The 57671-nt window shown below is 51.3% G+C and carries 54 protein-coding genes (2 of these 54 cut by a window edge); 29 read left to right on the plus strand and 25 right to left on the minus strand.

Annotation, left to right across the window (positions count from 1 at the left end):
* The 10 genes from L2712_RS13585 to gmk all read right to left on the minus strand — a co-directional run.
* A protein-coding gene (locus tag L2712_RS13585) for a beta-ketoacyl synthase chain length factor (RefSeq protein WP_248978088.1) crosses the window boundary here: on the minus strand, positions 1–63 show its 5' portion. The gene continues 672 nt to the left of window position 1, outside the view; the window shows 63 of its 735 coding nt (coding positions 1–63); the start codon lies at positions 61–63; its stop codon lies beyond the left edge, outside the window.
* A 196-nt stretch (positions 64–259) separates the two neighbouring features.
* Positions 260–1132, minus strand: a complete 873-nt coding sequence (locus L2712_RS13590) for a DUF3014 domain-containing protein (RefSeq protein WP_248978089.1) — start codon at positions 1130–1132, stop codon at positions 260–262.
* A gap of 130 nt (positions 1133–1262) precedes the next feature.
* Positions 1263–3338 (minus strand): ATP-dependent DNA helicase RecG, encoded by a 2076-nt coding sequence (gene recG / locus L2712_RS13595; RefSeq protein ID WP_248978090.1) that lies wholly within the window; start codon positions 3336–3338, stop codon positions 1263–1265.
* Positions 3339–3572: 234 nt separating this feature from the next.
* Positions 3573–4505, minus strand: coding sequence for a calcium/sodium antiporter (locus L2712_RS13600; protein WP_248978091.1), 933 nt, complete (start codon positions 4503–4505; stop codon positions 3573–3575).
* Between the two features lie 165 nt (positions 4506–4670).
* Positions 4671–6326: an AMP-binding protein gene (locus L2712_RS13605; protein WP_248978092.1), complete on the minus strand. Its 1656-nt coding sequence runs from the start codon at positions 6324–6326 to the stop codon at positions 4671–4673.
* Between the two features lie 246 nt (positions 6327–6572).
* A complete protein-coding gene (gene trmH, locus L2712_RS13610; RefSeq protein WP_033539402.1) occupies positions 6573–7277 on the minus strand; it encodes a tRNA (guanosine(18)-2'-O)-methyltransferase TrmH in 705 nt (234 codons plus the stop codon).
* A 68-nt stretch (positions 7278–7345) separates the two neighbouring features.
* Entirely contained in the window at positions 7346–7729 is a 384-nt protein-coding gene (locus tag L2712_RS13615; RefSeq protein ID WP_033539332.1) for a RidA family protein, read from the minus strand.
* Between the two features lie 34 nt (positions 7730–7763).
* Entirely contained in the window at positions 7764–9869 is a 2106-nt protein-coding gene (gene spoT / locus L2712_RS13620; RefSeq protein ID WP_033539333.1) for a bifunctional GTP diphosphokinase/guanosine-3',5'-bis pyrophosphate 3'-pyrophosphohydrolase, read from the minus strand.
* Between the two features lie 13 nt (positions 9870–9882).
* Entirely contained in the window at positions 9883–10164 is a 282-nt protein-coding gene (rpoZ, locus tag L2712_RS13625; RefSeq protein WP_012275521.1) for a DNA-directed RNA polymerase subunit omega, read from the minus strand.
* Between the two features lie 59 nt (positions 10165–10223).
* Complete coding sequence (gene gmk / locus L2712_RS13630; protein ID WP_088905591.1) at positions 10224–10847, minus strand: guanylate kinase; 624 nt, start codon at positions 10845–10847, stop codon at positions 10224–10226.
* Positions 10848–11086: 239 nt separating this feature from the next.
* Here gmk and L2712_RS13635 point away from each other — a divergent pair, with 239 nt between their 5' ends.
* The 4 genes from L2712_RS13635 (at position 11087) to L2712_RS13650 (ending at position 15649) form a co-directional block, all read left to right on the plus strand.
* Positions 11087–12157, plus strand: a complete 1071-nt coding sequence (locus tag L2712_RS13635; protein WP_248978093.1) for a hypothetical protein — start codon at positions 11087–11089, stop codon at positions 12155–12157.
* A 79-nt stretch (positions 12158–12236) separates the two neighbouring features.
* The gene (locus L2712_RS13640; RefSeq protein ID WP_248978094.1) at positions 12237–13163 is read left to right on the plus strand and encodes an NTP transferase domain-containing protein; all 927 of its coding nucleotides are present in this window, start codon (positions 12237–12239) and stop codon (positions 13161–13163) included.
* On the plus strand, positions 13156–14220 hold the full coding sequence (locus tag L2712_RS13645) for a phosphotransferase enzyme family protein (protein ID WP_248978095.1): 1065 nt from the start codon (positions 13156–13158) through the stop codon (positions 14218–14220). Before L2712_RS13640 ends, L2712_RS13645 begins: the two co-directional genes overlap by 8 nt.
* A 142-nt stretch (positions 14221–14362) precedes the next feature.
* Positions 14363–15649: an acetyl-CoA hydrolase/transferase family protein gene (locus tag L2712_RS13650; protein ID WP_088905587.1), complete on the plus strand. Its 1287-nt coding sequence runs from the start codon at positions 14363–14365 to the stop codon at positions 15647–15649.
* An 83-nt stretch (positions 15650–15732) separates the two neighbouring features.
* Here the strand turns inward: L2712_RS13650 and L2712_RS13655 are convergent, their stop codons facing one another.
* The 4 genes from L2712_RS13655 to L2712_RS13670 all read right to left on the minus strand — a co-directional run bounded on the left by L2712_RS13655 (position 15733) and on the right by L2712_RS13670 (position 19709).
* Positions 15733–16344, minus strand: coding sequence for a paraquat-inducible protein A (locus tag L2712_RS13655; RefSeq protein WP_248978096.1), 612 nt, complete (start codon positions 16342–16344; stop codon positions 15733–15735).
* A gap of 145 nt (positions 16345–16489) precedes the next feature.
* The gene (locus L2712_RS13660; RefSeq protein WP_248978097.1) at positions 16490–18445 is read right to left on the minus strand and encodes a DUF2075 domain-containing protein; all 1956 of its coding nucleotides are present in this window, start codon (positions 18443–18445) and stop codon (positions 16490–16492) included.
* On the minus strand, positions 18438–18668 hold the full coding sequence (locus L2712_RS13665; RefSeq protein WP_011867285.1) for a helix-turn-helix domain-containing protein: 231 nt from the start codon (positions 18666–18668) through the stop codon (positions 18438–18440). The genes L2712_RS13660 and L2712_RS13665 overlap by 8 nt, the downstream gene beginning before the upstream one ends.
* Positions 18669–18845: 177 nt before the next feature.
* The gene (locus L2712_RS13670) at positions 18846–19709 is read right to left on the minus strand and encodes a YicC/YloC family endoribonuclease (protein ID WP_088905585.1); all 864 of its coding nucleotides are present in this window, start codon (positions 19707–19709) and stop codon (positions 18846–18848) included.
* A 180-nt stretch (positions 19710–19889) separates the two neighbouring features.
* On the opposite strand from L2712_RS13670, the gene rph reads away from it, so the two are divergent.
* Positions 19890–20603 carry a ribonuclease PH gene (rph, locus tag L2712_RS13675; RefSeq protein WP_033539356.1) on the plus strand — a complete coding sequence of 238 codons (714 nt, stop codon included), beginning with the start codon at positions 19890–19892 and terminating at the stop codon, positions 20601–20603.
* Between the two features lie 84 nt (positions 20604–20687).
* Positions 20688–21329 (plus strand): orotate phosphoribosyltransferase, encoded by a 642-nt coding sequence (gene pyrE / locus L2712_RS13680; RefSeq protein WP_033539357.1) that lies wholly within the window; start codon positions 20688–20690, stop codon positions 21327–21329.
* Between the two features lie 83 nt (positions 21330–21412).
* On the opposite strand, the gene folE is transcribed toward pyrE, so the two are convergent.
* From folE to coaBC, 5 genes are all read right to left on the minus strand, one after another.
* On the minus strand, positions 21413–22057 hold the full coding sequence (gene folE, locus L2712_RS13685; RefSeq protein ID WP_033539358.1) for a GTP cyclohydrolase I FolE: 645 nt from the start codon (positions 22055–22057) through the stop codon (positions 21413–21415).
* A 222-nt stretch (positions 22058–22279) separates the two neighbouring features.
* Positions 22280–24244 carry an alpha/beta hydrolase family protein gene (locus L2712_RS13690; RefSeq protein ID WP_248978098.1) on the minus strand — a complete coding sequence of 655 codons (1965 nt, stop codon included), beginning with the start codon at positions 24242–24244 and terminating at the stop codon, positions 22280–22282.
* 137 nt (positions 24245–24381) lie between these two features.
* Positions 24382–24975, minus strand: coding sequence for a nucleoid occlusion factor SlmA (gene slmA, locus L2712_RS13695; RefSeq protein WP_011867279.1), 594 nt, complete (start codon positions 24973–24975; stop codon positions 24382–24384).
* A gap of 139 nt (positions 24976–25114) precedes the next feature.
* Positions 25115–25573 carry a dUTP diphosphatase gene (gene dut / locus L2712_RS13700; RefSeq protein WP_033539360.1) on the minus strand — a complete coding sequence of 153 codons (459 nt, stop codon included), beginning with the start codon at positions 25571–25573 and terminating at the stop codon, positions 25115–25117.
* Entirely contained in the window at positions 25570–26766 is a 1197-nt protein-coding gene (gene coaBC, locus L2712_RS13705) for a bifunctional phosphopantothenoylcysteine decarboxylase/phosphopantothenate--cysteine ligase CoaBC (protein WP_248978099.1), read from the minus strand. Before coaBC ends, dut begins: the two co-directional genes overlap by 4 nt.
* A 135-nt stretch (positions 26767–26901) precedes the next feature.
* Here coaBC and radC point away from each other — a divergent pair, with 135 nt between their 5' ends.
* From radC to L2712_RS13730, 5 genes are all read left to right on the plus strand, one after another.
* Complete coding sequence (gene radC / locus L2712_RS13710) at positions 26902–27579, plus strand: RadC family protein (protein ID WP_248978100.1); 678 nt, start codon at positions 26902–26904, stop codon at positions 27577–27579.
* A 123-nt stretch (positions 27580–27702) separates the two neighbouring features.
* Complete coding sequence (gene rpmB, locus L2712_RS13715; RefSeq protein WP_011867275.1) at positions 27703–27939, plus strand: 50S ribosomal protein L28; 237 nt, start codon at positions 27703–27705, stop codon at positions 27937–27939.
* 6 nt (positions 27940–27945) lie between these two features.
* The gene (rpmG, locus tag L2712_RS13720; protein ID WP_028773492.1) at positions 27946–28119 is read left to right on the plus strand and encodes a 50S ribosomal protein L33; all 174 of its coding nucleotides are present in this window, start codon (positions 27946–27948) and stop codon (positions 28117–28119) included.
* Between the two features lie 335 nt (positions 28120–28454).
* On the plus strand, positions 28455–29774 hold the full coding sequence (gene argA / locus L2712_RS13725) for an amino-acid N-acetyltransferase (RefSeq protein WP_088905581.1): 1320 nt from the start codon (positions 28455–28457) through the stop codon (positions 29772–29774).
* A gap of 200 nt (positions 29775–29974) precedes the next feature.
* Positions 29975–30514 (plus strand): hypothetical protein, encoded by a 540-nt coding sequence (locus L2712_RS13730; RefSeq protein WP_248978101.1) that lies wholly within the window; start codon positions 29975–29977, stop codon positions 30512–30514.
* On the opposite strand, the gene rarD is transcribed toward L2712_RS13730, so the two are convergent.
* Together rarD and L2712_RS13740 are read right to left on the minus strand one after the other, a co-directional pair.
* A complete protein-coding gene (gene rarD / locus L2712_RS13735; protein WP_248978102.1) occupies positions 30485–31372 on the minus strand; it encodes an EamA family transporter RarD in 888 nt (295 codons plus the stop codon). The two genes, L2712_RS13730 and rarD, sit on opposite strands and share 30 nt — an antisense overlap.
* Positions 31373–31527: 155 nt before the next feature.
* Positions 31528–31992, minus strand: coding sequence for a thioesterase family protein (locus L2712_RS13740; RefSeq protein ID WP_033539366.1), 465 nt, complete (start codon positions 31990–31992; stop codon positions 31528–31530).
* Positions 31993–32179: 187 nt separating this feature from the next.
* Here L2712_RS13740 and recQ point away from each other — a divergent pair, with 187 nt between their 5' ends.
* Positions 32180–34012 carry a DNA helicase RecQ gene (gene recQ / locus L2712_RS13745; protein WP_033539367.1) on the plus strand — a complete coding sequence of 611 codons (1833 nt, stop codon included), beginning with the start codon at positions 32180–32182 and terminating at the stop codon, positions 34010–34012.
* Positions 34013–34036: 24 nt separating this feature from the next.
* Here recQ and L2712_RS13750 read toward each other — a convergent pair whose 3' ends face one another.
* Positions 34037–35785 carry a tetratricopeptide repeat protein gene (locus tag L2712_RS13750; protein WP_248978103.1) on the minus strand — a complete coding sequence of 583 codons (1749 nt, stop codon included), beginning with the start codon at positions 35783–35785 and terminating at the stop codon, positions 34037–34039.
* A gap of 512 nt (positions 35786–36297) precedes the next feature.
* On the opposite strand from L2712_RS13750, the gene leuA reads away from it, so the two are divergent.
* The 7 genes from leuA (at position 36298) to glpK (ending at position 45101) form a co-directional block, all read left to right on the plus strand.
* Positions 36298–37869 (plus strand): 2-isopropylmalate synthase, encoded by a 1572-nt coding sequence (leuA, locus tag L2712_RS13755; protein WP_033539368.1) that lies wholly within the window; start codon positions 36298–36300, stop codon positions 37867–37869.
* Between the two features lie 56 nt (positions 37870–37925).
* On the plus strand, positions 37926–39020 hold the full coding sequence (leuB, locus tag L2712_RS13760) for a 3-isopropylmalate dehydrogenase (protein ID WP_033539369.1): 1095 nt from the start codon (positions 37926–37928) through the stop codon (positions 39018–39020).
* Positions 39020–40420 carry a 3-isopropylmalate dehydratase large subunit gene (leuC, locus tag L2712_RS13765; RefSeq protein ID WP_248978104.1) on the plus strand — a complete coding sequence of 467 codons (1401 nt, stop codon included), beginning with the start codon at positions 39020–39022 and terminating at the stop codon, positions 40418–40420. Before leuB ends, leuC begins: the two co-directional genes overlap by 1 nt.
* 8 nt (positions 40421–40428) lie before the next feature.
* Positions 40429–41034, plus strand: a complete 606-nt coding sequence (leuD, locus tag L2712_RS13770; RefSeq protein ID WP_033539371.1) for a 3-isopropylmalate dehydratase small subunit — start codon at positions 40429–40431, stop codon at positions 41032–41034.
* 506 nt (positions 41035–41540) lie between these two features.
* The gene (locus tag L2712_RS13775; protein WP_248978105.1) at positions 41541–42893 is read left to right on the plus strand and encodes an outer membrane protein transport protein; all 1353 of its coding nucleotides are present in this window, start codon (positions 41541–41543) and stop codon (positions 42891–42893) included.
* A gap of 208 nt (positions 42894–43101) precedes the next feature.
* Entirely contained in the window at positions 43102–43593 is a 492-nt protein-coding gene (locus L2712_RS13780; protein ID WP_248978106.1) for a nuclear transport factor 2 family protein, read from the plus strand.
* Between the two features lie 11 nt (positions 43594–43604).
* Complete coding sequence (gene glpK, locus L2712_RS13785) at positions 43605–45101, plus strand: glycerol kinase GlpK (RefSeq protein ID WP_248978107.1); 1497 nt, start codon at positions 43605–43607, stop codon at positions 45099–45101.
* 3 nt (positions 45102–45104) lie between these two features.
* Here glpK and L2712_RS13790 read toward each other — a convergent pair whose 3' ends face one another.
* From L2712_RS13790 to L2712_RS13800, 3 genes are all read right to left on the minus strand, one after another.
* Positions 45105–45401, minus strand: coding sequence for a hypothetical protein (locus L2712_RS13790; RefSeq protein WP_088905572.1), 297 nt, complete (start codon positions 45399–45401; stop codon positions 45105–45107).
* A gap of 86 nt (positions 45402–45487) precedes the next feature.
* Positions 45488–46558: a PepSY domain-containing protein gene (locus L2712_RS13795; protein WP_248978108.1), complete on the minus strand. Its 1071-nt coding sequence runs from the start codon at positions 46556–46558 to the stop codon at positions 45488–45490.
* Complete coding sequence (locus L2712_RS13800; protein ID WP_248978109.1) at positions 46555–47265, minus strand: peptidase; 711 nt, start codon at positions 47263–47265, stop codon at positions 46555–46557. The genes L2712_RS13795 and L2712_RS13800 overlap by 4 nt, the downstream gene beginning before the upstream one ends.
* A 409-nt stretch (positions 47266–47674) precedes the next feature.
* On the opposite strand from L2712_RS13800, the gene mraZ reads away from it, so the two are divergent.
* The 10 genes in view from mraZ to murG are tightly spaced (at most 37 nt apart) and all read left to right on the plus strand, a layout consistent with a single transcriptional unit that may run on beyond the window.
* Complete coding sequence (mraZ, locus tag L2712_RS13805) at positions 47675–48133, plus strand: division/cell wall cluster transcriptional repressor MraZ (RefSeq protein ID WP_033539377.1); 459 nt, start codon at positions 47675–47677, stop codon at positions 48131–48133.
* Positions 48134–48166: 33 nt separating this feature from the next.
* The gene (gene rsmH, locus L2712_RS13810) at positions 48167–49108 is read left to right on the plus strand and encodes a 16S rRNA (cytosine(1402)-N(4))-methyltransferase RsmH (RefSeq protein WP_033539378.1); all 942 of its coding nucleotides are present in this window, start codon (positions 48167–48169) and stop codon (positions 49106–49108) included.
* A 37-nt stretch (positions 49109–49145) separates the two neighbouring features.
* Positions 49146–49460, plus strand: coding sequence for a cell division protein FtsL (gene ftsL / locus L2712_RS13815; RefSeq protein ID WP_033539379.1), 315 nt, complete (start codon positions 49146–49148; stop codon positions 49458–49460).
* Positions 49457–51193: a peptidoglycan D,D-transpeptidase FtsI family protein gene (locus L2712_RS13820; RefSeq protein WP_033539380.1), complete on the plus strand. Its 1737-nt coding sequence runs from the start codon at positions 49457–49459 to the stop codon at positions 51191–51193. The genes ftsL and L2712_RS13820 overlap by 4 nt, the downstream gene beginning before the upstream one ends.
* Positions 51190–52659: a UDP-N-acetylmuramoyl-L-alanyl-D-glutamate--2,6-diaminopimelate ligase gene (gene murE, locus L2712_RS13825; protein WP_248978117.1), complete on the plus strand. Its 1470-nt coding sequence runs from the start codon at positions 51190–51192 to the stop codon at positions 52657–52659. The genes L2712_RS13820 and murE overlap by 4 nt, the downstream gene beginning before the upstream one ends.
* Positions 52656–54026, plus strand: coding sequence for a UDP-N-acetylmuramoyl-tripeptide--D-alanyl-D-alanine ligase (locus L2712_RS13830; protein ID WP_248978110.1), 1371 nt, complete (start codon positions 52656–52658; stop codon positions 54024–54026). The genes murE and L2712_RS13830 overlap by 4 nt, the downstream gene beginning before the upstream one ends.
* Positions 54026–55108: a phospho-N-acetylmuramoyl-pentapeptide-transferase gene (gene mraY / locus L2712_RS13835; protein ID WP_088905567.1), complete on the plus strand. Its 1083-nt coding sequence runs from the start codon at positions 54026–54028 to the stop codon at positions 55106–55108. Before L2712_RS13830 ends, mraY begins: the two co-directional genes overlap by 1 nt.
* A 6-nt stretch (positions 55109–55114) precedes the next feature.
* Positions 55115–56446: a UDP-N-acetylmuramoyl-L-alanine--D-glutamate ligase gene (gene murD, locus L2712_RS13840; RefSeq protein WP_248978111.1), complete on the plus strand. Its 1332-nt coding sequence runs from the start codon at positions 55115–55117 to the stop codon at positions 56444–56446.
* Positions 56439–57653 (plus strand): cell division protein FtsW, encoded by a 1215-nt coding sequence (gene ftsW / locus L2712_RS13845; RefSeq protein ID WP_033539385.1) that lies wholly within the window; start codon positions 56439–56441, stop codon positions 57651–57653. Before murD ends, ftsW begins: the two co-directional genes overlap by 8 nt.
* A protein-coding gene (gene murG, locus L2712_RS13850) for an undecaprenyldiphospho-muramoylpentapeptide beta-N-acetylglucosaminyltransferase (RefSeq protein WP_033539386.1) crosses the window boundary here: on the plus strand, positions 57654–57671 show its start. The gene runs 1077 nt beyond the window's last position; only the first 18 of its 1095 coding nucleotides appear in the window; it begins with the start codon at positions 57654–57656; the stop codon falls past the right edge of the window.

Raw genomic sequence — 57671 nt, forward strand, 5'->3', positions numbered from 1 at the left:
GTCCAGTTGCTGGTAATGGGGAGACCAGGCACCCGCTGAGTGTATATGAAAGTGTAACCGCACTACTTTGCCTCTAAATACAGCATCTTGCTGATGTTTTCCATAACCAGAAACTAAGCCACAAGGTAAATTTGTGAGGCGGCTATTGTACACCTATTCACGGTTTACATAAATATGTGATTGTTGAGAGATAATGGCGTGGGATCGCGGCGTGGTTGCCGGGAAAATGTCGCCCGTTCAGGATCGGGCGACAAGTCTGTTATGACTGTTTTAACTGCTTCTTGAGCTTACGCAGGGCGGCTTTGACCTTCTTGCTGTTCTCTGGGCCCATGCGAATCATCAACTTCTGTGCATTAGGCAGGCCTTCAAGCGCAGGGTCGACAAACTTGTAGTTAACGCTGACGCTGTCTAGCTCTATGGGCGCCTCGATAACGGGGGCTGAGAGCATGACATCGATCGCCTCTATCATGCGGTCATCGAAATTCATGTCTGGATAACCTAACTCTTCAAATGCCTCGCCCAGTAGCGGTTTTACCTTGTTGTAGGTGGCGAAGAGCTGCTGTTCATCCAGGTTGTCCACGAAGTTCGCGTAGAGATCGTATCTATGATAGCTATCAGGATTGAGATAGGTCTTATTGGTGACCTCGGAGACGGTAAACTTGCTGTTGGGCGCCTTGAGCGGGCTGACCTTACGCGCCAATTCGCCTTGGGCCAGATTATCAACAAACACCACGAAGTGTCTGACGATATCTTTTTCAACCAAGATGGGCTCAATCTTCATGCCATTGGCGACTTCGACCGTCTTATCAACAATATACTCATCGCTCTGTGCCAATGTTGGCAACGGATCTTCTGTGTCGCTTGGAGACTCAGGGATGGGGTCTTCCACCTCAGGTTCGATAATGTCAGGCTCAGGCAAGGCGGCGTCTGTCACTAGGGGCTGCTCCGGTTCTGGCTCGGGCAGGGTTACGGGCGCCGGTATCTCTGGCTCAGGCTGAGGTTCGTCACTGCCGAGGAAGTAATAGGCGCCGCCGGCGAGCATGAGCACAATGATCACCACTGCAATACTGAGCGCATTAATTCCATTGCGCGATGTCTGTGGGGCAATTCTATCTTCTTGACTGACTTGCATGAGATTTCCTTGAATTGTGGCTGGATTGCCCCTGTGACCACAGAGGCCTTACTCCATTCTGCAAAATTCACCGGGCTTGTCTAGGGGTGGCCAGTGAAATAAAAAATATTTAATTGCTGGCAGGCCCTAGTCAAGCCTGCACGTATTGCTGGCGCTCCCCTAACCAGCGCAGCACTATGGCGTCAACATTTTCCGGTACCTGCTGCATAACATGTTGGGCTAATTTCTGAATGTGGGGAATGAGGGCCTGATCCCTGACCAGATCGGCGATCTTCATTTCGGCAATTCCCGTCTGCTTGGTGCCCAGAACTTCACCCGGACCACGAATTTCCAGATCTTTCTGGGCGATCACAAAGCCATCGTTGCTGTCTCTGAGTACGCCGAGGCGTTGGGTGGCAGTATGCGATAAGGGCGCCTTATAGAGCAACACGCAGTGGCTGGCCACGGCGCCACGTCCGACACGTCCTCGCAGCTGATGCAGCTGCGCCAGTCCCAGACGTTCAGGATTTTCGATGATCATCAGGCTTGCATTGGGCACATCGACCCCAACTTCAATCACAGTTGTGGCGACCAGCAGCTGAATGGTGCCCGTCTTAAAGGCGTCCATGACAGCCTGTTTCTCAGCGGGTTTCATGCGGCCATGCACTAGACCAATGGCTAGTTCCGGCAATATTTGCTTTAGTTCTTCGGCGGTATCTTCTGCCGCCTGACATTCGAGTACCTCGGATTCTTCGATCAGGGTGCAGACCCAATAGGCCTGACGCCCGCCCTCTAGTGCGGCCTGGCGCACGCGATCGATCACCTCACTGCGGCGGTTGTCTGAGATGGCGACCGTGGTGACTGGTGTCCGCCCAGGTGGTAGCTCGTCGATGATAGAGGTGTCCAGATCCGCATAGGCCGTCATCGCCAGAGTGCGCGGTATAGGGGTGGCGGTCATGATCAGCTGATGGGGATGAAAGCCCTGGCTAATTCCTTTCTCTCTCAGCCCTAGACGTTGATGTACCCCGAATCTGTGCTGTTCGTCGATGATGATCAGTGCCAGGCGGTTGAACTCGACCTGTTGCTGAAAGATGGCATGGGTACCGATGACGATATGGGCCTCGCCGCTCTTGATCTGTTCCAGCGATTGAGTGCGCGCCTTGCCCTTGAGTTTGCCGGCCAGCCAACCAACCGTTAACCCTAGAGGCTCAAACCAGGCAGCAAAGTTATTGGCATGCTGCTCGGCGAGCAGTTCGGTTGGTGCCATCATGGCCACCTGATAGCCACTCTCAATGGCTTGCAGAGCTGCAAGAGCCGCCACCAGTGTCTTGCCGGAGCCCACATCGCCTTGCACTAAGCGCATCATGGGATGGTGCTGGGCGAGATCGGCTGTGATCTCTGTGACGACTCGCTGCTGAGCACCCGTGGGTTTGAAGGGCAGCGAGGCCAAAAAAGGATTGAGCAGTTGCCCGGTAGGATGCATCGCCTGGGCCGAATCTTGATTGCTACGCTGCCTGAGCTGCAACATGCTGAGGTTGTGGGCCAGCAGCTCCTCTTGAATAAGGCGCTGCTGCGCCGGATGGGTACCTTGCTCTAACGCAAAGGGACTGACATCGCTCGGGGGTCTGTGCAGCAGCTGCAGCGCGTCGACTAACGAAAGCTGATTGGGTTGTAACTGGGGTGGCAGCAACTCCTTGAGCGCGCCATGGGCCAACAGGGCAAGCGCCTGGTCGGTTAATTTGATCCAGCTGGCTTGTTTAAGTCCTTCGGTGGTCGGATAGATAGGGGTTAAGGTTTCACTCAGACTCGGTTCGCTGCCGTCATGGAGTAGCTTGTATTCCGGATGGATGATCTCTCGATGAAGTTTGCCTCGGCGCACTTCACCATAGGCGCGAATGCGCGCACCCTCTTCGAGGCCGTTGCGCATGGCGGCCGAAAAATTGAAGAAGCGTAGCGTAAGGGTACCCGAGTTATCCCGCACCGTGCAGGTGAGCATACGTTTGCGTCCTTGGACTATCTGGGTCGATTGGATCACGGCTTCTATGGTGCCGTAGCTACCGGGATAGAGGGCGGCGATAGGATAGATCTGGGTACGGTCTTCATAACGTAGCGGTAGGTGAAACAGCAGATCCTGAACCGTTTTGATGCCGAGCTTCTCCAGCCGCTGCGCCATCTTAGCAGCAACGCCTGTTAACTCTGTCACCGCCATGAGATCGAGTCTATCCACGCTTTATACCCATTTGATTTAACGTTCTATTTAAACAGTATCTGAGTCGATCACTGTAAATATATACATATACTATCAGAGATCTGTATGAACGCAATCTTGCGCCAAGCTTGCGGGGGGAAAAGCATGCTGGCCTAAATGCAAGTGGCCTTACAGCCAGTCTTTTTGCAGGCACAGATGTCACCGATAAGGGGTGACAAATGTCATCTCTTATCGGTGAGTCGCAATGCTGTCTTATACGGATTGAGCGGAGAGGATCAGGTAGCTCAAGTAGATAAGATAGCAGAGCAGCAGCAATGCCCCTTCGCGCCGGCCGATGCGCAGGCCGCTCCAGGCCAGGGGCAGAAGCAGCAGTGCCAGTGTTACCATCACCAGCAGATCCATCGCAGGTACGCTAGCGTTTATGGGCTGGATGAGCGCAGTGATGCCTAAGATGCCAAGCAGGTTAAACAGATTTGAGCCGACCAGGTTGCCGATGGCGATATCACTCTCACCACGTCTGGCTGCCACAACAGAGGTGATAAGTTCTGGCATGCTGGTGCCTATGGCCACTATGGTGAGACCGATAAGCAGTTCACTCATTCCCAGCTGTGTAGCCAGCGCAACGGCGCCGTCGACAAATAGGGCGCCGCCACCGACCAGCATGCCGATCCCCAGGGCGACTAAGAGCATTGACAGTAAGGGAGGAAGGGGACGGTTTGTTTCTTCGACCTTGGTTGCCTGCTGTCTATCAAACAGATAACTCATGGCCAGAAAGGCGACAAGCATAGAAGCCAGGAGGGCACCATCGAGACGACTCAGTCCACCATCGCTTAGCAGTCCACAAAATAGCAGAGTCGAAAACAGCATCAGGGGAATATCTCGTTTCACCATCTGCGACTGTACCCCTACCGGACGCACCAATGCCGTGAGCCCGAGGATGAGACCGATATTGGCGATATTCGATCCCACCACATTGCCCAGGGCGATATCTGCATTGCCAGCGATGGCCGATTTAAGGCTGACGGCCAATTCTGGGGTACTGGTACCAAAGGCGACTATGGTCAGGCCTATGACTAGCGGTGTGACACCGAGTCTGAGGGCGAGGGCACTGGCACCACGAACTAAAGATTCGGCGCCGAGAATGAGGATGAGCAGACCAGCAATAAGGGCTAGCGGGGTAAACATGATTAACTCTCAAATATAGGGGGAGGCAAGCATAGTGATTGTTGAAATTTAGGCAACAAGAATTTAGGGGGACGTTATTAAATTTTGTTTATCTCACCTTAAACAGGGTAATAAAAAACACGCCTGATGGCGTGTTTTTTATGTCAGACGAGTGTTGGTTTGCGATTACAGCTCATCTTCCCACCGCACAATAGCGCCGCGCTGTCCATCGACCTTGGCGCTGTATCTCTGCTCCAGCACATGGCGTTTGATCTTCAAGGTAGGTGTTAGCACGTCGTTGTCTACATCCCAAGCCTCGGTGACCACTATGATAGCATCGACGGTTTCGTGGGACTCCAGATGAGGGTTAACACTATCTAAGGTCGCCTTGAGTGAGGCTCGCACCTCCTCTTTCGGCTGCAGTGAGGCCCCTTCGGAGAGCTGAACCAGCGCCACCGGATGAGGCAGGCCAGAGCCTATGATGCAGATCAGCTCCACATGGGGGTCTTGCGCCAGCTTACGCTCGATAGGCACAGGCGCAACATACTTGCCTTTGGCTGTCTTGAAGTTGTCTTTGACGCGGCCCGTGATAGTGACACAGCCGTCGGCGTCGATTGAGCACAGATCGCCAGTATGGAAATAGCCCTCTTGGTCGAAGCTGGCCTGAGTGACCTCCGGCTGCTTGTAGTAGCCAGTCATCAAGCCTGGACTCTTAACCAGTAACTCTCCACTTTCGCTTTGCTTGACGCTACAACCCTCGACCGCACGTCCGACTGTGCCAATCTTGCTGGCGTCGAAGGGGTGGTTGATGATGGAGTAGGCGCTGTTTTCTGTCATGCCCCAGGCTTCACAGATATTTAGGCCAATCTTGTGGTACCAGGTGATCAGCGAAGGAGGGATTGGTGCCGAACCTGAGCCTAACAGGTGGCAATGTTCCAGCCCTAGCCCTTGATGGATCTTCTTTTTCACCAGCGAGCTGATAAAGGGGATCTTGAGTAGTAGATTGAGTTTGGTGTAGCCAATCTTGTCGATAATATTTTTCTGGAACAGGCTCCACAGACGCGGCACAGAGAAGAAGACGGTTGGCTTGGCTCGTTGCACGTCAGCGACAAAGCTGTCGAGACTCTCGACAAAAGCAACGCTGCTGCCTGAATAGAAGGAAGAGCCTTCGATGGCAACGCGTTCGGTAATGTGGGCCAGCGGCAGATAGGAGAGCAGTCTATCGTTGCCATCAGTTTTGAGGTCACGCACCACGGCGCGGCAGGTCCAATCATAACTGGCGAAGGTCTGAATCGCCCCTTTAGGTTTACCGGTCGAGCCCGAGGTGTAGATGATGGTCATGATCTGCTCGGGTGTTGGTGCCTCGACATCAGTCAAGGGCTGACCCATCTTCAGCAGAGTGTCCCATTGGTATTGAGCTGGCATAGTATCGTATGGCATGGCGAGACGCAGTATGTCGCCGCCGACACCGGCTTCCTGATCGGCCCAGTAATCCAGCTTACCGATAAAGATCGCCTTAGATTCGCTGTGCTCCAGCACGTAACGTATGGTATCGGCATTGGCGGTGGGATAGATGGGCACGCTGATGTAGCCACCAAGCATTAAGGCGAGATCGGTAATAAACCATTCGGCGCAGTTTTTCGATAAAACCGCGACCTTGTCGCCCGGCTCTAAGCCGAGGTGACGCAGTGCGCCGGCGATCTGCTGCATCTTCTGCTGTACTTCACGCCAGCTGAAATTGACATATTGGCCGTTTATGGGTTGTTTCAGGTAGGTGTTATCGCCATATTGCTCAACCCAGTGGTGCAACATGTCGACCGGTGATTTGAATAGTGAGTCCATCTTGCCATTCCATATTTATTCTTAGTGTTAAAGGAGACGCAACTTGGTTCGCTTGGCTTTTGCCACTGCGATACTCAACAACCCCCATTATTGAGCGGGCACTGATGTCTGCAATGAGAGCGCCTGGCCACTTTTTATGCGCGTCTTTGAGTATGGCGAAGAATGTGATCTATGACAATTGTTTTGCCGGAATAAAAGGCCAATTGTCATAGTCTTAGAGAGTATGGGGTGATAGGCGTGCTGGTGTTAGCCTTCTAGCTCGGCCTCGGGATCCGGTGCGCGCATTCGCTGCCACCAGGTTTCGTCGGCGACGATCTGCCCCTTTTCGTCGATGGCGGGATAGGGGATCTTCTTGCGTCGACAAGCCTTGGCGTAGATGGGATGTCCCTGTTCGAACAGCATGGTCTGGCAGTAGGCGTCGTCTAAGGTGCGCTTGCCATACATGCCTGCCTGGGCGCGCTGGCGCTGGGCTTCATACATGATCAAAGCAGAGGCCACCGACACATTGAGCGATTGCACCATGCCGATCATCGGGATGATGATCTGTTGGTCGGCAATGGCCAAGCCTTCGTCGCTGACGCCGTCACGCTCATTGCCCATGATCACTACAGTCGGCTTGGTATAGTCTATTTCGCGAAAATCCACAGCGGTTTCTGAGAAGTTGGTGGCCAGGATCTGCATGCCTGCCGCCTTGAACTGTGCCGCAGCCTCATCCATATGATAATGCTTGATGGTCTTGACCCACTGCTGGCTGCCCGAGGCGGTGTTGCCTGAAACGCGCATCTCGATATCGGGCCAAACGGCGTGAATTTGATGTATGCCCACGGCGTCGGCGGTGCGGATCACCGCGGCGATATTGTTAGTCTTGTGTACCTTGTCCAAACACAGGGTGAGGTCGGTCTGGCGGTTGTCTAGCATCTGGTTGATGCGGGCGAAGCGTTCTGGACTCATGATGTTTCGTTTGTAATGTTTATCAAGAACAAAGGGCGCCGCAGCGCCCTCTGGTGTCAACTTAGAGCTTACAGCTCCATCACGCCATCCATCTCAACCAGCGAGTCTTTTGGCAGCTGCTTGACGCCAATGGCGGCGCGGGCAGGATAAGGCTGCTCGAAGTAGCGACCCATGATCTCGTTCACTGTGGCGAAGTTAGCCAAGTCTGTCATGAAGATGTTCAGCTTAACGATATCTTTCAGGCTACCACCGGCGGCTTCACACACGGCAGTCAGGTTGTCGAATACCTGTACGACCTGGGCTTCAAACTCATCGCTGACCATCTGCATGGTTTCAGGATTTAGCGGGATCTGGCCAGACAGATAGACTGTGTTGCCAACCTTAACAGCTTGAGAATAGGTGCCGATCGCCTGTGGGGCCTTGTCGGTTGCAATGATGATCTTCTCTGCCATAACGCTCTCTCTACTTAGGTTAATAATGGTGGAACTAACGATTACGTGATGTGCGCAGTACTTCCGGTAGTACCCTGATACGGCGCATCACGTTGGCTAAGTGGACCCGGTCGGTGACCGAGATCCGTAAGTTAATCAAGAATACCCGGCCGTCGCGCTCTTCGGTGCTCAGGTTGTGGATATTTGAACCTTCGGCGGCCACGATAGAGGTGATCTTCGCCAGTGCGCCCTGGTGGTTGACGATCTCGATCCGCAGGTTGGCCTGGAACTCAACGCCCTCGGCGTTATCCCAGTGTACCGGAATATACTTGTCCGGCTCGCCCTGATAACCGCGGATGTTGGCGCAGCTCTCCATATGCACTACCAGCCCTTTACCTGGGCTTACGTGGGCAATTACCGCATCGCCGGGAATAGGACGACAACAGTTGGCGAAGGAGACTAGCATGCCTTCGGCGCCACGGATCGGCATCATGTTGGATTCTTTATGCTCGTGTTGCTCAACGCGATCGCCTTTAAGACGTTGGGCTATCACTATGCTCATGGCGTTACCCAGACCGATATCGGCCAGCAGGGCATCGAGGGTGGCGTGCTTGGTTTCGCTGACCACCTTATCGATCTGCTCCTGGGGAATATCCTTGAGCTTGATGTCGCCTAGGGCATGGTTGAGTAGACGCTTGCCGAGCAGTACGGCATCATCTTCTTTGAGGCTCTTAAGCAGCTGTCTGATTTTCGAACGTGCCTTACCCGTCACCACAAAGTTAAGCCAGGCGGCATTAGGTCGTGCGCCCTTGGCGGTGATGATCTCTATGGTCTGGCCGGAAATAAGTGGCTGACTTAGAGGGTAGGCCTGGCGGTTAACCCGCGCGCCGACACAGGTGTTACCCACATCGGTATGGACTTCATAGGCAAAATCCACCGCGGTGGCGCCCACAGGTAGCTCTAGAATGCGTCCCTCTGGGGTGAAGACATAGATCTCTTCGGGGAACAGTTCTGTCTTGAAGTTTTCGACAAATTCGAAGGAGGTGCTGGCGCTTTGTTGTAGCTCCAGCAGGCTCTGCATCCATTTACGGGCGCGAACCTGAGTCGTGGTGCCTTGCTGGGCTGAACCGGCGCCCTTGTAGAGCCAGTGCGCCGCCACCCCTTTGTCGGCCATCTGATCCATATCCTCGGTACGTATCTGAATCTCTACGGGCACGCCGTGGGGACCAAACAGTGAGGTATGCAATGACTGATAGCCGTTGGCTTTAGGGATGGCGATATAATCTTTAAAGCGGCCTGGTCGTGGTTTATAGAGCCCATGCATGGCGCCCATGACGCGATAGCAGGTGTCGATAGAGTCGACGATCACCCTAAACGCATAGATATCCATCACCTCTTGGAACTGCAGTTCCTTATTACGCATCTTGTTGTAGATGGAATAGAGGTTCTTCTCGCGGCCCTTGACTGTGCCCTGAAGGCCGGTGTCGTCAAGACGTGTCTTGATGGCGCCTTCGATATTCTGGATTAGCTCTTTACGGTTGCCCCGGGCTGATTTGACCACCTCTTTAAGTACGCGATAGCGCATGGGGTAGTACGCCTGGAAGCCTAAGTCTTCCAGCTCTGTCTTGATATTATGAATACCCAGACGATTGGCGATAGGGGCGTAAATTTCCAGGGTTTCCCGGGCGATGCGGCGACGTTTGTCGGGGCGCAGGGCGCCAAGGGTGCGCATGTTATGGGTGCGGTCGGCCAGTTTGATGAGAATAACCCGAATATCTTGGGTCATGGCCATCATCATCTTGCGGAAGTTTTCCGCCTGGGCTTCTTTCTTGTCTCTGAACTTCAGCTTGTCCAGTTTAGAAACGCCTTCGACCAGCTCGCCCACTGACTCACCAAACAGCTCGGAAAGCTCTTCTTTGGTGACTGGGGTATCTTCTATGGTGTCATGCAGCAGGGCAGCCATCAGCGTCTCATGGTCGAGACGCATATCGGCCAGGATGCGGGCAACCGCAACCGGATGGGTAATGTAAGGTTCGCCACTCGTGCGCATCTGCCCTTCATGAGCATCTCGCGCTACCTGATAGGCCTGCTTGAGTAATTCAACCTGCGTCGCTTCTAAGTAGCTGGACGCAGACTCCCTGAGACCTTCAAACAGATACAAGTGGCATCACTCCTTAGATAGCGTTGCGGCCTTCAGCGATGGCAGCAACGGCAGCAATTTCGGCTGCTTCACGTTCGCGGACAGTTTGGCGCTCATCGGCATCCAATGTGTCGGCGGTGACCAGGCCAAGTTCGATTTCGCGCAGAGCGATAACCGTTGGCTTGTCGTTCTCTTCTTCAACCATAGGGTCTTTGCCCTGCACAGCGATTTGGCGAGCACGACGCGCTGCAACCAGGATCATATCAAAACGGTTGCCGATTTGGTTTACGGCGTCTTCTACAGTTACGCGAGCCATGTATTGAAACTCCAGTGTTTATGGGTGAAAAAATGACGCAAAATTGTACACTATGGCAGCTAGTCTGCCAACAGATCATTAAGCATATCATTTAGAGCATGAATTTGACTAGCACGAGTGAGGCGTTGGCTGCGAATAATTGCCTTTAAGTCCACTTGTGCCTGCTCGAAATCATCGTTGACTATGATGAAGTCGTATTCGTTGTAGTGAGAGATCTCCGACGTCGCCTGGGCCATACGTCCGGCGATCACCTCTGCGCTGTCCTGACCGCGACCGGTAAGGCGACGCTCAAGCTCCGCCTTTGATGGCGGCAGGATAAATACGCCGACAGCTTCTGGCATCATCTGTTTGACCTGCTGCGCGCCCTGCCAGTCGATATCGAGAAACACGTCTATGCCTTTATCCAGCATGACTTCGATTGCCTCTTTCGAGGTGCCATAATAGTTACCAAATACCTCGGCCCATTCAAAGAAGGCCTGTTTATCGATAAGCGCCTTGAACTCGTCGACTGTGACAAAATGGTAATGCTCGCCGTCGACTTCGCCCACTCTGGGTTGGCGTGTCGTGTGTGACACAGAGACCTTCATATCGGCTGGGTTATCGCGCAAAATGGCGCTAAGAAGTGAAGATTTGCCGGCGCCACTGGGCGCTGAAATGATAAAGAGGTTTCCGCGAGCGGTCATGTATTTGCTATCCAAAGGCTGTATCGTTTTAGGTAGCCGGATATTATACAGCCTAGAGGTAAATTTAGGCTAGGGTCTGTTGACCTTTCTTATTTTTTTCTGCCTTGATGGGGATCCGTTTGAACGGGGATTCCTTTGACAGACATTAGGCTGGCGGGGAAAATTAACCAAAATTAAGCGTCATCCAAGGCAAGATCCTTTAGACTCTCTGCTGAGATAGCCGTGAAGTGGAATTTTTTATGTTGTTAAACACCTTTTTTTGTCGTCAGGGCGTAGATACCAGCTTACGTTTTCTTGTCATCACCTGTGGCTCGCTCTGTCTTATTTATCTTTTCTCACTGCTGTTTGCCGGCCATGGCATTTTGGTGTTGTTTGCGCTCCCTTTGGTGGCCTTGAATATCCTTAGTGCCGCCCGTCGCCTGCCTAAGGCGCTGAGTTTGCAGGCATTGATTATGCTCCCTGGGCCACTGCTGTTTAGCGTGAGTCTAGTATTGGCTGAGCAGACTTGGCTAACTTGGGTGGCGCTCATTTTGAGTTTGTTGGCGGCCGGCTATATCGTTTCTCGGCCTCAACCTAAGGCACTATCTGCTTTTGATAGCCTAGGTTACAGCGGTCCTAAGCAGCATAGTCAGACGCGTCGACCCCGGGTCGAGCCCACGCTGGCGGGCTCGGCGCCACTTGAGAGTATTGCGTTTGATGCGGTGGACGAGATATCCCCCAGCGATGACCATTATCAGAGTGACGATAAGCTGTCACGTGGTCTCGATAGCGTTAGGCCAATCTTGAATGATCTGCTTGCCAAATTAAAACGTCACCCGCGAGCAGCCTTGTTGGGGTTTGGCTGCCTGTCACTGCTGCTCGGCAGTCTTTTCTGGTTGAGCGGTGATAACACCACTGAGCAAGTCATCAGCGAGGCTGAACCTGAGGCCACAGTTGACCAGACACCAAGGACGGCCATTAAGCAGGTTTCGATGCCAGACGGCTTTAAGGTGCAGCTCGAAGGCAAGGTGCTGATGCTCAGCTGGTTGGGTGAGCGAGGTGAGCCGGGTATTATTTGGTCGCTCGCCAGCGCCGAGGGCGATAGTAGTTGCCAAAATTTGACCTTCAACAATGGCGCGAGTTATCGGCCGATGGAGGTTCATTTGCTAGCTGACTCCTCGACCCAGGCCCGTTTTTCACCTTTAGATGTTCCCGCCATCATTAACGATATTGCCATGCGCGGTAGTCTGACCCTATGTGGTTACGAGTTTAGCCTCAAGGGCAGTCAGGCGGCGCTGGCTAAAGAGGCGGCATTTAGGCCTTACCTGTGATCTAATACCATGACATGGGCGGTATAGCGCCGCCTGTGTTATCTCTTCTTAAGGCGAGCTATTCGTCTGGTGTGGTTTGATGTCGATGAAGTTAACAGATGTTGCGTCCAGCGGGGATGATAACCATCCATCACTGACCCTAGTGATCATGGCGGCGGGGCTGGGGAGCCGTTTTGGTGGCGATAAGCAGTTGGCGGCGCTTGGTCCCAAAGGTGAAACCATGTTGCAGCTGTCGATAGCCAGTGCTATCAAGGCGGGGTTTTCGTCTGCGGTGATCGTTACCAGAGCATCACTGATTGCTCCCTTGCAGGCGCTGCTGGCGGATCTGCCCAGTTATTTTACGGTGCAGTATTGTGTGCAGCAGCTCACCGACCTGCCTTCGGTTTGTCGCGAGATAGTGGGAGAGTGCAAGCATCGCACTAAGCCTTGGGGCACTGCCCATGCGCTCTGGAGCGCTCGCAAGCTTGTCTCAGGTCCCATGGCGGTGATTAATGCTGACGATTACTATGGCGACCGAGCCTTTAGCCTGTTGGCGCAAGGATTTAAGCAAAGACCAAGTCAGTGGCAGATGGTGGCCTATCCCCTTAAAGAGACATTATCTGACCATGGCGGCGTGAATCGCGGCATCTGCGTTACCCGGGATAATCTGCTGATTTCTGTCGAAGAGTGGCTGAATATTGCCTGGCAAGGTGATAATCTGGTGGGCTCGCATCAGGGACAGCAAGCCAATTTGGCTCCCGATGCCTTGGCCTCTATGACCTGTTGGGGTTTTACCTCTGAGATCTTTGAGATCCTAGCCCAGGCCTTGAGTGCCTTTATAGTGCAACAGGGGCAGAGGCCAGATAGCGAGTGCTATCTCCCAGCTGTGGTGCAAGCAGCCTTGAGTGCTAAGACGAATGCTAAACAGGTATTCGTGAGCCAAACCTCGGATACCTGGTTAGGGGTGACCTATCCGCAAGATATTGATTGGGTAAAACAAAAATTAATGGAGTTACTGGGTGATTGATTTTATTAGGCAGCAGGTGCTGCCGCACTTTGGCGTAACCGATTCGGCTAAAGTGAGCCCGCTTGGCAATGGTCATATCAATGATACTTTTTTAGTGCGCTGGCCCGAGGGGGAGTTTGTGCTGCAGCGCATCAATACGGACGTTTTTACTCAACCCTTAGCGCTTGTGCGTAATGCACAAAGAGTCGCGCAGCATCTGCAATCGAAACATGACAATGGCGAGTATCGCCTCAATGTGGTGACTCCAGTGGGTAACTTACAAGATGAGTTGGCGCTGGATTTAGGTGAGCAGGGCTTTTGGCGTGCCATCTCATATCTACCTTATAGTCATAGTCTTGAGGTGGTCGAAGATGCCTCGCAGGCAGAATCTGCCGCCAAGGCATTTGGTCACTTCTCTCGTGCCTTAAGCGATCTCGATGCCAGCCAGCTTGAGGATGTTATCCCTCAATTTCATCATCTGCCGGGGCGTATCGCCCAGCTGCAACAGGCGGTGGCTAAAGACAGCCTAGGGCGTCTGGGTGAGTGTCAGGCGTGGGTCGACTTTGCTCTGTCACAGGATGAGCTGCTGAGTGAGCTTAGTGAACTCGAGGCGCAGCTGCCGCCGCGAGTCTGCCATAACGACACTAAGATCAATAACATGCTGTTTGATAAGCGCGACATGAGCAGTATGGCAATTATCGATCTCGACACCTGTATGCAGGGTCATCTGATGTACGACTTTGGCGACATGGTACGTACCTTTACGTCGCCAGAGGCAGAAGATTCCACCAACTTGCCCAAGGTCGAAGTGCGCGAGCCTATCTTTGCCGCCATCTGCCGGGGCTATTTAAGTGAGCTGGGTGAGGTGTTGAGTGACAAGGAGCGCCAAAGCCTGTGGTTGGGTGCCAGAGTGATCTGTCTGATGATTGGCGTGCGCTTCTTAACCGATCACCTCAATGGCGATGTTTATTTTCATATTCATCATGATAATCATAATCTTGAGCGGGCAGCTAATCAGTTTACCTTGTATCAAAGCTTATTGGCGCAACAAGCGACGCTCAGGGCTTATCTAGCCTAGGGTCGATAAAAAGGGGCTTTTGGCCGCTTGTTGGTAACTTTTGCTTAAGATCAACTTAAGGTGATCTCATTGATAACTTTGCTATCAAAGCGTTAAGTTAGCTCGTACACTGCACACAGTTTTCCGACTATAGGTGAGATAGATGCCACCCATTATCTGTAATACTGCATTAGAAGCCGTCGCCCTGATCCAGAGCGGCGAGACCCTCTGGACTCACTCCATGGGCGCCACCCCCAAGTTGTTACTCGATGCTTTGGCCGAGCACGCCCTCACTAGGCAAGACCTTACCTTGTTGCAGCTGCATACCGAGTGCGCCGAATCTCTTAGTGACCCGCGCTTAAAAGGCCACCTGCGTCATCGCTGTTTCTTTGGCGGCTTGCCGACCCGTTTGTTGTTGCAGCAGGGCGATGCCGATTATGTGCCCATCTTTCTCTCCGAGGTGCCAAAACTCTTTCGTTCGGGTGAGCAGCCCATAGATACGGCGATCGTTCAGGTATCGCCGCCCGATAAGCATGGTATCTGTTCCTTAGGGATCTCGGTGGAGGCCACGCTCGCCGCCTGTCAGGTGGCGGGTAAGATCATCGCCCATATTAACCCCTGTATGCCCCGCACTCATGGGGATGGTTTCATTCATTACGATAAATTTGCCGCCGTATTTGAGCAGAGCATGCCGCTACCACAACATCCGCTTGCCGCCAGCGATGAGACCAGCCTCGCCATTGGCATGCATGTCGCCAGTTTAGTGCGTGACGGTGACTGTCTGCAGATGGGAATAGGGGCGATTCCCGATGCCGTATTGTCTTGTTTAACGGATCATAAAGATCTTGGGGTGCATACCGAGCTGTTTTCCGATGGCGTATTGAATCTGGTTGAGCTGGGCGTGATTAATAACAGCCGCAAGAAGGTGCATCCGGGTAAGCTGGTCACTGGCTTTGCCCTGGGTAGTCAGCGGTTGTATGACTATGTGGACGATAATCCCTCGGTGATCTTCATGGATATCGAGCAGGTCAACGATACCTCGATCATTCGTAAGAACCCTAATGTGATGGCTATTAACTCGGCGCTACAGGTGGATATCTCGGGGCAGATCTGCGCCGACTCCCTCGGTACTCGTATCTATTCCGGGGTTGGTGGTCAGATGGACTTTATTCGCGGCGCAGGCCTTTCCGAAGGTGGCCGCTCGGTGATCGCCCTGCCCAGCACGGCGGCGGGGGGCAAGGTGTCGCGGATCACCACTGTACTTTCTCCTGGGGCCGGCGTGGTCACCACTCGCGCCCATGTGCATTACATAGTCACCGAATATGGCGCGGCTAATTTGCGGGGCAAGTCGCTGCGTGAACGAGCCAGAGCGCTGATCGACATTGCCCATCCCGATTTCAGGGAGCAGCTTTGTCAGGAGACCTTCGATATGTGGGGATTAAGCGTTTAGCCTGGTTTCCGAGAACGAAAAAAGCCCCAAGTCGATACACTAACTCGGGGCTTTTACTTTGCTTATATTGTGCACGCTAAGCCTCAGGTCGACGGCTGTTTTGGTTTACTCATCATCATGTTGGACGCGATGGCAAACAGGCAATAGCCGGTGAAGAACCAGAAGCCGATCTCTAATTGGGCATGCATAATGAACAATTCGCCCATCTGATCCTTGGCGTTGCCGGCAAGGTAGCTGACAATGATGGCGACCACAAATACATCGGCCATGCTCCATTTACCTATGGCATCGATAAGGCGTGTGAGCCTTGCGGCAGCGTTACCCTCAGCAAAAACCAGAATGGCCTGCGCCAGCAGTTTCAGGGTAGGAATGATCACCGAAAAGGTGGCTATCAAGATGCCGACCAGCAGGTTACCGCTCTGCATCAGATCTTCTACCGTTCCCAAAATACTGCGCTGCTTGCGATAAATTTCCACCTGACCCTCAAGCTCATTAAAACCGAGGAAGGCTGATACCGAGCCAAGTAGGCCACGCACTTCGCTGTCTTCTGTCATCAGCTCTATGCTGGTCTTGGCAAACTTGGATTTGTCGGCCTGGCCATCAAGGCTAAGCATCGGCAGGCTGAGCCCGGGGATAAGTAGGGCCAGCGCGATAACAATCACTAGTAGTTGTGGCCATTTACTCCGTTGTGGCATGAGTTCTCCATTTTCGCTGAAGTTAATTTTGCCCTACTGGGATTAAGTTTAAATAATTCTTCAATCGATGACTTTTTGAGCCTTTAACTTAGCAAAGCTAAAGGCTCAACGATATCCGGTAATTTGTGGAATGGTGAGGTTCTGGTTAAATCGTTCTAAAGCCACAATCCAGAAGATACTGATATGTGTGTAAATAGAATGATTTTTTTCTTGTTGAATCTATATCGCTTCCTTCTGGAATAAATACTACCATTCCTTGCCTTGCTCTAGTTAATAGAACTCGATAAGCATTTTCAAGGTAGCGTTTATCCTCATCCTTGTTGCGATGTTGCCATTTTGTTCCTTTAAATTTCCAATGTTCAAACTTACTACCGTTATGACGGTAATCGGCATCCCAACCTACTAAGCACCAATCCAGTTCTAGGCCTTGGATATCAAACTCAGTCGCGCACTCCTCGAGAAAATGGCATGAGCGGATATCCTCTTGAGGGTTTAAATACCATGCAGCTGGATCAAAGCGATTTTTAACATGTATTCCTTCGGCTTTTAGACGAATAGCATTGGAGGACGCGAGAAGCCCTTTGCTTTCATTGGCTCGTGTTTGAGCTCGTAGCCATTTTTTGGCTTCATTTAAGTCTCGGGTGATTTTTAGTGGGTATACCTGCTGCAATTGGTCGCTTAATTCCTTAGCTTTCTTTCCATCACCAGCGATAACATAATGTACGAAGTCAGATAGTTTCTCAGCTCTGAAAGATCGCATTGAAGTTGCTAAATGTAGGTTTTGTCTTTTGTTCACGTTTTTTAAATGATCAGACGCAACACCTGTAGATACATAATTACCCGTAAGAATGTTCGGTGAGCAGTATACATCCCAGCTAGTGAAGCGGTTTTCAAGAGCGTCTAGCCAGCCTCTCAACCCTGCTTCACCAGTGTTTATCTCTTGTCCACCTCCAATAAGCGCAATAATCACAGCCCAGTCTTGATGTCTATCCATGACTGATATGAGAAATTCAGGTTCTGACTGATTGAAGTTGAGATGACCGCGTTTAGTTTGCATAAATTTGGAGGTTTGCTCTAGATTCCATGCTCGTTGTGCTTCATCAAAGATAACTACTTTTTCTGGGGGTATTGAGCCATCGAGAGCCTCATCTCTAAAACGATGAATATTTTGAATAAACTGACTGGTTTTCTGCCGTTCTCGGGCTTTTGTAGAGTTTGTTCTTTTGGATGCATCATTAGCCAATGCTTCTTGTAATACAGTCACTAGAGGGCCATTACCGCTTAAGAAAACCGAATACTCATCTTCTTCAGGAATAGAATGAGTGTTGGCAAGATTAACACCTATCAATGTTTTCCCTGCGCCTGGAACTCCCGTTACAAAGCAGATAATTTTTGATTTTTGTGTTCGTGACTGGTGAATTAGTTGGATTAATTCATTGCAAGTTTTGCCTAAGTTATGATTGTCGGCTTCATTCCGAGCAATATCTTCTACATTGTGAGATGCATATAAAGCTTGAGCTGCTTCGACAATTGTTGGTGTTGGCATATACCCCGTTTTAGCCCATTCATCTCCCCTAAAATCAGGTTGTTTGTACTGAATGGATATTTGGGTAATGGTTGGATGTAGTTGATCAATATTAATGCATATTGGCGAAGCAACATGATCTGCTGCGAAGCAGATATCGCTAAATGAGCTTTCTGTCGCGGTTGCTACCAGAATAGGAATAATACATTTACCATGACTTCCTCTGTGAAAGTTTTTTAGATCTAATGCGTAGCCATGAGTTTGGCGGAGATCTTGGGATAAATAATTAGATGCACCAATTTTAAATTCCAGCACAAATATAATGCCAGAATAAATGAGGACAACATCTGCACGACGACCCATGCGAGGGATAAGAAACTCAAAGAATATCCAGCCTTTATCTGATGGAATATTGATCAGAGCTGTTTGAATTGCAGCAATTTGCACTGTCCATGCGGAGGTTTGTTGATGCTTAATGTCTTGGGTATGGGGTTGAGATATTTTGCCCAAAATGGCTTGGGGATTTTCTAAAAGAAATTCAGCAAGTGGAGCTGAATAAAAAGCACGCCTAGTCATGTTTGGTCTCAACATCAAATTCAAGTAGAGATGAGGCGCTTACCTTTAAACCATTGGCTAATTTTACGATATTGATTAGTGCAACATTACGAACGCCACGTTCTATACCACTGATATATGTTCGATCTAGTTCGCAGATTTCAGCCAGCTGTTCTTGGCTTAATCTTTGTTGAGTTCGTATTTGTTTTAGTCTTTGTCCGAAACGGCTCAAAATCACATTCATGATTATGTCTAAATATCAGTGGGATATGATTTGTATCTTGAATCTGTGTGACTTATCAGTCTACGGACTATAAGTCACAACCTGAGGCGTTCGTATCGAGGAAGTGACACTATTTATTTCGGGGGAAGGAGAAGAGCTCTAGCCGGAAATAAAGCTAGAGCTTGCATTTTATTGAGTTTATTCCACGTTCTGGATCTGTTCGCGCATCTGCTCGATAAGTACTTTTAGTTCTACCGCTGCGGCGGTGACTTCCGCACTGATAGACTTAGAAGCCAGAGTGTTAGATTCGCGGTTGAATTCCTGCATCATGAAGTCGAGGCGTCGGCCTTGGGCGCCGCCTTTCTTGAGGATGCGGCGGGTCTCGGCAACGTGGGCGTCGAGTCTGTCCATCTCTTCGGCGACATCCATCTTCTGGGCAAGCAGCACCATCTCTTGTTCCATACGGGCGGGATCGAGTTCGCCTTGAATTTCGCTTAAGCGGTTGCTGATCTTATCACGCTGCCATTGCATGACCATTGGCATGTGCTCACGGACGATGGCGACTTGCTCTATGATGGCATCTAAGCGTGTTTCTAACATGGTCTTAATGGCATCGCCTTCGCGGCCGCGGGCTTCGATAAACTGATCGATGGCGCTGTCGAATGCGCTTAACAGTTCCTTGCCAATGGCATCCATATCCTGTTCGCTGCCAGACATCACGCCCGGCCAGCGTAGTACGTCAACCAGGTTGATCTCACCCTGACCGGCTTCTTGTTTGACCCAGTTGGCCGCCTGAATGATCTGACTGGCCAAGGCTTGGTTAAGCTGTAGGTCGCTATTTTTGTCTTCACCGAGATCGTAGCGCAGATTGACCTCAATCTTGCCGCGATTTAAACGTTTGCGTAGACGGTCTCTGAGCACGGGTTCTAGGCTACGAAGCTGTTCAGGCAGGCGCAGGTAGGTTTCGAGATAACGCTGATTGACTGAGCGGATCTCCCAAGAGGCGGTGCCCCATTGTGCTTTGTGCTCGATACGAGCATAGGCTGTCATGCTTTGGATCATGGGTAATTCCAATAGGTTAAATCGATTGAGTGACCTTGGATTATAGTCCGATGAGGTGCAGGGTTAAAGCAAACTCTCCTCGCTTTACGCTTTCGGTCATGATTAACATGGCATCCGTCGGCGCAAGCCCCTATAATATGCAGCCAAATCTGCTTATCTAATTTCAAACAGGAAATGCCAATGCGCCCAAGTGACAGAACCCCAGCTCAATCTCGTCCGGTAACCATTACGCGACAGTTCACAGCCCATGCAGAAGGTTCTGTATTAATTGAATTTGGTGAAACTAAGGTACTGTGTACCGCTAGTTTTACCGAAGGGGTACCACGTTTTCTGAAAGGCCAGGGTCAAGGTTGGGTAACCGCTGAGTATGGCATGTTGCCGCGTTCGACCCACAGCCGTATGGATCGTGAGGCTGCCCGTGGTAAGCAGTCTGGTCGTACTCAAGAAATCCAACGTCTTATCGGCCGAGCCCTGCGTGCTGCCGTAGATATGAAGGCGCTCGGTGAAAACACTATCGTCATCGACTGTGACGTGATTCAGGCCGATGGTGGCACGCGTACCGCGGCGATTACCGGTGCCTGTGTGGCCTTGGTTGATGCGTTAAACTGGGCGCGTGGTAAGGGATTAATCAAGACCAACCCACTTAAGTTCCTGATCGCTGCCGTGAGCGTAGGCATCTACAAGGGTGAGCCTATCTGTGATTTGGAATATATCGAAGACAGCGCCGCCGAGACCGATATGAACGTGGTGATGACAGAAACCGGTAAGATCATTGAGATCCAGGGCACCGCAGAAGGCGAACCATTTAGCCATGAAGAGTTACTGAGCCTGCTGGATCTGGCCAAGCACGGTATTCGTGAGATCGTCGATGTGCAGAAGGCGGCATTAAGTTGATCATTATTTTGTTGAACAGGACCCTACGGGGTCCTTTTTTTAAATCGAATTGAGCGTACCCCTACATTTTAAAAAGGAGAGATTGTGAAAGCCTATCAACGTGAGTTTATTGAGTTTGCCCTAGAGCGTCAGGTATTACGTTTTGGCGAATTTACGTTAAAGTCAGGCCGCACTAGCCCTTACTTCTTTAATGCCGGTCTGTTTAATACCGGGCGTGATTTGGCGCGTTTGGGACGCTTTTATGCGGCGGCGCTGGTAGATTCGGGCATCGAGTATGACCTGCTGTTTGGTCCAGCCTACAAGGGAATCCCGATCGCGACAACCACAGCCGTGGCCCTGTGCGATCACCATGATATCGATATGCCTTACTGTTTTAACCGTAAGGAAAAGAAGGACCACGGTGAAGGTGGCAGTCTTGTTGGCAGCGAGCTTAAGGGTCGTGTGATGTTGGTGGATGATGTGATCACCGCTGGTACCGCGATTCGTGAATCGATGGAGATCATCGAAGCCCATAATGCTGAGCTAGCGGGCGTGTTGATTGCGCTGGATCGTCAGGAGAAAGGCAAGGGCGAGCTGTCGGCGATTCAAGAGGTCGAGCGTGACTTTGGTTGCAGTATCGTTTCTATCATCAAGCTGGAAGACCTGATCAACTATCTGTCGGAAAAACCTGGCATGGAAGCACAGTTAGCATCGGTTAGTGCTTATCGTGACCAATACGGTATTTAATCGGTATCAAATGTTGTGATACAAAAAAACGCTGCCCAGGCAGCGTTTTTTATTGGGAGAAGTTAGGTTACAAGCAATAGGAGTTAATTGCTTAGAAACTCGGCGCGGGTGGCCGGGTTCGATTTGAAGATGCCGCCCAGTGCCGTGGTGGTTGTGGTACTGGTTGAGTCCATCACACCGCGGGATTTAACGCAGTAGTGCACCGCATCCATCTTTACCGCCACATCTTTGGTCTCAAGTAGCGTCTGTAGTGCCACCAGAACCTGTTGAGTCAGGCGTTCTTGCACCTGAGGGCGCTGAGCAAAGAAACGCACGATACGATTGATTTTAGACAGGCCTATGATGTTTTTACGTGGTAGGTAGGCCACGGTAGCAACGCCATCTATGGTCACCAAGTGATGCTCACAGGTGCTGGTGAGGCTGATGTCGTTGACCTTAACCATCTCATCGAAGCCCATCTTGTTCTCGATAACGGTGATCTTGGGAAAGTTAGCGTAATCCAGGCCAGAGAAGATCTCGTCGACATACATCTTGGCGATACGCTTAGGAGTTTCGATCAGGCTGTCATCACGAAGATCCAGTGACATTAAGGTCAAGATCTCGCGCATATGGTGCTCAATCTTTTCCTTGCGCGCTTCGCTGCTTAGTCCGCACGGGACCATAGGCGTCTCAAGACCACGCTCTAATAATGCGGTTTGCACCTGCTGTGCTGCTTCACTTAATGCCATTGTATCCTCCACCATAAATAGTGGTCTGTTCAGTAAGATTAATTTGCTAATAATGTTAAGAAATTAACCCATAAGGTATTCATTATAGCCCGCCCTGTGACAGTTAACCTCGGGGAGCGGGTCAGGGAGGATACCCTGAATTGCGGGTAATTTATACCCAGAATTAATAAGGGAATAACAAAAAAGCCGATTGCGGTAATCGGCTTTTGAGGTTTCAAGGGATTAAAGCTTCAGGTTCTCTTTGAGGAAGCTCATCATCTGACGGTAATATTTGGCCCTATGCTCGTCGTTATAGAAGCCGTGGCCTTCATCGTCCATTACCAGCTTCTCATAAGGGTAGTTATGCTTCTTGAGCCCCTCTTCCAGCGCTTCTAGCTGTTCGATTGGCGCTCTATCATCTTCACCGCCATGCACCAAAAGCAAGTTGACCTTAAGCTTATCGACGTTTTTGCTAGGAGACATCTGGGTCAGCATGGCTTGGCTTTCACCCAGTACCTGCTTGAGATAACGCTCACCCGCGCGGCGACCTTGTACGTCCCCTTCGCTGAACATCAAATCAAGATCATAGACACCGGCGAAACCTATGGCGCATTTAAACAGATCGGGCGCCAGGATAGGGCTCTGCAGTGCTGAATAGCCACCGAAGCTGCCACCTACGATGCAGATCCTCTCTTTGTCGACTATGCCTTGTTCGATGACATACTTAGTGGCATCGATAATGTCGTACTGGATCTCTGTGCCCCATTTCTGATGACCGGCATGTTCAAACGCCTTGCCGTAACCGCCCGAACCGCGAAAGTTCACTTGCAACACGGCAGCGCCTTGACTGGCGATCAATTGGTTTTGGTCGTCAAAGCCCCACCAGTCCCTTGGGCCGTGCGGACCGCCGTGAGGATTGACCACAAGCGGAAGGTTCTTGGCTTCTTTGCCATAAGGTAATGTGAGATAACCGTTGATCACTAAGCCGTCTCTTGCGGTAAAGCTGATTGGCTTCATTTCGGCCATCTTATCGGGGTCTAACCATTTCTTTTGTGACACTAAGTATTCGAGCTTTTTGTTGTCGGCATCGAAGATGTAGTAATCACCAGGATTTCTATCGTTGAAGGCCTTGATAATCAGCTTACTCATGTCATTGGTTTGGCTGACGAGATGAACTTGATGGCCAGGTAATGCTCCCAATAATTGTTTCAGCGTCTTGGAAAGCGCTTCTTCTTTGTCGACAAATTCATAAGTGGGGTAGCCATTTTCATACTCTACCGCATAAAGTTTTTTGTTGACGCGGTTTATCCATACGTTACTTGGGTCAACAGCTTTGTCTTGGCTAATGAGGCGCTTAGTGCCACTCTTGATGTCCACTAAATAAACACCTTTTGGCTGACCATTTTCGCTGCCTAGCACATAGACGCTGTTCTCATCATCGCCAAAGGCGATAGGGCTCATATCGTCGAGGTTTAGGTTAAGTTTGTCTGTGTCTACCCACTCGTTGTCTTTACGGTAGTAGAGGCTCGATGAAATATAGTCGCGAGTGCCACTAACGAAGCGAATTTCACCATCGTGATCGGGGAGGAAGCGGGCGTAAGATATAGGAGCAGTAGCAATTTTCTTACGGGTTCCCTTATAGACATCGACTCGATAAACCTGTTGGAGGTTTTCTGCAGTGTTGCTTCCGCCAGAGCCCCAAGGAAGCGCCTTGATCAGCATATAACGATCGTCTTCAGGCATAGGATCGAGGATATAGGCGGTTGCCTGTATTGGTGTGTTTTTCTTAATGCGAGAACCTGTTTGCTGTTCTCCGCTGTTATAGCCAAATAGATATGTTGGTCTAGAGCCGTCGGCATTGACCGCCATGAGCTCACCGTAATAGAGAGGGTGATCGCTCCAGCCTTTTAGATATTCCTTGCTCATTACTACGCGTTCATTGTTCACCCAAACATAGTGACCCACCTGAGCATTGTCTGGAAAGCGAACCACATTGGTCGGCTTCTTGGTTTTTGCATCAAGGATCATCAGCATATGTTTACCATCATGTGAAGTGATGGCGCTGAGGTAGTCTCCGTCGGGTGAGATCTGCACATTAGAGAATTCGGCGGAGCGACTAAAAAGCTCGGTAATATCTTTCTCTGTGGCAGAGGCCTGGTAACTGAAAAGGGTGAGGCAGGCTAAACTAAATGACTTAATTAATCTCATATAACATCCTTGTACGTACTCTTGTTATAGATTTGTTGCGGGTGAGGGTAAAGCAAAGGGCTGGATAGTGCAATATATCTTGTTAATATTTTTTCGGCGGCCAGCTAGTTGCAGGCCGCTGTTTTTATTAGGTTTAGTTAACTCTGAAGTAGCTGTTGCTGAATGAATTGCCACTGCTCGGCGAAGTGTTCTGTAGGCTTGTTTTTAAAGTCGCTGCGAACGAATTGGGCGATGCGGCCTTCGGCCACCGCCAGTAACAAGTTAGCCAGAATGGCTTCGTCCAGGTTAAAGCCTTTGCCTTCCCTTAGGGTCTTCTCTCTCAATATCTGCTTTAGATGGGTCTCCACCTTGGAAAAGATCTGTCCGGTACGATTACGTAAGCGCTCATTTTCTCCCAGTAGGGCATCGCCATTGAGTACACGGGAGATCCCAGGGTTGCGCTCAGCAAACACCAATAGGAGTTGCAGCAGTAACTGGCAGCGTCTCATGGTGTCTTTCTCCTCATCCATGATGAGGTTGATGCGCGACAGCAGTGATTCTTCGATGAAGTCGATCAGCCCTTCAAACATTCTGGCCTTGCTGGGAAAGTGACGGTAAAGCGCCGCCTCAGAGACCCCTACTTCAGCAGCGAGCTTTGCCGTGGTGATCCTTTGTCCTGGGCTGGTCTCTAGCATGGTAGCGAGGCATTGTAGAATGTGTTCACGTCGGTTGATTTTGGGGCTTGCAGCCATCTAAGTATCCTTTACTCAATTACTACAGGAGCCGATGGGCACACTAATAGGTGTAGTCCATGACTCTCTAATTATTTTGTGCGGCGGTATTTGGCGTTCGCGTGCCGGGCTATCCAATATCTGGCTATCTAAGGCCTGGTTATCGAGTGCCTGAGTGGCCGAAGCCGCCTTCGCCGCGATCTGAGCTGTCGAACTCATCGACCAGTTTAAATTCGGCTTGGACGACGGGGACAAACACCAGTTGCGCCAGGCGATCACCTATCTCTAGGGTGAAAGGCTCACTGCTGCGGTTCCAACAAGAGACCATGAGCGGGCCTTGATAATCGGAATCGATAAGGCCAACCAGGTTACCCAGCACTATGCCCTGTTTGTGGCCCAAGCCTGAGCGCGGCAGAATGACGGCCGCTAAGCTAGGATCGGCCACATGGACAGCTATTCCCGTAGGGATCAGTTTGGTCTCGCCCGGCTGAATCACCATAGTGGTTTCTATCATGGCACGCAGATCCATGCCGGCACTGCCTGGGGTGGCATAGGCTGGCAGGGGAAATTGTGAGCCGATACGAGAATCGAGGATCTTGAGTTCTATAGGGGTCTTCATGCTGTCTTCATCTGCTGTGCGATTAGGGTGAGTAATTGCTTGGCTAGGGTGTATTTGTCGGTAGCGGGCAGCTCGTATTGGCCATTGGGCCAGAATACCTTAAGGGCGTTGGCGTCGCTGTTAAAGCCTAACGCCGGATCAGACACGTCGTTAGCGGCGATCATATCCAGCTTCTTTCGCGTCAACTTATCCTTGGCGTAATGCTCGACATCCTGTGTCTCTGCGGCAAAACCTACGGTAAAGGGGCGAGCCTCATGGGCCGCGACCGTGGCTAAGATATCAGGATTGCGCACAAGCGCAAGTGACATCTCAGTCGAGGATTTTTTAATTTTCTCGTCGGCAATATCCGCGGTGCGATAGTCGCAGACAGCCGCACAGCCGATGAAGATATCGCAGTGGTGTACTTGCTCCATCACGGCGTCAAGCATCTCCTGAGTAGAGCCGACATTGAGACGATTGACATTCATCGGTGTCTCTAAGTTCACAGGCCCTGTCACTAAGGTGACCTTGGCGCCCATCTCGGCTGCGGCTCTGGCCAGGGCAAAGCCCATCTTGCCTGAGCTGTGGTTGGAGATGTAGCGCACGGGATCGATAGCTTCGCGGGTAGGGCCTGCGGTGAGCAGTAGCGATACCCCCTGAAGCAGTTTAGGGGCAAAGAAGTGTTCGACGCGTTCAGCGATAACCAGCGGCTCTTCCATGCGTCCTGGGCCGATTTCACCACAGGCCTGACTGCCTGATGCCGGTCCCCAGATGGTGAGGCCACGTTTTCTCAGGTTATCTAGATTGTCCTGGGTAGCAGCGTTGCGATACATCTGCTGATTCATCGCCGGACAAAGCACCACTGGCGCTTCGGTGGCTAAGCAAGTGGTAGTGATCAGCTCGTCGGCCATGCCGGCATTGATGCGGGCAATCAGATTGGCGGTCACTGGGGCTATCAGTACCATATCCGCCCAGCGGGCAAGTTCGATATGGCCCATCGCCGCCTCAGCTGCCGGGTCAAGTAAGTCGGTGGCTATTGGGTGGCCAGAGAGCGCCTGCAGCGTCAACGGTGTAATGAACTCCTGCGCGCTTTGACTCATCACGACGCGCACATCGGCGCCGCGCTCTTTCAGGCGACGTACCAGGTCGGCAGACTTATAGGCGGCAATACCACCGCCAATTCCCAGCAATATCTTTTTGTTAGTTAGGCTCATATTGATCACTAATCGCGTTTAATTTTGCCCGCTAACCATACCACAATCGTGTCTCGGTTGAGGATACAAGTTTTTAAAAACTAGACCATACTCTAAACCCTAGGTGTAACAAGTTGGCCACGACAAGGAGTGTTTATGGCGATCAAGGATTGGCCTCAAGGAGAGGGGCCTCGTGAAAAACTGTTGCGTAGCGGCGCCGGGCAACTCTCTGATGCCGAATTACTCGCGGTGCTGCTCAGAAACGGCCTTAAAGGCCAAAGTGCCGTATCGCTCGCCAGAGCCATGCTGAGCCACTTTGGGGGGCTAAGACCTCTGTTTACCGCTTCAATGAGTGAAATATGCCAGATACAGGGCATAGGCCCGGTTAAATACGCCCAACTGCAGGCAGCTATTGAATTAAATAAGCGGATTGCAAAAGAAAATCTACAAAGAGGAAAGATTTTGACAGATCCTGATTTAACTCGGGACTATTTAATGAGACAATTAGCGGATCGTGCCTACGAAGTGTTTGCCATCTTATTGCTCGATAGTCAGCATAGGGTCATTCAATTCGTTGAACTGTTCCGTGGCACCATAGATTCAGCCTCGGTTTATCCACGTGAAGTGGTAAGCCTAGTGCTTGAGAAAAAGGCCGCAGCTGTGATTGTGTGTCACAACCATCCTTCCGGGGTGGCTGAGCCCAGTCATGCTGATCGGCGAATTACTGAGCGATTGAAATACGCGTTGGCGACTATAGATGTTTCGCTGTTAGACCATATGGTTATAGGCGATCGTGAGATAGTTTCGTTTGCAGAGAGGGGATGGATAGATTGAATATCCCTTGATCTTTGATTTTAGATCCTGTATAAAATGCGCCCTCTTTGTGTGCCTCGGGCGACGGCCATATTCGAGGTACATTAATGCTCGAGCGTTAAATTGTTTTTGGAGAAGATTGACATGTCAAGAGTATGCCAAGTTACTGGCAAGAAGCCGATGGTTGGTAACAACCGTTCGCACGCTAAGAACGCGACTCGTCGTCGTTTTTTACCTAACCTACAGAACCACCGTTTCTGGTTAGAAGACGAAAAGCGTTTCGTACAGCTACGTGTATCTACTAAAGGTATGCGTATTATCGATAAGAAAGGTATCGAAGTTGTTGTTGCTGAACTTCGTGCCCGCGGCGAGAAGGTGTAATAAACCATGGCTAAAGCTAAAGGTAACCGTGAGAAGATCAAGCTAGTTTCTAGCGCTAAAACAGGTCACTTCTACACGACTGAGAAGAACAAGCGTAACATGCCTGAAAAAATGGAGATCAAGAAATTTGATCCTGTTATCCGTCAGCACGTTATGTACAAAGAAGCGAAAATCAAGTAATTCTTGATTAACGTTTTTTGGAAAAAGCCCCTCTTGTAGGGGCTTTTTTTTTTGTGCAGAATTCATTAAAACCCCCCATAGTTTACCGCCAAAATTTCCCAGAGCTTTGCTATTTGCTCTAGGGGCGAAGTTTCTATCGCTTACACTTACCTTCGCTTGCTAAGCTCCTGATTTAAGCCTGTTCTGCTATGCTTTATCCCAGCGTTATTCCTGTGATGAAAAATATCGCCCATAATGAAAACAAATGCTTTTAATGTGAATTTAAATGCAATAATATTGGCTTGTTATTCGTTTGGTGGCGATGTTGTCACATATTTATTGTTGAGGTTACGCGCGTGCGCACTACTGAGTTGGTCGAGGGGTTTCGTCATTCTGCTTCCTATGTGAATGCACATAGGGGGAAAACGTTTGTGGTCATGCTGGGGGGGGAGGCGCTCGCCCAGAGTCAGTTCCGCTCCATCATTAACGATATCGCCTTGCTCCATAGCTTGGGGATCAAAATTGTCTTAGTGCATGGCGCCAGACCGCAAATCGATGAGGCGCTGGCGGCGCATAACTTGAAGCCCGAATACTATAATGGCGTACGCATCAGCGATGAAGAATCCTTCAAGGTGATCAAACAGGTTGTAGGTGGTTTGCAACTGGACATTACCGCCCGTCTTTCCATGAGCCTGAGTAATACCCCAATGCAGGGGGCACAAATTAACGTGGTGAGTGGCAACTTCGTGATTGCTCAGCCCCTGGGCGTCGATAATGGTGTGGATTACTGCCTGAGTGGCAAGGTAAGACGCATCGATGTAGCAGGTCTAAGACGTCAGCTGGATAACCATGGCATAGTGCTTTTAGGGCCAGTGGCGGCTTCGGTCACCGGAGAGTGTTTTAATCTGACCGCCGAAGAGGTGGCGACCCAGATTGCGGTCAAGCTTAAGGCCGATAAGATGATTGGCTTTAGCGCCAAAGAGGGGATTATAGACAGTAATGGCGAGGTGATTGCGGAGCTGATGCCTACCGACGCCCAGCGAATTTTGTCAGAACTAACCGATGAAGATAATTGGTGCGTGGGTACCCGTGCCTTTTTACAGGCCAGTATCGATGCCTGCCGTAACGGCGTGGCACGTTGTCACTTTGTCAGTTACCTCGATGATGGTGCCCTACTGCAAGAGCTGTTCTCCCGTGATGGTATAGGCACTCAGATCGTCACTGAGAGTGCTGAGCGGCTGCGCCGGGCAAGTATTGCCGATATCGGTGGTGTCCTGGATCTTATTCGTCCGTTAGAGCAAGCGGGTATATTGGTCAGACGCTCGCGCGAGCAACTGGAGATGGAAATAGAGCAGTTTATGCTGATCGAGCGTGATAGTTTGGTGATTGGCTGCGCTGCGCTTTATCCTTTCGAAGAAGATAATGCCGGTGAGTTTGCTTGTTTGGTGGTGCATCCCGATTATCGTGACGCTGACCGCGGAAGCGTATTGCTGAAAAACATCATAGGTCAGGCCAAGGTGCGCGGCTACTCTCGCTTGTTTGCGCTCACGACACGCAGCATACATTGGTTCCTTGAACATGGTTTCCAGATAGTCGATGTTGATGCCCTGCCAAATAAGAAAAAACAGCTTTACAACTATCAGCGCAAGTCGAAGATTCTTGCGTTAGATCTTTAATAAATACAGATTCCAAAAAAACCACGCTTAGCGTGGTTTTTTTACTTCGAGATCATATCAAAGCGCTATCTTGACATAATATGTCGCCAGCCCCATAGTAATCCTAATTTCTCGAGATAAGACTTTGCGCAAGCTTGTTATTGGCGTTTGACCTGTGGCTGTTCTTATCTTAGCAGCCATTTTTTGTAGGATACTTAAACATGGAATCTCAAATTTTTCCGCTCGCAACCTTTGATTCGGCGACCAGCATGGCATTTGTTTCACTCTTGCTTGGCATCGCCTTGGTGATAGTGTTAATCAAGGTTAAGCCCATGCCCCAAGGTGCTAAATTTGCGGCCTCAGGCATGGTGATTGCCGTACTGGGTCTATTGTCTTGGGTGTTCTTGAAGGCCCACAACGCCAATGTGCGTCTTACTCCCACAGCAATGATGGTCGATATCCCGCTTTATGGTGTTGAGTTGCCACTAGAGAGTTTATTGCCGTCTCAGGCGAGTATTATTAGCCTAGATGATGAGGATGCGCCGCAGATCAGTTACCGCAGCAATGGCGTTGGTTTACCGGGTTACCAGCTTGGTTGGTTCAAGCTGGCGAAGGTGACTAATGACACAGATAAAGCCCTGCTGTCAGTCACCAATAGCCAGCAAGTGCTGGTCCTTCCGACCACAGAGGGCTATCTGCTTCTCTTGAGTGTTGAGCGTCCCGAGGCTTTGTTATCCAGCTTGCTTACGCCGACTCTTTAAGGCCAGATCCAGGGTAAAGATCACCAGCGCACTCCAGATAAAAGCGAAGGTGATTCCTTTTTCCAGGTCGAAAGGCTCGTTAAACACGCTAACGGCCATGATAAACATGATACTGGGGCCGATATATTGAAAGAAGCCAAGCATGGATAGCGGGATACGAGTGGCAGCGCCCGCAAAACAGAGTAGCGGGACGGAGGTCACTACGCCCGCTGCTAACAAAAGTAAGTTCATCTGCAGACTATTTTCCATCACGCTGATACTTTCAAGATTCGCTACCAAGTAGATCAGTGCTACTGGCACCAGTATGGCGGTTTCAACCAGTAATCCTGTTTTGGCGTCGACATTCACCTTCTTGCGCAGCAGGCCGTAAAGCCCGAAAGAAGCTGCGAGTGCCAGAGAAACCACAGGAATCGAGCCAAATGAGATAAGCTGGATCAAGACGCCGGTAAAGGCAAGTGATACGGCGGCCCACTGCAGTTTTCGCAGTCGCTCCTGCAAGAAGATCATTCCCAGCAGCACATTAATCAAGGGGTTGATAAAGTAACCCAAACTGGCATCGAGCATATGATCATTGTTGATCGCCCAGATAAATAGCAGCCAGTTGCCGGCGATCAGAATCGAAGTGATCGCTAACACGCCCAGTTGTTTGGGTTGACGAAACAGCGCCCTTAACTTGGCAAAGCCGCCGATAAACTGCATCAACACTAGCATGAACACAAAAGACCATAGCACGCGGTGTAGCAAGATCTCTGTCGCCGAAACATGATCTAGCAGTTTAAAATACAGAGGAGCAAAGCCCCAAAAGCAGTAGGCGCAGATGGCTAGCACTACCCCTTTACGATACTCGATGTCAGCCATAGCTTAGGATTTCAAAAAGATGAAGGAGAGGCATTGTAGGCGCCTGGAGGGTCTGACTCAAGCGGCGATGGGGATTCTTTGTGGGAGTTCTGTGTAGTGGTCATTTGCCAGCGAGTATCGCTAGCTTGACAGTTCATTCTAGGACTCCCTTGTCGTTAGCCCACCATGTAGGTGCCGGTGCCGAAGGCGATGTGAGCGCCTTGTTCGTTATGCAGCTCCATGCGGCAGACTGAAACGCGATTGCCGGCGCGGATCACTGTACCAGTGCCGGTAAACACCTCGCCGCGACCGGGTCTTAGGTAGTCGATGCGCAGATCTATGGTGCCTAAGGTTTGTAAGCGCTTTTGCAGGTCTTCCAAGCTCCAATCATCACGACTGGCCACCAGTCCTGAGAATGCCGTCAGACCGCCTACTACGTCCAGTACCGTTGCGGTGACACCCCCGTGCAGGATCTGCTGATGAATATTGCCGATGAGATTGCTGTTCATCTTCACTTCAACTTCGACACCCTCTAGATCATAACGCTTAATATCCATGCCAAGCAGTTGATGGAAAGGCACCTTAGTATCGAAGATCTCGGCGACGGTGGCGAGGGTTTGTGCTTGTACAGGTGTCGTCATAGGGCACTCCTTGTTAAGCCTATTTCGTTAGAGCATTTAATCTATCGCTAATTCAGTAAGCTAAGCAAGCCCATGACTGAATTTTCACCAAATAGGGGCTGTGAACAACAATTAATTTCGGCAGAGTTGAGACAAGCAGGGCTGGCTTGATTAGAATAAGCGGCCAAATTGACCATAAATTAGCGCCATGGACTTAGCCTTAAGCACGCCCGAATCGACCGATAGCGATCCACTCGCCAGCTGTTTGCAGGCGGTGTTTGGCTATCGCACCTTCAGGACAGGCCAGCGAGAGGTAATAGAGCAGGCCTGTGAGGGGCGTGATTCGTTGGTGATCATGCCAACGGGCGGCGGCAAGAGTCTTTGCTATCAGCTGCCGGCGCTTATCTTACCCGGCTTGACGCTGGTGGTTTCTCCGCTCATATCCCTGATGAAAGATCAGGTCGATAGCCTGAAACAAATGGGCGTAGCGGCGGCTTTTCTTAATTCGTCTCAGTCGCGTGAAGAGGCGATGAGCATCTACCAGCAACTGCATAATGGCGAGTTGAAGCTCCTTTATGTGTCGCCCGAGCGCCTGCTGACGGCAAATTTTATTGAGCGTTTGCACCACCTGCCGATCTCTTTATTTGCCATCGACGAGGCGCACTGTATTTCCCAGTGGGGACATGACTTCAGGCCTGAATATGCAGCCCTAGGGCAGTTAAAACAATATTTTCCCCAGGTCCCCATGATGGCGCTCACCGCCACTGCCGATAAGGCCACCCGAGAAGATATCTGTCAGCGGCTGGGGATCACCCCCTATGAGCTGCTCACCAGTTTCGATAGGCCCAATATTCGCTACACGGTGGCGGAAAAGCTCAACGCTGCCAACCAGCTCAGACAGTTTATTCAGGCGCAAAATGGCAATAGCGGTATCATCTACTGTAGTAGCCGACGCCGCGTCGATGAGGTGGCCGATCGCCTGCGCATGCAGGGCTATGACGCCGATGCCTATCACGCCGGTAAGACCCAAGAAGAACGCGCCGATATTCAGGAGCGTTTCCTGAAAGATCAACTGGATATCGTGGTGGCGACTGTGGCGTTTGGCATGGGAATAAACAAGTCTAACGTGCGATTTGTCGTGCATTACGACATTCCCAAGAGCGTAGAGGCCTATTACCAGGAGACGGGCCGCGCCGGTCGTGACGGACTGGATGCCGAGGCATTTATGTTGTTCGACCCCGCCGACATTGGTCGGGTGCGTCATCTTATCGAGCAGCAAGAACCTGGACCCCAGCAACAGGTGGAGTACCACAAGCTCAATACCATGGCGGCCTTTGCCGAGGCTCAGACTTGCCGTCGCCAGGTATTGCTGCACTATTTCGACGAGAGTGCGTCCGAGCCTTGTGGCAACTGCGATATCTGTCTCGACCCACCCAAACGCTACGATGGCGTCGAAGATGCCCAGAAGGTGCTTTCTTGTATCTTCCGTTTGCAGCAGAAGTTTGGCATTAACCACCTGATTGAGGTATTACGCGGTTCTAAGGCTGCGCCAGTGGTCGACCGTGGCCATGATAAGCTATCAACCTGGGGCATAGGTAAGGATAAAAGTCATGAATTTTGGCTCAGTATCATTCGCCAAATCATACACTTAGGCTTTGCCAGTCAAGATATCACCCGAGGGTCCGCCATTAAGCTTAATCCTCAGGCGCGGGCAGTGCTTAAGGGCGAAATAGCCTTGCAGCTGGCAGAGCCTAGAATAAGTATCACCACACATGTGAAACGCCGTAGCAGTAGCCGGGCGCCGCTAAATTACGATAGAAAGTTGTTTGCTCGCTTGAAATTGTTACGCCGCAGCCTGGCCGAGGAGCTGGATGTGCCTCCCTACCTGGTGTTTAACGACGCCACTCTGGCGGAGATGGCGGCTATGGTGCCCACCAGTCCTGCAGAGATGCTGGCGGTCAATGGGGTGGGCGAGACCAAGCTGAACCGTTTCGGCGGCGAGTTTCTCGACGAGATCAGCGATTACATTACCCGAGGGTAATGCAGCTATAGGCAAGCGATTAGGCTAGTGAGCCTGTTGGCCGCTGTACTTACTGAGTTGATCGACACTGGCTCGTTTGACCAGGGAAGAGAGAGTATCGTGATGCTGCATGACCGCCATTCCCATACTGACGCGAGTGCCATTTTGCAGAGGCTCTATGATGGCGCTCAACTGTCGCCCAATCAACTGCGCCCCCGGTAATGAGGTGAAGGGCAGCATGATCAGAATTTGATCGGCGCTGGTGCTCAATAATATATCCTGCTGGCGTATTTTCTGGGCCAGCCTGGTCTGCAGTTTCTCATAATCTGCCATAGCAAGATGGCTGGGATTGATCAGTAAGATGGTGATGGGAAAGCCAATTTGTTTAGCACTGGCCAACAGCGCTTCCATCTTCTCCTGAGTGCTCATCGGCTCATCTCTTTGACTCTGTGGCAGCGGCGCCTTAGGCGTTCTGATACGGTTGAGCAGAATAAACAGCGTCAGTAGCAGGAAGAGCACCAGGATGCCGATGAGGCCATAGCTGTCGCTGATGTGGGCATCAAGCTTGATAGGCTTAGGTTGATTGGCCTGTGCGAGTTGTTGGTAACGTCCAAGCTGAGCCTTTATCTGTAGTAGCCTGGTATCTTTAAGGAACTCATAGCTGCGCTGGGCCATCTCGAAGCGTTTTAGTTGATATTGATAGGCCTCTTGATACTGAGCTATATCGGCAAAATAGCGGCTCAAGATACCATAACAGTAGACAAGCTCGTCAAACTGGTTGGTGCGCTCACCAATGGCAATAGCCTTTTGCATCAACTCTGTTCCTAACGCCTGTTCGCCATTGGCCAAATGAATATTGGCCAGCAGACGGTTGGCCCGTAGGCTGTCGTTAATTTTCTTCTGCTTATCAAAGGTGTTGAGTGCAATATTAAGTAGTTGAATAGCACTCTTGTCATTGCCTCGTAAAAACTCAATTTCTGCTAGCTGGGTGTAACTTTCGGCCAGTTCGGTGGCAGTCGCCAGTTCAGGTAGTAAGATCTTGGCTTCGAGTACCATGTCATCCCTAAACTTAACCTCTTGGTTATAATGGGCGACTTTAGCGAGAGCCAGCAAGACGGTGAGTCTCACCTTGCCTGTGGTCTGTTCGCTATCTAGTCCTCCCTTGGCATAGTTGAACGCCTGGTTATAGAGCCCCTTGGTTCTTAGCAGTTCGGCCATGGCCAGTTGAATGTATGGCCTAGGTGGTGTCAGCCATTGGGGCTGCTGCTTTTCGGTATCTGGGTAGATATCCTGGGCAAGGCGCAGATCTTCTAAGGCGCTGCTCTGACTCTCGATATGGGTATCTATCTTGCCTCTTAGCATCAGGCCATTGACCAGTGATTGCGGCTGCTGCTGTTCGCGTGACTGGAAGATAGCCGAGTCGAGTAGGGTGAGTGCCTGCCTGAGATCGCCATAGTCCATGTAGGCCGCTGCCATGCAGTTTAGAAAATAGGGACCGAGTTGATTAAGCTTGTTCGATTTGGCTTTGGCTTCGCTCATGCGGCCAAGATTGATGGCGGCCTCGTTTTCACCTAGCTGCACAAAGGCTTCACATTTTAGGATGGAGAGTCGAAGCCGATTTTCTTCAGACGTGTCTTCTTGATCCAGGCGTTGTTCCAGCGCCTGGATTTTTGTCAGGGTCTTGTTGGGATATTGGTAGACGTTATGGGCCAACTCATCCAACTCTGTCATAGTGTTCCCATAAGTGGGGATCAGCCAAAGGCTGAGGCTTAACACTATGAGACGAAAATCCATTTTTAAAAACTCCGGAACGAGTGTGCTGTTTCCATTCGCGGCATTATACTGATTTTCCATCAGCAATTGCATAAAAAATAATGCCCAAGATTGGAATCAGATAGATTGCTCGGCAAATGACCTAGTATGCTGAATTTAATCACTTAGTCACTCTTGTTGGCAAATAATTGGTTAGATTTGAGCGGTTAATCAAGATTTTTATCTGGTCTAATGTGGCAAACTTGAAAAATATGGGGTTGACTATTCGCCAGACACACGTTAAATATTAATCAGTCCAACGAAATGAAACGAATAATTACTTATTTTTTTTGAATACAATGATGACCATTAACCGTGCCCTACTCAACCTCCTCATTCTCATTCTCGCAGTCTCTGCGCGGAGAATGTAGTGTTGCACGCTTAATAACACGACCAGCATTCATAAACCCCGCGCTCAACAACGCGGGGTTTTTTTGTTTATGGATTTGACGAATACCCAAAATTAGAGCCTAGACGTACCATGGAGAAACCAGATGTCTAACCGAGTGATAATATTTGATACGACCTTACGCGATGGTGAGCAAGCATTAGCAGCGAGTTTAACGGTTAAGGAGAAATTGCAGATAGCACTGTCACTCGAGCGTCTGGGCGTGGATGTGATGGAGGTCGGTTTTCCCGTCTCATCCCCAGGTGATTTCGAGTCGGTACAAACCATTGCCCGTACTATCAAGAATAGCCGGGTGTGTGCGTTAGCCAGAGCATTGGAAAAAGATATCGACGCCGCGGCTCAATCGCTGTCGGTGGCCGATCAGTTCCGTATTCATACCTTTATCTCCACTTCGACCATTCATGTAGAGAGTAAGCTTAAGCGCTCGTTCGACCAAGTATTGGAGATGGCGGTTGGCGCGGTGAAATATGCCCGTCGTTTCACCGATGATGTGGAGTTCTCCTGTGAAGATGCAGGCCGCACACCTATCGACAATCTATGCCGTATGGTTGAAGCCGCGATTAACGCTGGCGCTAAGACAATCAATATTCCCGATACCGTGGGCTATACGGTGCCGAGCGAATTTGGCGGCATTATTCAAAACCTGTTTAACCGCGTGCCTAATATCGATCAGGCGGTGATCTCGGTGCACTGCCATGACGATCTGGGTTTGTCGGTGGCCAATTCGATCACCGCAGTGCAGCACGGTGCGCGCCAAATTGAATGTACCGTCAATGGTATCGGCGAGCGCGCCGGTAACTGCTCCCTTGAAGAGATCGCCATGATCATCGCCACCCGCAAGGCAAGCCTTGGGTTGGAGACGGGTATCAACGCTAAAGAGATCCATCGCACCTCTAATCTGGTGAGCCAGCTATGTAATATGCCGGTCCAGGCTAACAAGGCGATCGTTGGTGCCAACGCCTTTACTCACTCTTCGGGTATTCACCAGGATGGTGTGCTTAAGTCGCAAAATACTTATGAAATTATGACGCCAGAGAGCATTGGCCTTAATCGCAACAACCTCAACATGACCTCTCGCTCGGGCCGCCATGTGATCAAGCATCGCATGGAAGAGATGGGCTATGGCGAGCAAGACTATGATATGGACACCCTGTATGAGGCTTTCCTTAAGCTAGCGGACAAGAAGGGTCAGGTGTTCGACTATGATCTGGAAGCCCTGGTCTATATGGAGGCTCGCAGTGATGAAGAAAATCACTATGGACTTCAGCAATTGGTGGTGCACTCTGACTTGGCTGAGGGTAAGGCCACAGCGACTGTGACCTTGATGGTCGATGGCAATCCAGTGACCGAGGCGGCCACGGGGAACGGCCCGGTGGATGCCGCCTACAAGGCGATTGCCCGCGCCAGCGGCTGTGAGATCAATATCAGTAGCTATCAACTCAGTGCCAAAGGCCAGGGGCAAGATGCCTTGGGGCAGGTGGATATCACCGCCAAGTACCATGATCAGAGTTTCCACGGTGTCGGCCTGGCAACCGATGTGGTTGAAGCTTCTGCGGCGGCGCTTATCCATGTGATGAACTTGACCTGGCGGGCAGACAAGGTGGCTGAGAACAAACATAAAATAAAACAAGCGCGTGTCGAGTTAGGCGGCGTTTAATCGCTTTTCAATATAACAGAATAAAGATCAATTAATTGCAGGGAGTCTGGTGTGGTATGAGTTATCAAGTCGCAGTATTGGCGGGTGATGGTATAGGCCCGGAAGTCATGGCTGAAGCACGTAAGGTGCTTAAGGCAGTAGAAGAGCGTTTTTCGTTGGATATTGAATATAGCGAATACGATGTGGGAGGTGCTGCCATCGATAATCATGGTTGTCCGTTGCCGGAATCGACCCTAAAAGGCTGTGAGGCCGCCGATGCCATCTTGTTTGGCTCGGTAGGCGGCCCTAAATGGGAACATCTGCCACCCAATGATCAACCTGAGCGCGGTGCCTTGTTGCCGCTGCGTGGCCATTTCGAGCTGTTTTGTAATATGCGTCCTGCCAAGCTTCATGCTGGCCTGGAACATATGTCGCCCCTGCGCAGCGATATCTCGGCGCAAGGGTTCGATGTGCTTTGCGTGCGCGAGTTAACCGGTGGTATCTACTTCGGTAAACCTAAAGGACGTCAGGGAGAGGGAGAGCAAGAGGAAGCTTTCGATACCATGCGTTACAGCCGCCGTGAGGTGCGCCGCATCGCGAAGATCGCCTTCGAAGCGGCTCGCGGGCGTCGTAAGAAGGTGACTTCTGTGGATAAGGCCAACGTATTGGCCTGCTCTGTCTTATGGCGTGAGGTGGTCGAAGAGGTCGCTAAGGATTTCCCTGATGTCGAGCTGGAACATATCTATATCGATAATGCCACCATGCAGCTACTGCGTCGTCCCTTCGATTTTGATGTGATGCTCTGCTCAAACCTGTTTGGTGACATCATCTCAGATGAGATCGCTATGCTCACAGGTTCCATGGGCTTGCTCTCTTCGGTCAGTCTCAATAGTGACGGCTTTGGTCTGTATGAACCCGCCGGTGGCAGCGCGCCAGACATCGCAGGGCAGGGCATTGCTAACCCTGTTGCGCAGATCCTGTCGGCGGCGCTACTGTTACGTCATAGCCTTAAAGAGGAAGCGGCGGCCAAGGCGATTGAAGATGCGGTTGCCAAGGCATTAAGCGATGGTTATTTAACTGGCGAACTCTTGCCAGCGGATCAGCGTGACAAGGCAAAATCAACCCGCGAAATGGGCGACTATATTGCCCAAGCAGTCAGAGAGGCAAACTAATGGCTAAGACACTTTATGAAAAGGTATGGGATAGCCATATCGTTGCTGCCCCCGAAGGGGAAGCGCCGCTTATCTATGTGGATCGTCATCTGGTTCACGAGGTGACCTCGCCCCAGGCCTTCAGTGGTCTTAAGGTGGCCGGCCGAAAATTAAGGGCGCCAGAAAAGACCTTCGCCACCATGGATCACAACACCTCGACCAAGAGTGCCAGTTTAGATGCTCTCAGCCCTATGGCGCGCACTCAGGTGGAGACGCTGGCGCAAAACTGTAAGGAGTTTGGCGTCAGACTTTATGACATTCACCATAAAAATCAGGGTATTGTGCATGTGATGGGCCCAGAGCTTGGCATTACCTTGCCTGGCACTGTGATTGTGTGTGGCGACTCGCACACCGCGACTCACGGCGCCTTTGGGGCCTTGGCCTTTGGTATCGGTACTTCAGAGGTGGAGCATGTGATGGCCACCCAAACCCTGCGTCAGTTGAAAGCTAAGACCATGAAAATAGAGGTTCGTGGTCATGTTGCCGAGGGGATAACCGCTAAAGATATCGTGCTGGCCATCATAGGCAAGATCGGCATGGATGGCGGCACAGGTTATGTGGTGGAGTTCTGCGGTGAGGCGATCTCTGCGCTGTCGATGGAAGGACGTATGACCGTTTGTAACATGGCGATCGAGATGGGCGCCAAGGCGGGGATGATCGCGCCGGATCAGACCACCATAGATTACCTCGAAGGCCGTGAGTTTGCGCCAAAAGGTGAAGATTGGCAGCAGGCGGTTGAGGCCTGGTTGTCGCTGAAATCCGATGATGATGCCCACTTCGATGCCCATGTGGTGTTGGAGGCGAGTGATATCGCACCACAGCTAACTTGGGGGACTAACCCTGGCCAGGTGGTGGCGATCGATCAATGTGTGCCCAATCCTGAGGATGAGTCGAACCCAACGGTTAAAGCCAGTATTCAAAAGGCGCTCGATTATGTGGCGCTGACGCCTGGCACTCAGATGACAGATGTCAGCATCAACAAGGTGTTTATCGGTTCTTGTACCAACTCACGAATCGAAGATCTGCGTGCTGCGGCTCAGCAAGCCAAGGGGCGTAAGGTCGCTGGTGGAGTCACGGCTATCGTGGTACCTGGCTCTGGCTTGGTGAAGGAGCAGGCGGAGGCTGAAGGTCTGGATAAGATCTTTATCGACGCCGGGTTTGAGTGGCGCCTGCCGGGTTGTTCTATGTGTCTGGCGATGAACGATGACAGGTTGGAGGCAGGCGATCGCTGCGCCTCGACCAGCAACCGTAACTTCGAGGGCCGTCAGGGGCGCGGAAGCCGTACTCACTTGGTGAGCCCTGCCATGGCCGCCGCCGCGGCGATTGCTGGCCACTTTGTCGATATTCGCAAGCCATACTAGGAGGTAGCATGCAACCATTTACCACACACACAGGGCTTGCGGTGATCATCGACAGTGCCAATATCGATACCGATCAGATCATTCCTAAGCAGTTTCTCTCTAAGGTCACCCGTGACGGTTTCGGGATTCATCTATTTCATGACTGGCGTTATCTGGACGATGCCGGCGATCAGCCTAACCCTTCGTTTAGCCTGAACCAGCCGCGTTATCAGGGGGCTTCTATTCTGCTGGCCAAGGAGAACTTTGGCTGCGGATCGAGTCGCGAACATGCGCCATGGGCCTTGGCCGATTTTGGCCTCAAGGTGATCATAGCGCCTAGCTTTGCCGATATCTTTTATGGCAATGCCATCAATAATGGCCTGCTGCCGGTGCGTTTGACTGAGGCAGAAGTTGCTCAGTTAATGCAAGAAGTTGAGGCTGAAGAAGGGGCGCAAGTTAGCGTTGATCTGCAGGCCCAGACTGTTACCTCGCCTTCGGGGGCTGAATTTCATTTTGAGATCGCTCAGTCGGCTCGTCATAATCTACTTAACGGGTTAGATGCCATTGGGATCAGCTTAGGATATGGCGAAGCGATTACTCAATACGAGGCAAATATCCCGAGTTGGAGAGCCTAGCTCACTCATCTGTATCATTAGGCGTACATTTGTACTGAGTGTGATAAGCGATAAGCCGGACGCATGATATTGCGGCCGGCTTTTTGTTTACATTGTCCCTTATCTCACTATCTAACATTCATAAATTCAATATCTTACAATTGTTCTTTCGGCTTGTTATTCGTTAGTTTTAATTGCCTAGTGATTTATGCTGCTTGAGAGAGCGGTTTCAGGCTTACACATGTATCACTGCTTATTTTTGTATAGGCATTTGTTTTTAAATAGATATATTTAATTTAGTGTGGTTTACCTGACTAATTTTAGTGAACGCAGATCACATTTTTTTCATTTTGATAGCGTTTAAAAGCGCGATATCTATCCGTTTTGCACTCTATTTGAACGTTTTTGTTAGCATAATTCGCTTAAATTCATTATCTGCTTGTAAAGATATTCTGTATCAGTAGACTGCGGCTCACTTAATGACTGGAGCCTTTACTCTAAGTCGTCATAATAACAAGAGAGCCATGATGAAAAAGCATATTTTATCTTTAGCTGTAGTTGCTGCCATCGCTGCGCCACTATCACAAGTTCACGCTGCTGGATTTCAACTTGCCGAATATTCTGCTACTGGTTTAGGCCGTGCCTTTGCGGGTGAAGCCGCCATGGCCGATAACGCTGCCGCCCAAGCCCGCAACCCTGCGATGTTGACCTACCTTGAGGGACGTCAGCTGTCCGTTGGTGGAATTTATGTCATGCCAAACGTCGATGTCGAAGGCGATCTGACTTTGGCCTCGCCTGTGCTGGGTAATCAGCCTGTCACCATGAATGCCGATGCCTTAGATGTGGCCGGTAATGCCCTGGTGCCTAACTTTTACTATTCTAATCAGCTAAACGACCAGTGGACCTGGGGGTTAGCGGTTAACTCTAATTATGGTCTGGCGACCGAAGTACCCAGCACTCACCCAACTGCGATTTTCGGTAATGAAACTTCAGTGACAACAGTCGAATTTAATCCGAACCTGGCTTACAAGGTGACAGATGCGGTTTCTATCGGTGCCGGTCTGCGTGTCGTTTATGGTGAAGGTAAGATTGGCGCCTCAACCCCAGCTTGGGTTGACGGTATTAAGGCGATTCCGACACTGCCTGCCGAAGTGGCTGGCGCACTGCCACCAGGTGGAACCAGTCTGAAAGTAATGGAAGGCGATGATATTAGTTTTGGTTGGCAGTTGGGTGCCAGCTGGCAGATCAATCCCGCTCACCGCATAGGTGTTGCCTATCATAGCGGCGTTGAGCTGGAACTGGACGGTCACGCATCTGGGCTTGTCTATGATGGTGGTCAAGATCTCGATATTGAGGGGTATGTGCCACTCGAGCTACCAGCCTTTGCTGAGCTGGCCTCTCATCACCAATTAACTGACAACTGGGCGATGCATGCCAGCATTAACTGGACTCAGTGGAGTGTGTTCGACAGCCTGGTGGCTTACTTCCCAGGTGAGCAGAAGCCACTTGGCGGTTTAGAGTCAGACTTAGTAAAAGTAGAAAACTTTAAAGATAACTGGCGTTTTGCCTTGGGTACCACTTATCAACTCAGTGATAAGTGGTTAGTGCGCGGTGGCGTGGCTCTGGATAAGACGGCGGTTGAAGATGAGTACCGTACAATTACGATTCCTGATTCAGACCGTCTATGGCTTAGTTTTGGCGCGGGTTATCAGGCCACTAAGAATCTGACGCTAGACTTAGCCGTGACCTATATTAAGGCACACGGTGATGCACCTATCGATGAGACAATGAACCTGATGAACCTGGCTCAAGTGAGCTTTAGCGGTGATGCGAGTGGTGATGTCTGGTTGGTGGGGGCTCAGCTGAGCTACAAGATGTAAGTCGATTGAGGTCAAGTTTGACTCAAGCATAATGCCTCACTTAAGTGAGGCATTTTTTTATCTGAATATTTATTGGATATCTGAACTTCATAGGATTATATTCGTCTAATTATCAACGTATTTTTAGTTAAATTTAATCTATTCATTACCTGTTGCTTGCAGCTATAGCGTCTGCCAGTCAGGATGAACCAACAATAAGAGGTGTCCCATGAAACCCTTTCTTCTGGCTGCAAGCATAGCGTTACTTCCGTTGTCGGCCTCCGCCGATCCGAGTACGACGCAAGTGGTTAAGGGATTCATCGATGCCTACAACCAGCACAGTGTCGAGCAGATGCTCAACCATGTGACCGATGATGTACGCTGGATGCATATCTCTGGCACTAATATAGAGGTTGAAACCTCAGACAAGGCGCAGTTTGGCGCCGCCATGACAGATTATTTTGAAACCCTTACCGGGGCTCAGGCCACCATACTGCAACTGATCGACTCTTCTCACTTTGTCAGCACGGTCGAGCGTGTGACTTGGGAGAACGACGGTGAGCTGCTTAGCCAGTGCAGCATTGGTAATTTCCGTGTTCAGGATGGCAAGATCGCCGAGTTTTGGTATCTGCCCGCCCATGCCTGTGATGAGCAGCTAGAGACGACTGAAGAGGTATTAGCGATTCCAGAGTTAGATCCGATTCAGCCTAATCAGCAGTAGCGGAGGCCTTAGTGCAGCAGAAGTATGTTATCGCGCTCGATCAGGGCACAACCAGTTCACGTACCATTATCTTCGATCATGACGCTAATATAGTGGCGGTGTCACAGCGCGAGTTTTCGCAGATCTACCCCAAGGCGGGCTGGGTGGAACACGATCCCATGGAGATCTGGTCCTCCCAAAGCTCAACCCTAATTGAGGCGCTGGCCAGAGCCGGGATCCACAGCGATGAGGTGGCTGGTATAGGTATCACCAACCAACGGGAAACCACCATCTTGTGGGACAAAACCACAGGTAAGCCCGTCTATAACGCCATCGTCTGGCAGTGTCGCCGCAGCCAACCCTTATGTGAGGCGTTGAAGGCATCGGGCTATGAAGAGTATATCCGGCAGAATACCGGACTGGTGCTAGACCCCTATTTTTCGGCGACTAAGATCCGCTGGATCCTCGACAATGTCGAAGGGGCCAGAGAGAAGGCCGAGGCCGGTGACTTGCTGTTTGGCACCATAGATACTTGGCTGGTGTGGAAGCTCACCGAGGGTAAGGTGCATGTCACCGATCCGACCAACGCGTCGCGCACCATGCTCTACAACATTCATCAACAGACCTGGGACACTCGGTTACTCGAGGCATTAGATATTCCTGCGAGCATTCTGCCTGAGGTTAAGCCTTCCTGCGCCGTGTATGGCAAGACCCGTATTGCAGGTGAGGGCGGCGAGATCCCTGTAGCTGGCATGGCGGGCGATCAACAGTCAGCCCTATTTGGCCAGCTGTGTATCGATGAGGGGATGGCGAAGAATACCTATGGTACAGGTTGTTTCCTGCTGATGAACACTGGGTTGCAGGCGGTGCAGTCCAACCATGGTCTATTAACCACCATTGCCGTGGGACCCAAGGGGGAGGTTAATTATGCCCTGGAAGGCTCGGTATTTATGGGGGGCGCTACCATTCAATGGTTGCGTGATGAACTCGGACTTATTCGTGATGCTCAGGATACCGAATACTTTGCCCTCAAGGTGAATGACAACAATGGTGTGTACCTGGTACCAGCCTTTGTGGGTTTGGGCGCGCCTTATTGGGATGCCAGTGCCCGTGGCGCCTTGGTCGGCCTCTCCAGAGGCGCCAATCGTAACCATATCATTCGTGCCGCACTCGAGGCGATCGCCTATCAGAGCCGGGATCTTCTCGATGCCATGACTAAAGACAGTGGTGTGCAGCTTAAACAGTTGAAGGTCGATGGCGGCGCGGTAGCCAATGATTTCCTGATGCAGTTTCAGGCGGACATTACCGATGTTGAGGTGCAGCGACCCAAGGTGACCGAAACTACGGCCATGGGGGCGGCATTTTTAGCGGGCTTAGCCGTGGGTTTCTGGCAGTCGACGGCCGAGTTGAAGCACAAGGCCGGTGTCGAGCGTTGCTTTAAGCCTACCATCGCCGATGAGGAGCGTGAGGCGCTTTATTTGGGTTGGAAACGGGCAGTTGCGCAAGTCACTGGTGAATCAGCGAGTTAATCCTTAAACGTCAATATCGATACGAGGCAGTGGCGAGTCCAGTGCTTCTTCTTCGGCCTGTTTCTGCGCCTGCTGGCGTCTCGCCTGTCCCCGGCGATCTTCTCTGCCGGGTCTTGAGTTAATTCGCCTTTCTCCATGTCGACGACGTTCAAGGTGAGGTGGCAGCTGTGACTGCGGCGCCTCATGACTATCGGCATGAATAGGATCCGTGTGTTCAGTCTGCTCTACCACTCGCTTGCGTTTCACCACCTGTTTTACCGGGCGCGCTAACATGGCATACAGGCTATCCAGGGCAACCATCGCTCCTCCTCTTTAGATTAATCATCTCGCTTAATCTATTTATCGGCCGCCAATGGTTAAATTTTAGGCGAATTCTGCTATTTGGTTCATGTCGGGCGTTGGGATGGCGAAGTCGCTTGTGCTTCGCAAGCTTCATACTGCGCCTTTTGCCAAAATCTCAGCTGAGCGCGACTGGTGAGGGCAAGCCGAGCATGAGTCGCCTTTTGCTGACAACTGAGGCGAACTCCCGCTGCCAGTTGGTCCTCTTTGAGACGGGCTTGCTCTTCAGGAGTGGCCGGAGGCGCATCGTCAACAAAGCGAATACGGCACATACCGCAATGACCCCCACCACCACACTGGCTTGGGACACGCATCTGGCCATGGTTTAAATTGTCCATGAGGTTGTCTTGGGTCAGCGCAATCGTCTCAAGCTGCTCGCCATCAGGAGAGAGTAGGGTCAGCGACTGCCCCTGACGCTTGGCACGCCAGCTCACATAGTCCCCAGCCAGTAGCTTACGCACCAGTAGCCAGGTGCCACTTAGGCCAAGCAGTAAAGCGGCCAGCGCAATCATCTGAGTTGCGACATGATTAAAACTCACGCCATTGTTGGGGAAATAGTCGATAAAATGCAGCATAAACAGCAGCTGTTTGAGCTGTGAGCCGTTGTTTTCATGGGCCTTAACCAGGCCTGTATTGCCGTCGACAAAGATCTGTGTGCCGCGCTGGTCCTGAGTATCGAAACGGTAGAACTCCTTGCTGCCGCCGTAGCGCTGGGCAGCGTCTTTATCGAGCACTGGCATCGATAATTGGCCCTCACCCGAGTAGCTTTGCTGAGCAAGCTCAGTCAGTTGTTGATGATTAAGATTGACTTGTTCACCAGTGTCAGCCCAAAAGGCCTGAGTGCCATCGCTTAGTTTTACGCGGTAAATGGGGCGATCAAATAGGGTTTCCAGCTTGATACGTGTGATGGTATCGGCTTTTGTTTGCGCGGCGATATCGCTCAGCGTAACCTGGGGCTGAATTAAACTGCTGGCTTGAGTGGGCTTAGTTCTCTGGGTATTCGCGCTTAAATACTCATCGTTAATCAGGTTGAAGGCCAGGCCTGTAAGGGTCCATATAAGGAGCTGGACGCCGACGATGAGCCCCAGAATGCGATGCAGACTTCTCGCGTTCATCATACGTTGGCCTCCTCGCCGCGCTTAAAGGCGACAAGCAATAATAGGGCTCCAGAGAGCGCCGTCAGTAGCGCCAATAGACTAAAAGCTGTCAGTAGCGGGTTGTGAACATCTTCTCGGGTATCATAATCCATGATATGCAACATCCACATGAGATCGAACAGGCGCCAGTAGTCATGACGCTTGGCAACCAGCTCACCACTGGTGGCGGAAATATAGAAGCGCGAATGGCTTGAGTCGTTAAAATCGATCTGCCACAGGGGTAATCGTCTGCTGCCTATCTCGTCGGGTGCCGAGTCGGTTAACAGCTGGCTGCTGGCTTGGGTTATATCGCCGCGATAGAGCTTGGCCGCAACCAGCATGGCTTGTTGTTGACTCAGTTGTGCTAGCGGTTCTCCATTTTGGGCAGAGAAATAGCGGGGCCCATCAGCTAGGCTGAGTTTATATACGGCCCCAAGTGCCGTTGGCAGTAACTCAAGCTGAGTTGCATCGGGATAGCTTGCCAACATGGTGGCGGGGGAGATCTGCAACTGATGGGGATCTATGGTTAGGGAGCTATCATCCACCAGATGGTCGCCATGGATAAAGTCGATATCCATAAGCACCATGTAGAGACCTGAAACTAACCAGATGAGTAATTGTGCCCCTAAGAACAGGGTCAACCATTTGTGTGATTTTCGCAGCCAACGGCTTTGTTGAGGATTTAGCATAATTAGAATTTTTATTGGCCATCATAGGGATTAAATCACCTCAGAGCAAGCCAGAAAGGGCTGCGACACAAGGAGAGCGTGGCGAACAAACCCGCAGGGATCGCTACGACACAATCGGTGGACATTTTACGGCGAAATTTGGGATGGCGATCCACTTATTGATCATGCAAAGTCTGTAGGCCCACCACTTCTGATTGTTTTTTCAACATATTTACCCTCGACTCACCCACAAAAAGCCCTCCATGAGACTGTAGTTACAAATTTACAAACTGGCTGCTAACCCGCTTGAATACTGGCTTTTTAAATGGTGGCATCCCTTGACAATGCTTGCACACTATCTCTAAACTTAGCATTTGTGGGAAATTGTGGATATTTGTGGATCTATTAACCAAAACAAGGACGAGCTAACGTGTTTCGTGGAGCGAGTGCTATTAATCTTGACGCCAAAGGCCGGATCGCGATTCCAAAGCGATACCGTGAGAGCCTGCACGTCGAATTTAATAGCCAGCTGGTGATCACGGTCGACTTCGATGCCGCCTGTTTACTCATCTATCCACTCGAGGCTTGGAAACAGATAGAAGCCAAGCTGTTATTGCTGTCAGATACTCAGGGACCCGAGCGCGCCATGAAGCGCCTGTTACTCGGTTATGCCCATGAATGTGAGTTAGATAGCAATGGTCGCATTTTACTTCCTCCACCGCTACGTCAATACGCCAACCTGGAAAAGCACGCGATGCTGGTGGGGCAGTTGAACAAGTTTGAGCTGTGGGATGAAGCGGCCTGGCAGCAACAGATTGAACTTAGCCGTGAAACGATTCAAAGCGATGCCTTTGCCAATAGTGAGCGTTTGGCGGACTTCTCTTTGTAGTAAGAGAATAACCATAAGTTAAAGAAGAGAGCGATGACTCAAGAATTTGCGCATTTATCTGTGCTGCTGACGGAAACGGTAGCCGGACTCAATATTAAGCCTGATGGTATCTATATCGATGGGACCTTTGGCCGCGGTGGTCATTCACGTGAAGTGCTCAAGCAGCTGGGCCCTGATGGCCGCCTGATCGCTATCGATCGCGATCCTCAAGCTATCGCCGCCGCAGAGCAGTTTGCCGACGATGCGCGTTTCTCTATCGTTCATGGTGGCTTCGGTCAGCTGGCGCAATATGTTGATGACCTGGGCCTGCGAGGCAAGATCGATGGCATTTTATTCGATTTTGGCGTCTCATCGCCGCAGCTGGATGATGCTGAGCGCGGCTTTAGTTTCCTGCGTGATGGTCCACTGGATATGCGCATGGATAACTCCCAGGGAGAGACGGCGGCCCAGTGGTTGGCCCGCGCCGAAATAGAAGACATGGCCTGGGTGTTTAAAACCTATGGTGAAGAGAAAAATGCCCGCCATATTGCTCGCTGTATCGCTGCCGATAGAGAGAAAACCCCGTTTTTGCGCACTAAAGATTTGGCCGACCTGATCGCTAGAGTGAGCAAGAGTAAGGAACGTAACAAGCATCCGGCGACGCGTGTGTTTCAGGCGATCCGTATCTATATCAATAGTGAGCTTGAGCAGATAGATCAGGCGCTGGAAGGGGCGGTTACCGTATTAGCGCCGCAGGGTCGTCTGTCGGTGATCAGTTTCCACTCGTTAGAAGACCGTATGGTGAAGCGCTTTATTCGTCGGCATAGTCAGGGGGAATCAGTGCCCCATGGACTGCCGATCACCGAAGCGGAGATTAATAAGACACGTTTACTAAAGGCTGTCGGTAAGGCGATTAAACCGTCGGCAGAAGAGATTGACCGCAATGCCAGAGCGCGTAGCTCAGTGTTGCGTATCGCGGAGCGATTAGATTACTAATCCTGTCGAGCAGACGTAAGAGACTAGGGGAACGCCAGTGAGTAAGTCACAACTCAACCTGACTCGTATCGTATTACTCGATCTTTGGCACCATAAGTGGGTGCTGTTGATGGCTTTTATTGTGATTGCGAATGCTGTTTTGGTGGTATACACCAGCCATACCAGTCGCAAGTACACCAGCCAGTGGGATCAGTTGCTGCAGGAGCGCGACCGCTTGGATATTGAATGGCGCAACCTCTTGCTGGAAGAGCAGTCGCAGTCGGAACATAGCAGGGTGACACGGATTGCCACAAAAGAGCTGGAGATGAAGCGGCCGTTACCCAACGAAGAAGTGGTGGTGAGAGTACCATGAGCAAACAGGCGAAACGTAAACAGAAACCACAGCTGATCCACTGGCGTCTACACGTCGTGGTCGGTTTTGTGTGTCTGCTGTTTACCAGCTTGGTGGGCCGCGCCGCCTATATTCAGATCATCGAGCCGGAAAAGCTGCGTCACGAGAGCGACATGCGCACCCTGCGCACCACGAGTAATGAAGTGCATCGCGGCATGATCACAGATCGTAATGGCGAGATGCTGGCGGTAAGTGTGCCAGTTAAGGCGGTTTATGCCGATCCCAAGGTTGTGCACGATCGCAACGGTTTTGCGGATATGCGCCGCTGGCAGGCATTAGCCGATGTGTTGCACGAGCCCAAGGAGGAGATCCTGGCGCGGGTTCAGTCTAATCCCAAGAAACGTTTCACCTACCTCAAAAGACAAGTCACCCCAGCGGTGGCCGAGTATATTAAGCAGCTCAAGTTACCGGGCGTTTACCTTAAAGCCGAGTCGCGTCGTTACTACCCCACCAGTGAGATTAGCGCGCAGCTGGTTGGCCTGACCAATATTGATGATGTCGGTATCGAAGGGATAGAGAGCACCTATAACGACTGGCTTACTGGCACGCCGACCAAGCACAAGGTACGTAAATCACGTGATGGTCACGTGGTAGAGCGTCTCGATATGGTGCAGACGGGTGAAAGCTCTAACGATTTGGTGCTAAGTATCGATCAGCGCATTCAGCAGCTGGCCTATCGTGAGATCAAGCGTGCGACCGAGATCAACCAGGCTACCTCGGCCTCTATCGTGGTGCTCGACGTGCACACAGGTGAAGTATTGGCTATGGCTAATACCCCAAGTTATAACCCTAATTCCCGCGATAATCTGCAGAGTTATCGCATGCGTAACCGTGCCTTGACCGACGCCTATGAACCGGGTTCGACCATTAAGCCTTTCGTGGTTGCAGCGGCGTTAGAGGCCGGCACCATCAAGGACGATCAGATCTTTAAAACTCACCCTGGCCGCGTGCGTATCGGCGGAAAGATAGTGCGCGACGGTCGCAACTATGGCGACATGTCCCTCGGTGATGTCTTGGTGCACTCCAGTAACGTCGGCATGACTCAGATTGCCCTATCTATGCCGGTACAGGAGTTGCTGGGTTACTACCAGGCCATGGGGCTGGGTAACTATTCAGGCATCAACCTGCCTGGTGAAAGCGCAGGCCTTATCCATGACCGCCGTCGTTGGTCTGACTTTGAGCGGGCGACCCTGTCGTTTGGTTATGCCCTCACTGTGACGCCGCTGCAGATCGCGCGTATGTACGCCATGCTGGGTAGCGGCGGTGTGTTATATCCCTCTTCGATCCTCAAGCTTCAAAAGGCCCCTGAAGGTCAGCAGGTGATCTCTCCAGAGGTGGCGCGCAACGTGATGCAGATGCTGATCGGCGTGACAGAACCAGGTGGCACCGCCAAGAAGGCGCATATCGATGGCTACCCTGTAGCAGGTAAGACAGGAACCGCGCGTAAGGCGGTGGCAGGTGGTTATGGCGAAGATTATGTCGCCCTGTTTGCTGGCGTGGCACCAGTTCACAACCCAAGGCTTGCCATGGTGGTGGTAGTCAATGAGCCTAAGGGCGATCGTTATTATGGCGGCGATGTGGCCGCTCCAGTGTTTGCCAAAGTGATGTCAGGGGCACTACAGATGTTAAACGTTGAGCCAATCAGTGCTCGTGAAAAAATTCAGTTGGCCGGTAATGTCAGGAGGGGCGAATAATGCTGTTAAGCGATCTCCTAGCCCCCTGGTTTCATTATGCTGGCGGTGAGTCACTGACTCACTTGACGCTCGATAGCCGAGAGATTGGTCAAGGCAGCGTATTTGTGGCGTTGCCGGGTCACAGAGTCGACGGGCGTGAGTTTGTCGATAAGGCCCTGTCTCAAGGTGCTGTCGCCGCGCTGATCCATACCGATGACCCTGAGCAACATGGCCTGGTGTCGCAAGGCAACGGCCTGCGTATCTATTTCTTTCAGTTGCAGCGACAGCTGTCGGCGCTCGCCTCTCAGCTCTATAGCCTAGGGCGGGAGCGGATCAAGCTTATTGGCGTGACAGGCACCAACGGTAAGACCTCCGTGACTCAGCTGATTGCTCAGCTCAGCGACAGCCTAGGGCGGTCAAGCGCCGTGATGGGCACTCTAGGTAACGGCCTTTGGGGCCATCTGGTCGATAGTGGTAACACAACGGCCGATGCGATTACCGTGATGCGTCAGCTTCAAGATTTTGACCGTCAGGGCGCCGCAGTATGCGCCATGGAAGTTTCCAGTCATGGTTTAGTTCAGGGGCGTGTCGATGCCGTGCCATTCGATGTGGCTGTCTTTACTAATCTCAGTCGTGATCACCTCGATTATCACGGCACCATGGATGCTTACGGCGCGGCCAAGCAGCGCCTGTTCAGGTTCAGTTCGTTAAGTCATGGTCTGATTAACTTAGACGATCCAATAGGCCGCCAGTGGATGCAGGATAAACGCTGCAAGGGGCTGGTGGGCTTTAGTATTCAAGGGCAGGAAGGCGCTTCCATCTATACCAAAGAGGTGAAGCAGCATGGCCAAGGGGTCAGCGCCACCTTAGTCTGGCCCGAAGGCCAAGCCAAGATCGACTCGCCCTTATTGGGCATTTTTAACCTGTCTAACCTGGTTGCGGCATTAGGCGCCCTGTATCTGAGTGGATATTCCATGCCTCAGCTGCTGACCAAGGTGGGTCACTTACAGCCTGTGGCGGGACGCATGGAGCGTTTTACCACTCAAGATGGCGTTACCTTAGTTGTGGATTATGCCCATACACCCGACGCCATAGAACAGGCGCTACGGGCGCTGCGTGGTCATTGCCGTGGCAAGTTATGGTGCGTCTTTGGCTGTGGTGGAGATCGTGATAAGGGCAAGCGTCCTTTGATGGCACGTGCCGCCGAGGCCAATGCCGATTGCGTCATGGTGACCAGTGATAATGCCCGCAGTGAAGATCCTAAGGCCATTATTGACGATGTGCTCGCCGGACTCGATAAGCCAAAGGTGGCACTGACTCAAGTGGATAGGCAACAGGCGATCCGCGAAGTCGTGACGCTAGCTTCGTCAGGCGATCTGATTTTGCTGGCAGGAAAAGGCCATGAAACCTATCAGGAGATCGCCGGTACTCGTCTCGACTATGATGAGCGCGCTCTGGCAGCATCGATTGCAAAGGAGGGCCTATGATCCCTTTACGTCTTTCAGATTTAGCCAAGGTACTGGGTGCCAAGCATATTGGTGAAGATCTTACTGTGACTAAGGTGTCTAGCGATAGCCGAGTGGTGGACGCCCAGACCTTATTTGTCGCCCTTAAGGGTGAGCGTTTCGATGCCCATGATTTTGCCGATAAGGCGGTGATGGATGGCGCCATTGCCCTGTTGGTTGAGCGTGAACTGCCAATAGCAGCGCCTCAGCTTATCGTGGTGAACAGTCAGAAAGCCATGGGACAAATAGGTGCCCATGTGAAACAGTGCGTGGCGCCTAAGAGTGTCGCCTTGACCGGTTCAAACGGTAAGACCAGCGTCAAGGAGATGGTGGCGACCATCTTATCGGTTAAACACCAGGTGCTTTATACCGCGGGTAATTTCAACAACGAAGTGGGCGTGCCCTTAACCTTGTTGCGTCTCGAACCTCAGCATGAGTATGGCGTGTTCGAATTAGGTGCAAATCATCTCGGCGAAATTAATTACACTTCATCTTTAGTGCAACCCGATGTGGCAATGGTTAATAATGTCGCCTCGGCGCATCTAGAGGGCTTTGGCTCACTACAAGGGGTGGCCAAGGCGAAATCAGAGATCTTCCTTCATCTCGCTAAGGATGGTGTAGCAGTGATCAATGCCGACGACGCATTTGCCGATGTGATGCGTAGTGCGGCCAGCGCTTATACCCAGCTCAGTTTCTCCTGTCAGGGTCATCCAGCCGATGTTGTGGCTAGCGACCTAACGGCAGATGCTCTGGGCTGCTATCGCTTTACCCTCAGTTATCGTGATGAGCAACGTCAGGTGAGCCTGCCGCTATCGGGACGTCATCAGGTCAGCAATGCCCTGGCGGCGACCAGTATTTGCTTGGCATTAGGCTTGTCACTTGAAGAGATAGTTCAAGGGCTTAAGCAGTTAAAGCCTGTAAAAGGCCGGATGCAGCCGACTCGTCTTGGGCGCTTTCTGTTGATCGATGATACCTATAATGCCAATCCGGCCTCTGTCGGTGCCGCCATCGACTGGCTTCAAGAAATTGAAGGAAATCGCTGTTTAGTACTGGGCGATTTAGGCGAATTGGGTGACAATGCGTCCCTTTTACATCGGCAGCTGGGTGAAAAAGCCAAGTTGCAGGGGATCGATGCCTTGTATTCGCTAGGAGAGTTGAGTCGGGCGAGCAGCGAAGCATTCGCTGGCAAGCACTTTACCGATTTAGATGCATTGGTTATTGATTTAGTTAGTTATTTTAACCAGTTAGCCGGAAACGTCACTGTGTTAGTTAAGGGGTCTCGTAGCGCCAAAATGGAGCGGGTTATCGAGGCCTTAATTGCCGCCTTTGAGCGCAAGGAGTTGTTTTAATGCTGGTTTATCTGGCTGATTATTTAACCCAGTTCTACTCTGGGTTTAATGTGTTTTCCTATGTGACCTTCAGGGCCATCTTAGGCTTGTTGACCGCCATGGTGTTTAGCCTGTGGTGGGGGCCCAAGATGATCGAGCGTTTGCAATTGTTGCAGATAGGTCAGGTGGTGCGCAATGAAGGGCCTGAGTCTCATTTTGCTAAACGCGGCACGCCGACCATGGGTGGCTTGTTGATCTTGGCAGGGGTCTTTATCAGCGTCTTGCTTTGGGGCGACCTGGGTAGCCGTTATGTGTGGGTCATGCTTTTCGTGCTAGGTGCCTTTGGTCTGATAGGCTTTATCGATGACTATCGTAAAGTGGTACGCAAGGACACTAAGGGGCTTATCGCCCGCTGGAAATATATTCTGCAATCTTTGGCCGCGCTGGCGATCGCCTTCTATCTCTATGCCTCAGCTGGGAGTCCCGGTGAGACACAGCTGGTGGTGCCCTTCTTTAAGGATGTGATGCCGCAACTGGGTGGCTTCTTTATTCTGCTGGCCTATTTCACCATCGTCGGTTCGAGCAACGCGGTGAACCTGACCGATGGTCTGGACGGCTTGGCGATCATGCCGACCGTCATGGTGGCGGCAGCCTTCGCCTTGATAGCTTATCTGTCGGGTCACGTGCAGTTTGCCAACTACTTGCATATTCCATATTTGCCGGGCTCGGGTGAGCTGGTGATCGTCTGCACTGCTATCGTCGGTGCGGGGTTAGGCTTCTTGTGGTTCAACACTTATCCGGCACAAGTCTTCATGGGCGATGTGGGCTCGCTCTCTCTGGGCGCAGCACTGGGTACTATCGCCGTATTGGTGCGTCAGGAGATCCTCTTGGTGATCATGGGCGGCGTATTTGTGATGGAAACGGTTTCTGTGATTTTGCAGGTCGGCTCATACAAGCTGCGCGGTCAGCGTATTTTCAGAATGGCACCTATTCATCATCACTATGAGTTGAAAGGGTGGCCTGAGCCTAGGGTGATCGTGCGTTTCTGGATCATCTCTCTCTTCTTGGTGTTGCTAGGCTTAGCAACCTTAAAGTTAAGGTAAGACACCATGGCCAGTCAGTATACACACATAGTATTGGGACTCGGCGCCACTGGGCTGTCGGTTGTGCGTTATTTAACTAAGCAAGGCATTACGCCGCTGGTGATGGATAGCCGCGAGAATCCTCCGGGACGCGAGCTCTTGACGCAAGAGTTCCCTGAGGTGTTGTTGCTGACCGGAGGCTTCGATTGTCGTTATCTGGTGCAGGCCAGCCAGATTGTTGTAAGCCCAGGGATCCCCTTGGATACCGCCGAAGTGCGCGCCGCCGTGGATATGGGGATCGATATTGTTGGCGATGTCGAGCTGTTTGCCAGAGCTCTGCAGGGGAGAGAAGCCTGTGTGATCGGCATTACCGGTTCAAACGGCAAGTCGACGGTCACCACCCTGGTGGGTGAGATGGCGGCTGCTGCCGGACTCAATTATGCCGTTGGCGGCAATATCGGTGTGCCAGTGCTTGATCTGCTTGAGGGCAATCATGATCTGTATGTACTTGAGTTGTCGAGTTTTCAGTTAGAAACCACCTCAAGCCTTAATTGTATCAGCGCCACCTGTCTGAACATCAGTGAAGATCATATGGACAGGTATTCAGATCTTGAGAGCTATCGTCAGGCCAAGCTGCGCTTGTACGATCAGACCAAGCTGGCGATTTTTAATCGAGACGATCTGCTGACCCGTCCTAACGAACCGATGAATCAAAACAGCTTTGGTCTTTCGCTGCCCGAAGGGGATGAGTGGGGCGTTAGCCATGGCGTTTTAGTTCATGGTGCAACCGAATATGTGGCCTGCGATCAGGTGGCTTTGGTCGGCAGTCATAATCAGGCCAATCTGTTGGTCGCCATGGCCTTGGCAGATAGTGCCGGAATCGCAAAGGCGGTCATGGTCGACGTAGCAAAGCGCTTCAAAGGCCTGGCGCACCGCTGTGAGCTGGTCGCAAAACATCAGGGCGTAAGCTACGTAAACGATTCTAAGGCGACCAATGTGGGCGCTACCCTAGCGGCTTTGCAAGGGCTGAGTGACCATGAGGGGCAGATCATTTTGATCGCCGGTGGTGACGGTAAGGGCGCCGATTTCTCTGTGCTTCGCCATGCTCTGACGGGGGTCAGTCAAGTGATCACGCTAGGTCAGGATGGTGACAGAATTGCCGAGCAGTTTGATGGGGCGATTCGGGTCGAGACTATGCAAGAGGCGGTCGTTCAAGCGGCGCAGCTTGCTAAGCCGGGAGATATCGTGCTGCTATCGCCAGCCTGTGCCAGCTTGGATATGTATAGCAATTTTATGGCCAGGGGTGATGATTTTCGTGCTCAGGTAGCTGCACTTAACGATGAGGTGGTGCATGCGTAGCGATGAGCGTCAACTAAGCCTGTTTGGTAGCTCCCTGAGTTGGACGCTGCCCAACCTGTTTAGTCAACGTGAAGCGCCGGGCATGCAGCTCTATGACAGAGCATTACTGTTCGCGATTATCTCCCTGATAAGCTTCGGCTTCATCATGGTGATGTCGGCCTCTATGCCAGAGGCCACAAGTTTAACGGGTAACCCTTTCCACTTTGTGTGGCGCCATGTGGCCTACCTATTGGGATGTGCCCTGATAGCAGCGGTGGTGCTGCAGGTTGAAATGCAAAGGTGGCAACAGCTGAGCCCTATTTTGCTCTTGGTTGTTGGCATCATGTTGGTTGCAGTGCCAATTGTGGGCACGACGGTAAATGGTGCGACCCGTTGGTTGTCTGTCGGGCCTATCCGTATTCAGGTGGCCGAGATGGCCAAGTTTGCCTTTGCCATCTACATGGCGGGCTATCTGGTGCGGCGACATCAGGAGGTGCGGGAAAACGCCAAAGGTTTCTATAAGCCGATTGCCGTGTTTGCCGTGTATGCCTTTTTGATCCTGCTGCAGCCTGACCTGGGGACAGTGGTGGTGCTGTTTGTCGGCACAGTGGGCTTGCTGTTTTTAGCGGGTGCAAGATTGCTCGATTTCTTCGCGCTGATCTTGACCGGTGCCATGGCCTTTGTGGGTCTGGTATTACTGGAACCTTACCGTATGCGACGGGTGACCTCGTTTCTGGACCCTTGGCAGGATCCCTTCGGTAGCGGTTATCAGCTTACCCAGTCGCTGATGGCCTACGGCCGTGGTGACTGGCTGGGACAAGGCTTAGGTAACAGCATTCAGAAGCTGGAATACCTGCCCGAGGCTCATACCGATTTTATCTTTGCCGTGATCGGCGAAGAGCTGGGTTTTTTGGGCATTATTGCCGTGTTGTCGGTACTGCTGTTTGTTGCCTTGAGAGCGATAAAGCTGGGTAATCTTTGCCTGCTGCAAGACAAGGCGTTTGAAGGCTATCTGGCTTACTCAATCGGCATCTGGATCTGTTTCCAGACAGTGGTGAACGTCGGAGCCAGTATTGGCATGTTGCCTACCAAGGGGTTGACGCTGCCCTTTATCAGTTATGGCGGCAGTAGCCTGTGGGTGATGACGGCGGCTGCAATGATATTAATTAGAATCGACCATGAAAGACGATTAAGCCTGATACAGGCGGTACAAGGCAAGGTGAAATAGATGGTCTCAGAGAAACGT

The organism is Shewanella marisflavi (assembly GCF_023283925.1).
GTDB classification, from domain to species: domain Bacteria; phylum Pseudomonadota; class Gammaproteobacteria; order Enterobacterales; family Shewanellaceae; genus Shewanella; species Shewanella marisflavi.

Excerpts from the sequence above, each read along its gene's own strand:
- L2712_RS13590 (WP_248978089.1), bottom strand. The coding sequence starts at position 1,132 with ATGCAAGTCAGTCAAGAAGATAGAATTGCCCCACAGACATCGCGCAAT.
- L2712_RS13600 (WP_248978091.1), bottom strand. The coding sequence starts at position 4,505 with ATGTTTACCCCGCTAGCCCTTATTGCTGGTCTGCTCATCCTCATTCTC.
- L2712_RS13605 (WP_248978092.1), bottom strand. The coding sequence starts at position 6,326 with ATGGACTCACTATTCAAATCACCGGTCGACATGTTGCACCACTGGGTT.
- trmH (WP_033539402.1), bottom strand. The coding sequence starts at position 7,277 with ATGAGTCCAGAACGCTTCGCCCGCATCAACCAGATGCTAGACAACCGC.
- L2712_RS13615 (WP_033539332.1), bottom strand. The coding sequence starts at position 7,729 with ATGGCAGAGAAGATCATCATTGCAACCGACAAGGCCCCACAGGCGATC.
- rpoZ (WP_012275521.1), bottom strand. The coding sequence starts at position 10,164 with ATGGCTCGCGTAACTGTAGAAGACGCCGTAAACCAAATCGGCAACCGT.
- gmk (WP_088905591.1), bottom strand. The coding sequence starts at position 10,847 with ATGACCGCTCGCGGAAACCTCTTTATCATTTCAGCGCCCAGTGGCGCC.
- L2712_RS13635 (WP_248978093.1), top strand. The coding sequence starts at position 11,087 with ATGTTGTTAAACACCTTTTTTTGTCGTCAGGGCGTAGATACCAGCTTA.
- L2712_RS13640 (WP_248978094.1), top strand. The coding sequence starts at position 12,237 with ATGTCGATGAAGTTAACAGATGTTGCGTCCAGCGGGGATGATAACCAT.
- L2712_RS13650 (WP_088905587.1), top strand. The coding sequence starts at position 14,363 with ATGCCACCCATTATCTGTAATACTGCATTAGAAGCCGTCGCCCTGATC.
- L2712_RS13655 (WP_248978096.1), bottom strand. The coding sequence starts at position 16,344 with ATGCCACAACGGAGTAAATGGCCACAACTACTAGTGATTGTTATCGCG.
- L2712_RS13660 (WP_248978097.1), bottom strand. The coding sequence starts at position 18,445 with ATGACTAGGCGTGCTTTTTATTCAGCTCCACTTGCTGAATTTCTTTTA.
- L2712_RS13665 (WP_011867285.1), bottom strand. The coding sequence starts at position 18,668 with ATGAATGTGATTTTGAGCCGTTTCGGACAAAGACTAAAACAAATACGA.
- L2712_RS13670 (WP_088905585.1), bottom strand. The coding sequence starts at position 19,709 with ATGATCCAAAGCATGACAGCCTATGCTCGTATCGAGCACAAAGCACAA.
- rph (WP_033539356.1), top strand. The coding sequence starts at position 19,890 with ATGCGCCCAAGTGACAGAACCCCAGCTCAATCTCGTCCGGTAACCATT.
- folE (WP_033539358.1), bottom strand. The coding sequence starts at position 22,057 with ATGGCATTAAGTGAAGCAGCACAGCAGGTGCAAACCGCATTATTAGAG.
- L2712_RS13690 (WP_248978098.1), bottom strand. The coding sequence starts at position 24,244 with ATGAGATTAATTAAGTCATTTAGTTTAGCCTGCCTCACCCTTTTCAGT.
- slmA (WP_011867279.1), bottom strand. The coding sequence starts at position 24,975 with ATGGCTGCAAGCCCCAAAATCAACCGACGTGAACACATTCTACAATGC.
- dut (WP_033539360.1), bottom strand. The coding sequence starts at position 25,573 with ATGAAGACCCCTATAGAACTCAAGATCCTCGATTCTCGTATCGGCTCA.
- coaBC (WP_248978099.1), bottom strand. The coding sequence starts at position 26,766 with ATGAGCCTAACTAACAAAAAGATATTGCTGGGAATTGGCGGTGGTATT.
- radC (WP_248978100.1), top strand. The coding sequence starts at position 26,902 with ATGGCGATCAAGGATTGGCCTCAAGGAGAGGGGCCTCGTGAAAAACTG.
- rpmB (WP_011867275.1), top strand. The coding sequence starts at position 27,703 with ATGTCAAGAGTATGCCAAGTTACTGGCAAGAAGCCGATGGTTGGTAAC.
- rpmG (WP_028773492.1), top strand. The coding sequence starts at position 27,946 with ATGGCTAAAGCTAAAGGTAACCGTGAGAAGATCAAGCTAGTTTCTAGC.
- L2712_RS13730 (WP_248978101.1), top strand. The coding sequence starts at position 29,975 with ATGGAATCTCAAATTTTTCCGCTCGCAACCTTTGATTCGGCGACCAGC.
- rarD (WP_248978102.1), bottom strand. The coding sequence starts at position 31,372 with ATGGCTGACATCGAGTATCGTAAAGGGGTAGTGCTAGCCATCTGCGCC.
- L2712_RS13740 (WP_033539366.1), bottom strand. The coding sequence starts at position 31,992 with ATGACGACACCTGTACAAGCACAAACCCTCGCCACCGTCGCCGAGATC.
- recQ (WP_033539367.1), top strand. The coding sequence starts at position 32,180 with ATGGACTTAGCCTTAAGCACGCCCGAATCGACCGATAGCGATCCACTC.
- L2712_RS13750 (WP_248978103.1), bottom strand. The coding sequence starts at position 35,785 with ATGGATTTTCGTCTCATAGTGTTAAGCCTCAGCCTTTGGCTGATCCCC.
- leuA (WP_033539368.1), top strand. The coding sequence starts at position 36,298 with ATGTCTAACCGAGTGATAATATTTGATACGACCTTACGCGATGGTGAG.
- leuB (WP_033539369.1), top strand. The coding sequence starts at position 37,926 with ATGAGTTATCAAGTCGCAGTATTGGCGGGTGATGGTATAGGCCCGGAA.
- leuC (WP_248978104.1), top strand. The coding sequence starts at position 39,020 with ATGGCTAAGACACTTTATGAAAAGGTATGGGATAGCCATATCGTTGCT.
- leuD (WP_033539371.1), top strand. The coding sequence starts at position 40,429 with ATGCAACCATTTACCACACACACAGGGCTTGCGGTGATCATCGACAGT.
- L2712_RS13775 (WP_248978105.1), top strand. The coding sequence starts at position 41,541 with ATGAAAAAGCATATTTTATCTTTAGCTGTAGTTGCTGCCATCGCTGCG.
- L2712_RS13780 (WP_248978106.1), top strand. The coding sequence starts at position 43,102 with ATGAAACCCTTTCTTCTGGCTGCAAGCATAGCGTTACTTCCGTTGTCG.
- L2712_RS13790 (WP_088905572.1), bottom strand. The coding sequence starts at position 45,401 with ATGGTTGCCCTGGATAGCCTGTATGCCATGTTAGCGCGCCCGGTAAAA.
- L2712_RS13795 (WP_248978108.1), bottom strand. The coding sequence starts at position 46,558 with ATGATGAACGCGAGAAGTCTGCATCGCATTCTGGGGCTCATCGTCGGC.
- L2712_RS13800 (WP_248978109.1), bottom strand. The coding sequence starts at position 47,265 with ATGCTAAATCCTCAACAAAGCCGTTGGCTGCGAAAATCACACAAATGG.
- rsmH (WP_033539378.1), top strand. The coding sequence starts at position 48,167 with ATGACTCAAGAATTTGCGCATTTATCTGTGCTGCTGACGGAAACGGTA.
- L2712_RS13820 (WP_033539380.1), top strand. The coding sequence starts at position 49,457 with ATGAGCAAACAGGCGAAACGTAAACAGAAACCACAGCTGATCCACTGG.
- L2712_RS13830 (WP_248978110.1), top strand. The coding sequence starts at position 52,656 with ATGATCCCTTTACGTCTTTCAGATTTAGCCAAGGTACTGGGTGCCAAG.
- mraY (WP_088905567.1), top strand. The coding sequence starts at position 54,026 with ATGCTGGTTTATCTGGCTGATTATTTAACCCAGTTCTACTCTGGGTTT.
- murD (WP_248978111.1), top strand. The coding sequence starts at position 55,115 with ATGGCCAGTCAGTATACACACATAGTATTGGGACTCGGCGCCACTGGG.
- ftsW (WP_033539385.1), top strand. The coding sequence starts at position 56,439 with ATGCGTAGCGATGAGCGTCAACTAAGCCTGTTTGGTAGCTCCCTGAGT.